The organism is Planomonospora corallina, assembly GCF_042650625.1.
Lineage (GTDB): Bacteria > Actinomycetota > Actinomycetes > Streptosporangiales > Streptosporangiaceae > Planomonospora_B > Planomonospora_B corallina.
Genome location: NZ_JBHSBM010000018.1, coordinates 1 through 55,281, shown reverse-complemented (window position 1 = coordinate 55,281; position 55,281 = coordinate 1). Strand labels below are relative to the sequence as shown.

The 55,281-nt window shown below is 71.0% G+C and carries 61 protein-coding genes, 1 tRNA gene and 2 pseudogenes; 13 read left to right on the top strand and 51 right to left on the bottom strand.

Annotated elements, in window-relative coordinates:
- Positions 1-66 precede the first annotated feature (66 nt).
- The 9 genes from ACFOWE_RS18210 to ACFOWE_RS18170 form a co-directional block, all read right to left on the bottom strand.
- Entirely contained in the window at positions 67-1,719 is a 1,653-nt protein-coding gene (locus ACFOWE_RS18210) for a major capsid protein (protein WP_377289305.1), read from the bottom strand.
- Positions 1,720-1,840: 121 nt separating this feature from the next.
- Positions 1,841-2,086, bottom strand: a complete 246-nt coding sequence (locus tag ACFOWE_RS18205) for a hypothetical protein (protein WP_377289303.1) — start codon at positions 2,084-2,086, stop codon at positions 1,841-1,843.
- A gap of 34 nt (positions 2,087-2,120) precedes the next feature.
- Positions 2,121-2,351: a hypothetical protein gene (locus tag ACFOWE_RS18200; RefSeq protein WP_377289301.1), complete on the bottom strand. Its 231-nt coding sequence runs from the start codon at positions 2,349-2,351 to the stop codon at positions 2,121-2,123.
- Positions 2,352-2,809: 458 nt separating this feature from the next.
- Positions 2,810-3,193, bottom strand: coding sequence for a hypothetical protein (locus ACFOWE_RS18195; protein ID WP_377289299.1), 384 nt, complete (start codon positions 3,191-3,193; stop codon positions 2,810-2,812).
- Positions 3,193-3,360, bottom strand: coding sequence for a hypothetical protein (locus tag ACFOWE_RS18190; RefSeq protein ID WP_377289298.1), 168 nt, complete (start codon positions 3,358-3,360; stop codon positions 3,193-3,195). Before ACFOWE_RS18190 ends, ACFOWE_RS18195 begins: the two co-directional genes overlap by 1 nt.
- A 2-nt stretch (positions 3,361-3,362) precedes the next feature.
- Positions 3,363-7,106 carry a phage minor head protein gene (locus ACFOWE_RS18185; protein WP_377289296.1) on the bottom strand — a complete coding sequence of 1,248 codons (3,744 nt, stop codon included), beginning with the start codon at positions 7,104-7,106 and terminating at the stop codon, positions 3,363-3,365.
- Positions 7,103-8,821: a hypothetical protein gene (locus ACFOWE_RS18180; RefSeq protein ID WP_377289294.1), complete on the bottom strand. Its 1,719-nt coding sequence runs from the start codon at positions 8,819-8,821 to the stop codon at positions 7,103-7,105. The genes ACFOWE_RS18185 and ACFOWE_RS18180 overlap by 4 nt, the downstream gene beginning before the upstream one ends.
- Positions 8,818-9,162, bottom strand: a complete 345-nt coding sequence (locus ACFOWE_RS18175; protein ID WP_377289292.1) for a DUF1360 domain-containing protein — start codon at positions 9,160-9,162, stop codon at positions 8,818-8,820. The genes ACFOWE_RS18180 and ACFOWE_RS18175 overlap by 4 nt, the downstream gene beginning before the upstream one ends.
- A gap of 165 nt (positions 9,163-9,327) precedes the next feature.
- The gene (locus tag ACFOWE_RS18170) at positions 9,328-9,627 is read right to left on the bottom strand and encodes a tyrosine-type recombinase/integrase (RefSeq protein ID WP_377289290.1); all 300 of its coding nucleotides are present in this window, start codon (positions 9,625-9,627) and stop codon (positions 9,328-9,330) included.
- Positions 9,628-9,956: 329 nt separating this feature from the next.
- Here ACFOWE_RS18170 and ACFOWE_RS18165 point away from each other — a divergent pair, with 329 nt between their 5' ends.
- Positions 9,957-10,886 (top strand): hypothetical protein, encoded by a 930-nt coding sequence (locus ACFOWE_RS18165; RefSeq protein WP_377289288.1) that lies wholly within the window; start codon positions 9,957-9,959, stop codon positions 10,884-10,886.
- Positions 10,887-11,623: 737 nt separating this feature from the next.
- Here ACFOWE_RS18165 and ACFOWE_RS18160 read toward each other — a convergent pair.
- The 4 genes from ACFOWE_RS18160 to ACFOWE_RS18145 form a co-directional block, all read right to left on the bottom strand.
- On the bottom strand, positions 11,624-11,926 hold the full coding sequence (locus ACFOWE_RS18160; protein ID WP_377289286.1) for a hypothetical protein: 303 nt from the start codon (positions 11,924-11,926) through the stop codon (positions 11,624-11,626).
- A gap of 138 nt (positions 11,927-12,064) precedes the next feature.
- The gene (locus ACFOWE_RS18155) at positions 12,065-12,229 is read right to left on the bottom strand and encodes a hypothetical protein (protein ID WP_377289284.1); all 165 of its coding nucleotides are present in this window, start codon (positions 12,227-12,229) and stop codon (positions 12,065-12,067) included.
- A gap of 105 nt (positions 12,230-12,334) precedes the next feature.
- Positions 12,335-12,739 (bottom strand): NUDIX domain-containing protein, encoded by a 405-nt coding sequence (locus ACFOWE_RS18150; protein ID WP_377289283.1) that lies wholly within the window; start codon positions 12,737-12,739, stop codon positions 12,335-12,337.
- Positions 12,740-12,857: 118 nt separating this feature from the next.
- Entirely contained in the window at positions 12,858-14,237 is a 1,380-nt protein-coding gene (locus ACFOWE_RS18145; RefSeq protein ID WP_377289281.1) for a hypothetical protein, read from the bottom strand.
- A gap of 234 nt (positions 14,238-14,471) precedes the next feature.
- On the opposite strand from ACFOWE_RS18145, the gene ACFOWE_RS18140 reads away from it, so the two are divergent.
- From ACFOWE_RS18140 to ACFOWE_RS18110, 7 genes are read left to right on the top strand one after another with little or no spacing between them, the layout of a single operon-like run.
- Positions 14,472-15,653 carry an adenosylhomocysteinase gene (locus ACFOWE_RS18140; protein WP_377289279.1) on the top strand — a complete coding sequence of 394 codons (1,182 nt, stop codon included), beginning with the start codon at positions 14,472-14,474 and terminating at the stop codon, positions 15,651-15,653.
- Positions 15,650-16,264 carry an AAA family ATPase gene (locus tag ACFOWE_RS18135; protein ID WP_377289277.1) on the top strand — a complete coding sequence of 205 codons (615 nt, stop codon included), beginning with the start codon at positions 15,650-15,652 and terminating at the stop codon, positions 16,262-16,264. The genes ACFOWE_RS18140 and ACFOWE_RS18135 overlap by 4 nt, the downstream gene beginning before the upstream one ends.
- 2 nt (positions 16,265-16,266) lie before the next feature.
- Positions 16,267-17,160, top strand: a complete 894-nt coding sequence (locus ACFOWE_RS18130) for a glycosyltransferase (RefSeq protein ID WP_377289275.1) — start codon at positions 16,267-16,269, stop codon at positions 17,158-17,160.
- Positions 17,157-18,020 carry a phosphotransferase family protein gene (locus ACFOWE_RS18125; protein ID WP_377289273.1) on the top strand — a complete coding sequence of 288 codons (864 nt, stop codon included), beginning with the start codon at positions 17,157-17,159 and terminating at the stop codon, positions 18,018-18,020. The genes ACFOWE_RS18130 and ACFOWE_RS18125 overlap by 4 nt, the downstream gene beginning before the upstream one ends.
- Positions 18,021-18,054: 34 nt before the next feature.
- Positions 18,055-18,795 carry a glycosyltransferase gene (locus ACFOWE_RS18120; protein WP_377289271.1) on the top strand — a complete coding sequence of 247 codons (741 nt, stop codon included), beginning with the start codon at positions 18,055-18,057 and terminating at the stop codon, positions 18,793-18,795.
- Between the two features lie 46 nt (positions 18,796-18,841).
- Positions 18,842-19,699, top strand: coding sequence for a PIG-L deacetylase family protein (locus ACFOWE_RS18115; protein ID WP_377289269.1), 858 nt, complete (start codon positions 18,842-18,844; stop codon positions 19,697-19,699).
- Complete coding sequence (locus ACFOWE_RS18110; RefSeq protein WP_377289267.1) at positions 19,696-20,745, top strand: glycosyltransferase; 1,050 nt, start codon at positions 19,696-19,698, stop codon at positions 20,743-20,745. Before ACFOWE_RS18115 ends, ACFOWE_RS18110 begins: the two co-directional genes overlap by 4 nt.
- Positions 20,746-20,769: 24 nt before the next feature.
- On the opposite strand, the gene ACFOWE_RS18105 is transcribed toward ACFOWE_RS18110, so the two are convergent.
- The 6 genes from ACFOWE_RS18105 to ACFOWE_RS18080 form a co-directional block, all read right to left on the bottom strand.
- Positions 20,770-21,816: a phosphotransferase gene (locus ACFOWE_RS18105; RefSeq protein ID WP_377289265.1), complete on the bottom strand. Its 1,047-nt coding sequence runs from the start codon at positions 21,814-21,816 to the stop codon at positions 20,770-20,772.
- Positions 21,817-21,878: 62 nt separating this feature from the next.
- Positions 21,879-23,453 (bottom strand): terminase large subunit domain-containing protein, encoded by a 1,575-nt coding sequence (locus ACFOWE_RS18100; protein ID WP_377289263.1) that lies wholly within the window; start codon positions 23,451-23,453, stop codon positions 21,879-21,881.
- Complete coding sequence (locus ACFOWE_RS18095) at positions 23,450-24,076, bottom strand: hypothetical protein (RefSeq protein WP_377289261.1); 627 nt, start codon at positions 24,074-24,076, stop codon at positions 23,450-23,452. The genes ACFOWE_RS18100 and ACFOWE_RS18095 overlap by 4 nt, the downstream gene beginning before the upstream one ends.
- The gene (locus ACFOWE_RS18090) at positions 24,073-25,023 is read right to left on the bottom strand and encodes a ParB N-terminal domain-containing protein (protein ID WP_377289259.1); all 951 of its coding nucleotides are present in this window, start codon (positions 25,021-25,023) and stop codon (positions 24,073-24,075) included. Before ACFOWE_RS18090 ends, ACFOWE_RS18095 begins: the two co-directional genes overlap by 4 nt.
- Positions 25,020-27,137: a Hint domain-containing protein gene (locus ACFOWE_RS18085; protein WP_377289257.1), complete on the bottom strand. Its 2,118-nt coding sequence runs from the start codon at positions 27,135-27,137 to the stop codon at positions 25,020-25,022. Before ACFOWE_RS18085 ends, ACFOWE_RS18090 begins: the two co-directional genes overlap by 4 nt.
- 34 nt (positions 27,138-27,171) lie before the next feature.
- Positions 27,172-27,243 (bottom strand) — tRNA-Gly (locus tag ACFOWE_RS18080).
- A 414-nt stretch (positions 27,244-27,657) separates the two neighbouring features.
- Between ACFOWE_RS18080 and ACFOWE_RS33910 the strand changes: the two are divergent.
- The 5 genes and pseudogenes from ACFOWE_RS33910 to ACFOWE_RS18060 form a co-directional block, all read left to right on the top strand.
- A pseudogene (locus ACFOWE_RS33910) lies at positions 27,658-28,065 on the top strand (transposase); the annotation flags it as partial.
- Positions 28,066-28,157: 92 nt separating this feature from the next.
- A complete protein-coding gene (locus ACFOWE_RS18075; protein ID WP_377289255.1) occupies positions 28,158-28,712 on the top strand; it encodes a hypothetical protein in 555 nt (184 codons plus the stop codon).
- 19 nt (positions 28,713-28,731) lie between these two features.
- Positions 28,732-29,118, top strand: a complete 387-nt coding sequence (locus ACFOWE_RS18070; protein WP_377289253.1) for a transposase — start codon at positions 28,732-28,734, stop codon at positions 29,116-29,118.
- The gene (locus ACFOWE_RS18065) at positions 29,081-29,332 is read left to right on the top strand and encodes a transposase (protein WP_377289251.1); all 252 of its coding nucleotides are present in this window, start codon (positions 29,081-29,083) and stop codon (positions 29,330-29,332) included. Before ACFOWE_RS18070 ends, ACFOWE_RS18065 begins: the two co-directional genes overlap by 38 nt.
- 43 nt (positions 29,333-29,375) lie before the next feature.
- Positions 29,376-30,155, top strand: coding sequence for a transposase family protein (locus ACFOWE_RS18060; RefSeq protein ID WP_377289249.1), 780 nt, complete (start codon positions 29,376-29,378; stop codon positions 30,153-30,155).
- A 110-nt stretch (positions 30,156-30,265) separates the two neighbouring features.
- On the opposite strand, the gene ACFOWE_RS18055 is transcribed toward ACFOWE_RS18060, so the two are convergent.
- The 32 genes and pseudogenes from ACFOWE_RS18055 to ACFOWE_RS17900 all read right to left on the bottom strand — a co-directional run bounded on the left by ACFOWE_RS18055 (position 30,266) and on the right by ACFOWE_RS17900 (position 55,005).
- Complete coding sequence (locus tag ACFOWE_RS18055) at positions 30,266-37,108, bottom strand: DNRLRE domain-containing protein (RefSeq protein ID WP_377289247.1); 6,843 nt, start codon at positions 37,106-37,108, stop codon at positions 30,266-30,268.
- A 541-nt stretch (positions 37,109-37,649) separates the two neighbouring features.
- Positions 37,650-38,090: a hypothetical protein gene (locus tag ACFOWE_RS18050; RefSeq protein WP_377289245.1), complete on the bottom strand. Its 441-nt coding sequence runs from the start codon at positions 38,088-38,090 to the stop codon at positions 37,650-37,652.
- A gap of 74 nt (positions 38,091-38,164) precedes the next feature.
- Positions 38,165-38,710, bottom strand: coding sequence for a hypothetical protein (locus ACFOWE_RS18045; protein ID WP_377289243.1), 546 nt, complete (start codon positions 38,708-38,710; stop codon positions 38,165-38,167).
- A 109-nt stretch (positions 38,711-38,819) separates the two neighbouring features.
- Positions 38,820-38,948: a hypothetical protein gene (locus ACFOWE_RS18040; RefSeq protein ID WP_377289241.1), complete on the bottom strand. Its 129-nt coding sequence runs from the start codon at positions 38,946-38,948 to the stop codon at positions 38,820-38,822.
- A 124-nt stretch (positions 38,949-39,072) separates the two neighbouring features.
- Positions 39,073-40,263 (bottom strand): DUF3560 domain-containing protein, encoded by a 1,191-nt coding sequence (locus tag ACFOWE_RS18035; protein ID WP_377289239.1) that lies wholly within the window; start codon positions 40,261-40,263, stop codon positions 39,073-39,075.
- Positions 40,260-40,763, bottom strand: coding sequence for a hypothetical protein (locus tag ACFOWE_RS18030; RefSeq protein WP_377289237.1), 504 nt, complete (start codon positions 40,761-40,763; stop codon positions 40,260-40,262). Before ACFOWE_RS18030 ends, ACFOWE_RS18035 begins: the two co-directional genes overlap by 4 nt.
- Positions 40,764-40,816: 53 nt before the next feature.
- Positions 40,817-41,008, bottom strand: a complete 192-nt coding sequence (locus tag ACFOWE_RS18025; RefSeq protein WP_377289235.1) for a hypothetical protein — start codon at positions 41,006-41,008, stop codon at positions 40,817-40,819.
- Between the two features lie 193 nt (positions 41,009-41,201).
- Entirely contained in the window at positions 41,202-42,050 is an 849-nt protein-coding gene (locus ACFOWE_RS18020) for a hypothetical protein (protein ID WP_377289233.1), read from the bottom strand.
- On the bottom strand, positions 42,047-42,562 hold the full coding sequence (locus tag ACFOWE_RS18015) for a hypothetical protein (protein ID WP_377289231.1): 516 nt from the start codon (positions 42,560-42,562) through the stop codon (positions 42,047-42,049). The genes ACFOWE_RS18020 and ACFOWE_RS18015 overlap by 4 nt, the downstream gene beginning before the upstream one ends.
- A gap of 15 nt (positions 42,563-42,577) precedes the next feature.
- Complete coding sequence (locus ACFOWE_RS18010) at positions 42,578-43,039, bottom strand: DUF6349 family protein (protein ID WP_377289229.1); 462 nt, start codon at positions 43,037-43,039, stop codon at positions 42,578-42,580.
- An 85-nt stretch (positions 43,040-43,124) separates the two neighbouring features.
- Positions 43,125-43,631, bottom strand: coding sequence for a DUF6349 family protein (locus ACFOWE_RS18005; RefSeq protein WP_377289227.1), 507 nt, complete (start codon positions 43,629-43,631; stop codon positions 43,125-43,127).
- A gap of 19 nt (positions 43,632-43,650) precedes the next feature.
- On the bottom strand, positions 43,651-44,262 hold the full coding sequence (locus ACFOWE_RS18000) for a DUF4192 family protein (RefSeq protein WP_377289374.1): 612 nt from the start codon (positions 44,260-44,262) through the stop codon (positions 43,651-43,653).
- A complete protein-coding gene (locus ACFOWE_RS17995) occupies positions 44,259-44,774 on the bottom strand; it encodes a hypothetical protein (protein WP_377289225.1) in 516 nt (171 codons plus the stop codon). The genes ACFOWE_RS18000 and ACFOWE_RS17995 overlap by 4 nt, the downstream gene beginning before the upstream one ends.
- 115 nt (positions 44,775-44,889) lie before the next feature.
- Positions 44,890-45,441 (bottom strand): hypothetical protein, encoded by a 552-nt coding sequence (locus tag ACFOWE_RS17990; protein ID WP_377289223.1) that lies wholly within the window; start codon positions 45,439-45,441, stop codon positions 44,890-44,892.
- A 2-nt stretch (positions 45,442-45,443) separates the two neighbouring features.
- The gene (locus tag ACFOWE_RS17985; protein ID WP_377289221.1) at positions 45,444-45,731 is read right to left on the bottom strand and encodes a hypothetical protein; all 288 of its coding nucleotides are present in this window, start codon (positions 45,729-45,731) and stop codon (positions 45,444-45,446) included.
- 89 nt (positions 45,732-45,820) lie between these two features.
- Complete coding sequence (locus tag ACFOWE_RS17980) at positions 45,821-46,189, bottom strand: hypothetical protein (protein ID WP_377289220.1); 369 nt, start codon at positions 46,187-46,189, stop codon at positions 45,821-45,823.
- 58 nt (positions 46,190-46,247) lie between these two features.
- Positions 46,248-46,592 (bottom strand): hypothetical protein, encoded by a 345-nt coding sequence (locus ACFOWE_RS17975; RefSeq protein ID WP_377289218.1) that lies wholly within the window; start codon positions 46,590-46,592, stop codon positions 46,248-46,250.
- A gap of 86 nt (positions 46,593-46,678) precedes the next feature.
- Positions 46,679-47,785, bottom strand: coding sequence for a ParB/RepB/Spo0J family partition protein (locus ACFOWE_RS17970; RefSeq protein WP_377289216.1), 1,107 nt, complete (start codon positions 47,783-47,785; stop codon positions 46,679-46,681).
- A 162-nt stretch (positions 47,786-47,947) separates the two neighbouring features.
- A pseudogene (gene dnaN, locus ACFOWE_RS17965) lies at positions 47,948-49,075 on the bottom strand (DNA polymerase III subunit beta); the annotation flags it as partial.
- A 485-nt stretch (positions 49,076-49,560) separates the two neighbouring features.
- Positions 49,561-49,797 carry a hypothetical protein gene (locus tag ACFOWE_RS17960; protein WP_377289214.1) on the bottom strand — a complete coding sequence of 79 codons (237 nt, stop codon included), beginning with the start codon at positions 49,795-49,797 and terminating at the stop codon, positions 49,561-49,563.
- 110 nt (positions 49,798-49,907) lie between these two features.
- Positions 49,908-50,198, bottom strand: coding sequence for a hypothetical protein (locus tag ACFOWE_RS17955; protein WP_377289212.1), 291 nt, complete (start codon positions 50,196-50,198; stop codon positions 49,908-49,910).
- Positions 50,182-50,709 (bottom strand): hypothetical protein, encoded by a 528-nt coding sequence (locus ACFOWE_RS17950; RefSeq protein ID WP_377289210.1) that lies wholly within the window; start codon positions 50,707-50,709, stop codon positions 50,182-50,184. The genes ACFOWE_RS17955 and ACFOWE_RS17950 overlap by 17 nt, the downstream gene beginning before the upstream one ends.
- Positions 50,710-50,725: 16 nt before the next feature.
- Positions 50,726-51,067, bottom strand: coding sequence for a hypothetical protein (locus ACFOWE_RS17945; protein ID WP_377289208.1), 342 nt, complete (start codon positions 51,065-51,067; stop codon positions 50,726-50,728).
- A gap of 14 nt (positions 51,068-51,081) precedes the next feature.
- On the bottom strand, positions 51,082-51,390 hold the full coding sequence (locus ACFOWE_RS17940; RefSeq protein ID WP_377289206.1) for a hypothetical protein: 309 nt from the start codon (positions 51,388-51,390) through the stop codon (positions 51,082-51,084).
- Between the two features lie 127 nt (positions 51,391-51,517).
- Positions 51,518-51,760, bottom strand: a complete 243-nt coding sequence (locus ACFOWE_RS17935) for a hypothetical protein (protein WP_377289205.1) — start codon at positions 51,758-51,760, stop codon at positions 51,518-51,520.
- A gap of 130 nt (positions 51,761-51,890) precedes the next feature.
- The gene (locus tag ACFOWE_RS17930; RefSeq protein ID WP_377289203.1) at positions 51,891-52,487 is read right to left on the bottom strand and encodes a hypothetical protein; all 597 of its coding nucleotides are present in this window, start codon (positions 52,485-52,487) and stop codon (positions 51,891-51,893) included.
- Positions 52,484-52,864, bottom strand: a complete 381-nt coding sequence (locus ACFOWE_RS17925; RefSeq protein ID WP_377289201.1) for a hypothetical protein — start codon at positions 52,862-52,864, stop codon at positions 52,484-52,486. The genes ACFOWE_RS17930 and ACFOWE_RS17925 overlap by 4 nt, the downstream gene beginning before the upstream one ends.
- 27 nt (positions 52,865-52,891) lie before the next feature.
- Complete coding sequence (locus tag ACFOWE_RS17920; RefSeq protein ID WP_377289199.1) at positions 52,892-53,338, bottom strand: hypothetical protein; 447 nt, start codon at positions 53,336-53,338, stop codon at positions 52,892-52,894.
- The gene (locus ACFOWE_RS17915; protein WP_377289197.1) at positions 53,335-53,664 is read right to left on the bottom strand and encodes a hypothetical protein; all 330 of its coding nucleotides are present in this window, start codon (positions 53,662-53,664) and stop codon (positions 53,335-53,337) included. The genes ACFOWE_RS17920 and ACFOWE_RS17915 overlap by 4 nt, the downstream gene beginning before the upstream one ends.
- Positions 53,665-53,736: 72 nt before the next feature.
- Positions 53,737-53,991, bottom strand: a complete 255-nt coding sequence (locus ACFOWE_RS17910; protein WP_377289195.1) for a hypothetical protein — start codon at positions 53,989-53,991, stop codon at positions 53,737-53,739.
- Between the two features lie 36 nt (positions 53,992-54,027).
- Entirely contained in the window at positions 54,028-54,348 is a 321-nt protein-coding gene (locus ACFOWE_RS17905) for a hypothetical protein (RefSeq protein WP_377289193.1), read from the bottom strand.
- Between the two features lie 168 nt (positions 54,349-54,516).
- Positions 54,517-55,005 carry a hypothetical protein gene (locus tag ACFOWE_RS17900; protein WP_377289191.1) on the bottom strand — a complete coding sequence of 163 codons (489 nt, stop codon included), beginning with the start codon at positions 55,003-55,005 and terminating at the stop codon, positions 54,517-54,519.
- Between the last annotated feature and the right edge of the window lie 276 nt (positions 55,006-55,281).

The following is a 55,281-nucleotide window of genomic DNA, read 5'->3' as shown; positions in this document are numbered from 1 at the left end:
CACGTGGGGGTGGAGCGCGCCGGGACCGGACCCCTCGAACCGGTCCCGACGCTGTACGGGGAGCGGTTACGCGATCGGGCAGGCGATGCCGATCTGCTCGCCGGTGCGGCCGTCGGGGCAGACGGGGACGGTGACGATGCGGGCCTCGTTGTTGCGGGCGATGAGCGCCACGCACTCCTCGGAGAACAGGGCCGTGTAGTCGTTCGTGGCGAACTTCGCCGAGTCGTGGATCACGCCGAGCGAGATTTCACCGCCGCGGCCCGCCTGGAAGGTGCCGGCCGGGTAGATGAGGAACGGGATCTGCGCGGGCCAGTCGACGGCCGGGGTGGCGCCGCCGATGTCGGTCGGCACGGCCGGGCCGAGACCCCGCGCCCACTGGATGGACACGCCGACCTGCGCGAACGCGTTGATGATGCAGGAGGTGTCGATCTCGCTGCAGGACACGCCGTTCTGGCGGGCGATGTCGGCCAAGAAGAGGTTCTTGCTCCACCAGGGGAACACGACCTCGATGTTGATCGACTCGCACAGGCTGAGCCGCTCGGTCATGTCGGACGCCTGCAGGGCGACGGCCGCGAACATCGCGGAGAACGCGCCGAACGTCTGCGCGATCGTCACCGGCGTCGACTGGGTGACGGCCTGGTTGAACAGCTCCTGCTTGATCCGCATCTCGTGCGCGATCATCGCCAGCCGCTGGTAGTGGGCGACGAGCTCGGGGAAGTGCCGCTGCGTCAGGATGCCGGACTCCAGGCAGACGCCGACCGCGTCGCAGCGCACCTCGACCGGCTCCGGGCACGGGATCTTGAAGCAGGGCTTGACCGCGCCGGAGATGTCGTCGGCCTCGGTGTGCACCCACGTCATCGCGCCCACGTCGAGGCTCGGCATGGGGAAGAAGCGCAGGCCTCCGCGGGCGAGCTGGATCTCCGGGACGTCCCACAGCATCTCCGGGCACGCCATGTTCGCCAGCGTGTACACCGTCTCCGAAGGCGCGCACCAGCCGCCGGAGGCGACCAGGTCGCCCTTCGGCAGCCGCGCCTGGTCGGAAGCGAGCACCACCGCGCGGGTGCCCTCCGTGCCGGAGGAGGAGTCGTTGACGATGAGCGGGTGGTCGAACGGCAGCCGGTAGGACGCGGTCAAGCCGACGCCTCCGCCGGCGGTCTTCAGCGCGTTCGCGCGGCGGATGATGCCTTCGGTGACGCCGTCCATGTCGAGCGGCTGACCGGGCTGGTAGCCGGGCACATCCACCGACGCGGTGATCTCCGGGCCGGGCGGCGGCGCGTCCGGCAGCACCCGCGGCTGGCGGCGGCGCACGCTCGACAGGTCCAGGGCGGGCCGGCGCGGCGAGATGACCGTCGACGCCGACAGCACCTGCTCCTTGGCGGGCTCCGGCTCGGGGCTGCCGCTGGCCTCCACCTCCCCGTCGCTGTCCTCCTCCTCGCCGTCGTCGCCGTCGCTGTCGGTGGACGCTTCGACGCCGCGGACCTGCGCGGCCAGCGCGTCGATCTCAGCGGCGGCGGCCTCGGCGGCCGTCCGGCGGGACGCCTGCTCGGCGCGGATGTTGTTGACGACGCCGGCGAGCTGGCGCAGCTGCTCCAGGTCCCGGTCGGTGATGGTCGTCGAGGTGCTCTTCGCGTCGAACGCGGTGACCGCGTCATCGAGGAGCTGGGAGAGCTCGGAGTCGTTGAGCTGAGTGATGTCCTCGGGAAGGTCGAACTGGTCCACGCTGGTGGTCTCTCTCCTGATGAAGGTGAGAGCCCGGCCCACAACCAGCGGCGATGATCCCGATGCTAGCGCACGAGGCGGTCGACGCGTATGACCTGCGATGCCTGACCCGCGCCGCAGGTCAGGGGTGGCGGGTGCGCAGGTGCTCGTGGGCGAACCCGGCCAGGGCGGGCAGCGTCTCGACGGGGACGACCTTCGCGTCCGGGTAGGTGCCGCCGTGCCGGTCCAGGTACGCGAGCGGGCGGCCGCCGTCCCAGCAGTCGTGGCACTGCAGTTCCACGTGCCCGTCCTCGTTGCCGACGAGGTACAGCCGCGGATCGAACAGCGCGGCCAGCACGTCCGCCGGCGGTCCGGTCGGCGCGTTCACCGGCGGCCGCGCGTCCGCGGGCGCGGTAGGGCGGTTAGAACAGGGCGTTCTGCTCGGCCGGTTCGGTGAGCTGCTGCGCTTTGACGAGGCGGACGCAGCGGCAGCACGTGATCGGCGCGTACGAGACGTGCAGGCGGCGGGGGTCCCATCCGGAGACGCCGACGCGGCACGCCGGCGCCGGCAGTTTCTCGCCGCGGTGGTCGATCGCGCTGCCGGCGAGATGCACCACGCGCGAGCTCTCCAGTCGCAGACCGTGAGCTTCCATGCATGCAGCGTAGCAAGATCACCATATGGTGGTCGTGGTGTTTCTGCACCGCTTTGACGCTTGCGCGAGGTGCTTCCGCGGACCGGCTCCGGTCGTTCACCGGCACGCCCGGGGCGGCCTGCACGTGCCGGGCGGCGCCGAGCGGCCGCCCGCACACGCGGTTGCCGGAACCCGGGTGGACGTCGCGGGCGTACACGTGCGGGTCGCCGTACTGGCTGGGGGCCGAACCGGTGCTGCCTTCCCAGCCGGGCGTCGGCCGCCGGGCCTCCGGCGGGGCGTGCCCGGCCTCCTGGGTGCAGGTACCGCACAGGCCGGGACCGCCGCACGTGGCTGTCCTGCCGGGGTGAGGGTCAGCCGGGTCGACGGCACCGTAGGCGTATCCGTGGCTGGTGTACGGCATCAGCTTGCCACCGGCCCGCCACCCGGGCGGAGGATCCCGCCGGCGCCCGGCTGCCCGATCATGTCCGGTCCTGACCGCCGCCGCACGGGCCCGCGCAGCCTCCGGCGGCGGGCAGCAGCAGTTGCTCGTCGTCGATGCCGGGCCGGGGGATGCGCTCGCGCAGCAGCCGGATCACCGCGTCGACCGGTGACTCGTCCGGGCCGGGCGGCGCGCACTCGGTGAGGAACTCCTCCAGCCGTGTCAGCTCCCGCTCGCTGTGCGGGTCGACCACGTCGATGGTTTCCACGGTGACGATGGCGTACTGCGCACCGCACTTGCGGGCGAACTCCTGCCACTTGGCGTCGTTCACGCTCGGCGCGGCCCGGTCGAACACGAGCGCGAACGGCCGTTCCACCTTCTCGCCGTCGACGAGGTGCGGCAGGTGCAGGATCTGGACGCGCATCAGGAACCCGCTCCCGCCTGCTGCTGGCTCTTCTCCCGGACTTCGCTGCCGTCGTACCGCCGGGCGACGGTCTCCGCGGTCGACTTGTTCGTCGAGGTGTAGACGATCCGGCCGCCCACGACGACCTCCCACTGCTGCCGGTTCCTCTTGTTGCATCCGCAGCCCATAGTCAGGCTCCTTCCTTCATCTGGGCCGCCAGGCCGGCGGCGACTTCCGCCCGCGCCGGAGCGACCAGCTGAGCGAGTTGCTCGATCTCGGCGCGGGCCGCCGCGCGGCGCTCCAGCTCGTCGGCGAGCCTTTCGACGACCTCCTCGACGGACGCGCCCGCCAGCGGCCCGGCGGCGCGGGTGGCAGGCCACCCGGCGGGCCGCCCGGCCCGGAAGCCGCCCGCCGTCGAGGCGGCCAGCGCCATGTTCGACCGGTCGACCACCGCGGAGGCCGCCACGAGCTCCGACGGGTGCCCGGGCACCGGCACCGACAGCACCGCCCGCAGGCTCCACCGGCCGGACGGGAGCTGCCGGACGTGGTAGGACGGCTGGCAGGCGGAGAACACCATCTGGTCCCACTGCGACAGCCACGGCGCGGCCGCCCCGGAGAACCACAGGCCGCCGTCCGACATGCCGACGGTGACGATCCCGGCGACCGTCCTGGTGTCGTCCCACTGGCAGGCCGCGGTCTCGCATTCGGCGCCGTCGCGGTGGTGGCCCGCGTTCATCGTCATCGCGCCGACCCGCACGACGCTGCCGTCGTCGAGCTGGAAGCGGGAACGCAGGAACGCGGAGAAGTCGAGCTCGCCCAGCGATTCGATGGTCAGCCGCCTGCCCGGGTAGGCCTCGTGCGGCACGCCGCGCTGCGCGACCCACCCGTAGACGCGGCCGGCCCGTACGTGCACGCCACCCGAGCCGGGCGGCAACTCTTCCGGGGTGGGCTCGCGGAACCAGGAGGCGGGCAGCGGCGGCAGGTCCTGGAACTGCTGCCACGCTGAGGCTTCCAGCTCGTCCATGCCTTCCCCGGCCTCCTGCCAGGGCGGCGCCAGGGCCGGGTCGCCGAGATGCTCGGCGAGCCGCTCGTACAGGCGGGCGACGCGGTCGCGTAGCTGCTCCTGGTCGCCGGCGGGGACGCCGCCGTCGCCGTCGTGCAGCGCGTCGGCGGCCGCGAACACCCCGCCGGGGATGATCCGCAGCTCTCCGCCGGCGACGTCGGCGATGCCGAGCCGGTAGGCGGCGAGCGTCGCCGGGTCGGCGTCGTCGTCCCTCCACAGGAACGCCGCCGACAGCCGGTCGACGTCGACGCCGTCGACGCCGGTCGCCCACTCCAGGACGCGGGACGCGGCCGCGTCGCCGTCCCACGCGGCGTCGCTGCCGTCGTGGATCGGCAGGCCGGTGTCGCCGCACATCGACGCCGTCACCTCCGCCGGGGCGGTGGAGGCCTCGGGCAGGGTCGCGGCGGCGACGTACAGGCCTCGCGCGAGCCGCGTGATGTACCCGGCGGCCACGGCCCGCACCAGGTAGTCCCGCGCGGACGCGACGGTCATGTCCAGGGCGGTGGCCACGTCGAGCGCGCCCACCGGGACGGGGCTGGTCGCGACGTAGGTGACGACGTCACCCATCCGGCCGGGCGGCGGCGCGGCGCTGGCGGCCTGCTCGGCGGGGTCGGCATCCAGGAAGATCCGCGCTTGGGCGAACGCCGGCATCGACACGAGGGTGGCGCCGCGCACGCGGGCGCGGGTGATCCGCATGACGAGCTCGCCGGACTGCTCGGCGTGCAGGACGGTGCCGTTCGGGTCGTCGGGGTCGCCGGCGGCGGCGGTGACGACTCCGGCGGCGTGCAGCGCGGCGCGCAGTGCGGCCGCGGGGATCCGGCCGCCCGGCCCGGTCGTCCACTGCACGGTGTGGGTCGCCTGCACCGGCGCCGCCGCTCCGGCGGCGGTGTGCTCGACCCGGTGGGTGGCCGACACCAGGTGGGAGCCGCCCGGCAGCGGCAGGACGCTGACCGCGGCCAGCGACGCGAGCATCACCACCACCTCCTCCTCATCGGTGGTGTCGGGTTCGGTGGGGCGCCGGTCGACGAACTCCACATCCACGTCGTCCAGGTCCACGCTGACGCCGAGCGGCGCGCCTTCCTCCAGGAGGCGGATCGCGGCCGCGCCGGACGCCTGCGACGGGTACAGCACACCGGTGGAGGGGATGCGGTCGCCGTCGCGGCCGATCGTGTCGATCGCGCCGGCCAGCTCGGCGCCTTCGTGGCCGTGCAGCATCTCGTCGGCGTACTGCAGCGGCCACGGCCCGGCCTCCCAGTACAGGGCGCGCGGCGCGAAGATCCGGCCGTCGCCCGTCTCGGTGTTCTCGAACGCGAGGGCGGCCGGGCTGGGCGTGGACCAGCGGCGCGGCGTGGAATCAACGGTCGTCATGGCGTCCTCCTGGTCGGTGGCGGGGCCGAGTGGGATGTCGGTGACGTCGCCGGCGAACGCCAGCCGGATCCGATCGAACGTGATCGGCCCGAGCCGCTGCACCATGTCGCTGAGCAGGCCGGGGTTGCTGCTGTAGGCGGCGCACACGTGCGGCACCCACGGCGAATGCTGGGCGGGGATCTCCGGGTGGTCGCGGGTGTCGTCCAGGGCGGCCGTCACCGCGTCCCGCACGTCCTGCAGGCGCGGCGCGCCCGCGGGCCGGTCGCGGTCGTCGCCGACCGCCCACACCCACGACGGTTCGTCCGAGCCCGGGTTCCAGTGGTTCACCCCGAACGCGGTCCCGGTCACCGGGCCGGAGAAGCGGGAGCGCGCCGCGGCCCGCACGTTCTCGGCCAGGTCGCTGCGGTGGTTGTCGTCCCATGCGGACCCGTCGGGGCCGCCCAGGTACAGCAGGGTCAGGTGCAGGTCGTCCGGTGCTTCGCCGCCGTCGACGGCGAGCCGCTCGGCGTCGTCCCGCGCGGGCATGAGCGCGATCATCGCGCCTTTCAGGTGGCTGCCGTCAGCGGCGGCGGACAGGTCTGCGCTGGCATGGGCGTCTCGCACGATTCCCTGCTCCTCGAAGAACGCGACGACCCGGGCGATCTCCTGCTCGTCCAGGTATTGGCGGCCGTCATCGTCCGGCGGCTCGGCGTCGGACCCGAACACGCAGGTGCACCGGCAGTTGATGACGACGGCGGGTGACCCGGCCGGGTCACCCGGGTACAGGAGCGGCTCCCCGGCCACCATGAACGGCGCGGCGAGCGGGACGGTGAAGCCGTCCGCCTCCCAGTGCGCGGGCCGCGTCCTCTCGTCCGCGGTCGCCAGCCACGTCTTGTAGGCGGGCCGCGCCCCGTCGGGCAGGCCCATCGCCGCATCCAGCGACGCCCGGTTCCACACGGAGACGACTTCGGTGCGGGCGATGCGCTCGGCGCGGGCGGCTCCGAGCTGGACGCCTCCGGCGGCGAACGTCTCCTGCAGCCGGTCGCGCAGCTGGTCGACGCCTTCGCCGGCGGCGACGCCGTCGGCGAGGGCCTGGCGGGCGGCCTCCCACAGCCGGTCGCCGACACCGGACAGCCGGTTCGTCGCCGTGGTCAGGTACGCCTGCACCCGGTCGGGCACCGAGAACGGGTCGTCCAGCCACCGGCCGGGCAGGTCCTCCACGTCGGGCGGCAGCGGCACCCCGAACCGGCGGAAGATCGCACGGGCCGCGGCCTCGAACACGGCCAGCAGCACCGCCAGGATCTTCCGCAACTGCCCGGCCCACAGGTCGGCGATGCGGCGCAGCTCGCCGTCGTCGAGCGACGCCGTCACGCCCCGGCGGGAGGTGCCGGCCAGGTAGGCGGCGTAGTCGGCGGCGACCTGGCCGAGGGCCTGCTGGACGGCGGCCTCGACGAGGTCCTCCAGGCGGGCGAGCGCCCGGTCGGCGGCGTCGCGCTGCACCTGGCGCGGGTCTCGGCCGGTCACGCCGCCACCACGCAGGGGGCGTGCAGCACGCCGCGGGTCTGCTCGAACCGGTGCTCGATCCCGGCGGCGATCAGCTCCCGGCAGTAGGAGTCGAGGAGAGCGGTGAGGCAGTCGGCGTCGACGCCGTACCGGGCGGCGACTTCTGGCACCCGCGTCCACGCCCCGTCGAGGAGCCGCCACTGCTCGACCTGGGCGACGTCGACGGTGAGGATCGTGTGCAGCGCCGCCGGGACCATCTCCTTGGCGCGGGCCCGCTCCGAGCGGGGGCAGGCCGGGGTGCGCTTCAGTTTCTCGCCCGCGCTGGACAGCGCCGCCCAGATGAGGCCGTCGGCGGCGTCCACCAGCCCCGCCCGCCGCCCAGGCCCGGAGGCGGAGGCGGGCAGCGTGTCGGGGAGGTCGCCGCTCTCGTCGACCGGCAGGTGTGGCGTCCCGCCGCCCGGGCCGTGCTCTCCCGGGGCTGGCGGTGGCGCGTCGCCGGGCGCGGGCGCGTCGGACTCGTCGAACCCGGTCTCGCGCCGCAGCGCCGTCGGCGAGATCGCGCCCCGGTCGTAGACCTCCAGCGCGGTCTGGCTCCTGTTCGCGCGCACCCGCAGCGGCGAGGTGTCGTACCAGACGAGCCACTCGCCGGCGTCCTGGACGCCTTGCTCTTCCAGCAGCGGGCGCAGCCACTGCGTCGTCAGGGCGTGCGCGACCGTCGCCAGGCGGGGTTCGACGCCGAGCCGGATCGCTTCCTGGCTCAGCCCCCACAGCCCCCAGTGGTTGATGTCGCCCAGGCCGAGGAGGATCTCCGCGGGAATCTCCAGGCTGTTGGCGAAGCGGCGGATCGCCTCGTCCCTCAACCGGATCGCGAGCTCGTCGAACTCCGACTCGAACGTCAGTCGCTTGATGTCGCTGATCGTGTCGGCGGGCACTTCCAGGATGATCGGCACGGTCGCGGCCGCGGATTCGGGTTCCCGGTAGGCGGTCTCGGCGACGGTGAGGAACAGCTCCAGTAGGTCGTCTTCGGCGTCGGTCTGCGCGGGCGTCGTCGGGAAGCGGGTGCCTTTCGGTACGAGCAGCACGCCCCGGCCGGTCAGGCGGGAGCGGGCGATGGCGGCGACGGCCGCGTTCAGCAGTTGCAGCTCCTCCAGCAGCGTCATCGACGCCCGCACCGGCGAGTCGGCCTCCATGTGCCGCCGCGGGTGGGGCTCCCACACGCGGATCGCGATCGGCGCGTCCGGGTCCGGCGGCGCGTCCGGGTCGTAGCCGGGGATGTTGACCTGCTCGCCGTCGATCTCCGCGACGAGCTTGTTGCCCTGGCTGCTCACCTCCGACACCGACAGGACCTGCCAGTCCTCGCCGGCGTCCTGGCCGCTGCCGTCGGTGAGCGGCCGGATGACGATCCAACCCTCACCCGGGACGACGAGGTGTGAACCGAACGCTTTCAGCAGCTGCGACTGCCCGTCGGGGCCGCCTGCGATGCCGGTGACGAGCACGCTGGCCGGGTGCCCGTCCGGGGCGGGCTCCACGGTGCTGTCGTCGATGCGGCGGCCAGCGAACAGCCGCGCCCCCGACATCGCGTTGGAGACCCACTTGGCGGCGAACCGGACCTCCGGCGTCGTGTCGTAGAACGTCCACGCCCGCTCCTGCCACGACTGGTCGACCGAGCGGGTGCGGAGCTTGCGGGTGGTGAACCGGGCGGCGGCGGCGGTCAGTCCTGCCGGGCTCTGGCTCATGCGCGGCCGGCCGCGGGCCGGGTGTCGTCCCAGCGGTTGGCGAGGACGGCGCCGCCGGCGACGGCGAACCACTCGATCAGGTGCACCGGGGCGGGCGCGGCCCCCCACCGGCCGGTCGCGGTCAGGTAGATGGCGAGGACGGCGCCGCACACCCACCAGCCCATGCAGTAGACGCAGGACAGGAGGGTGACGGCGGCGGAGCGGGCTCGGGAGCCGGGGTCGGCGGCGTGCCAGCGGAACACCAGGTCGCGGAGCCCGTCCAGGATCGTGTCGTGGACGATCAGTTGCGTTCCGCGGTAGCCGGCGAGGGCGAGCACGGCGAGGTCAACGAGCGTGATCAACAGGCGCCCCCCGTGGAAGATCTCCTGATACACGGCCCATCATAGGGGCGTATCCGGAAATCCTTTATCAACATGGGATATCTTCGGGAAATCTTCCCGTATCATTCGGGGGCGGGGAAGGGCCGGGCCGCCGAGCGACGACGGCGGCCCGGCCGCCCGGGCGCTTCACAGGCCAGTGATGGGGTTGTCCGTCCACTTGTCGTCGTCCTCGATGTAGCCGAGCAGGGCGGTCGACCCGTCGGCCCAGCCGCCGTGCCGGCCGATCCGCTCCAGGGGTTGGCCCTGGCGGCGGGCCGCGGTCGCGAACCCGCGCCGCAGCGAATGCCCCGTCCATTTGCCTTCCAGTCCGGCGGCCGCCGCGATGCGGGCGACGACCTCGGCGCTCATCCGCCCGGCCGCGCCCCTGATCGGTTTCCCTGCGCGGGTCAGCGGCGGGGCGATGCGCTGGTGCCGATCGACGCGCACCAGCAGCGGCCCGCTGGCGCGGCCCTACTCGGCGAGCGCCGCCAGCAGGGCCCGGGTGGCGCGCACCGGGCAGGTCGCCGGGTTCGTGTCGTACGGCACGGCGACCGCGTCGTGCCGTTTCAGCTTGCGCCGGCAGATGGTCACCAGCAGGCCCTCGGGCGTTTCGGCGACGTCGCCGATGTCGAGGGTCGACCCACTCGAAAGAGATGGGTGATCAGAGGCGAGGGTCAACCTAAGTGCACCGAGTCCCATAAGTGATCTTATGATATCTTTACGTCAATATGTGAGTAAAGTCCGTTTTGTCCAACTCGTCACTTATGGATGAGATCATGAAGAAGCTGGGCAGCGCCCTGTCAACCTCACTCCTGATAGCTCTTGCCGCCGGATGCGCATCAGGCACCACCACAGCGGCACCGACAAGTTCGCCCGCCCCGGCCACTTCCACCTCCTCCACCCCCAGCGTGACGCCATCCCCCACCCAGACCCCCTGCTCGGAAATCTCAACGCTCGCATCCGAGAACCTGACCCAAGCAGAGTTGTCCGGCAACGATAGGGAATGGACCCAAGCAAGCAGCCACCTCAACACCTTGATTACATTCATGGAAGAGCGGCCGGAATGCTTCACCTCCACTCAGCTCGCCAATTTGGGAGAGCTTAAATCCATGACCGAGAAGTTCGATGCTCTGATCCAGGCCCAACAGGCCGAAACCGAGAACGAATCAACGGGATTCCAGGCCCAGCGACACTCGGGCAAGGGCGACAAAGTACTTCGACTCAAAGGCGTCGATCAGCCGGTCATCGTCAAGTTCACCCATGATGGCTCCAGCAACTTCGCCATAAATTCACTCGACGAGAACGGTGACGAGACCGACCTCCTGGTCAACACGATCGGCGATTACCAGGGCACTGTCCTCGCCGGCATGAGAGAAGGCTCATCTCCTGCGGCCTTCAAGATCCAGGCCGACGGTCCTTGGACGGTGGAAATCAAAGACGTGCTCGAAGCAAGAACCTGGCCTGAGTCTCGCATTACGGGTAAGGGTGACGACGTTCTCATCATTCCCGGTACGGTAGAGGGTTTCACGGTCATGACCGCCGAGCATTCAGGGGAATCCAACTTCGTGATTCACGCCTACACCCAGGACAGAGAAGAACTTCTGGTCAACGAGATCGGAAAGTACACCGGAGAAGTAACGCTTCCAAACGGAACCGCCATGGTCCGCATCGAGGCTGACGGAAAATGGACTTTGGTCCGCGACTAGCACGTCGGTCGAACATAAACAGGTGAACCGGACCTGATCCCAGGAATGAAGAAATCGCCCACCCTCAGCGAAGGTGGGCGACCTTCGTTCAAGACTCTGCCAAGCAAGCCAGTCCTTACAGGCGACAATGAGTCGCCTCGGCCCATCGGTCCTCATCCTTCATGCAACCGAGCCGGGCGGTGGATTCATCGGCTCATCCACCGTGACGGCTGGCCCGCTCCAGGAGGTGACGACTTCGGTGATGGCTTCGGCAGTCGTCCAGCCGGGCAGGTTGCCGACGAGTTTCCTGCCGCGTGTCAGCGGCGGGGCTACGCGGTCGCGCCGGTCGACTCGCACCAACAGCGACTCGCTCGACGTTCTTGGCGAACCGGCTCCCGGAACCGGGTTCGGTGCTGGCGATGCCAGGGCGAGTTCGAGGGTGCTGCTGAGGGCTCCGGAGGCGCGTGAGATAACCGATTCTGGCCCTTGAGAAGGAACCTTATTCAGAACCAGGCAGGACGAAGCGGAAACTCCTGGATTCACCGCCGCCCACCCCGAGCGCGGCTCGATAGATGGACCGAAAAGATTTCCGCGCGTCAACTATCCGCGTCTGATGCTCTCCCACACCGTCCGATGTCGTCCGAGAGCATCCGGTGCCGTCCGGGATCATCCGCGAACGTTCTGTTGGCGCCCGAGGCCGGTGGGGCGGCGGCATGGAAGCGCCCCCGGCCCGGGTGGGCGCGGGGGCCAGAGAAGGCTCAGGCGAAGCGGGCACAGGCGGAGGAGCCGGTGGCGCGCTGGAGGATGTTGCCGCGCTTGCCAATGCGGACGGCGTTGAGCTCGCCGCTCTTGTCGTACCAGAGGAAGGAGAAGGGACCGGTGTAGGCGGGGCGCACGCCGGCGGAGAGCGGGTTGTCGCAGGCGAAACCGAAGTCGGGGCTGTCGACGATCTCCATGACAGCCGCACGCTGCTCGGTGGTGCGGACCTTGTAGACAGAGGAAGGGACGCGCGGCCCGCCGACCGGGATGGTGAGGGTGGCGGGGGCGGTGATGGTGGTCATGGTAGTGGTCTCCAGGTAGGTGAGAGGTGAATTGATTTATAACTTCATTGTAGTTAAATACATTCTTGATATCACTTATTTTGGAGAGAACCTCGAAGTTTTCGCATTTCAAACACCTACACCGCCGCCTGCCAGGCTCTACGACGCATCCCCGGGCGGCACCGACTCCAACCCAAGCCACTCGGCGACGGTCAGCGGGTACGCCGCCGGCACGTCGAACGGCAGCATCGCGGGAATGACACGGACGCCGCCATCGGGGCGCGGGAAGACGGTGCACGGAAGCCTGGACGGCAGGTCGGCCATGATGGTCCATCATCCCAGGCGGAGGACCCCGCTCACTCCACCGGCCCAACCACCGGAGAGACGAACCCGCGCGGTGGTCAATCCGGTCCCGTGCAGCAGAGACACTCAACTCGCGAGTTCCACCGGAGTCTCTGGTGCACCGTCGCGGAGGTACCCGACCACGAGATCACTCAGCCCGACCGGGTAGACCGTCTGGTCGCTGGCGGCCAGCTCGGCCAGCGACCACCAGCGCCAGCCGCGGATCTCATCGGGCTGCGTCGCCGCTTCGGGCCGAACCATGCCGGCATGCACCCGGGCGACGTAGTACCGCTCGACCTGGCGCACCGGCCGGCCCGCAACCAGGTGATCGCTGCTGCGCGTGGCGAGTTCGGGGCCGAGTTCAACGCCGTTGACGCCGAGCTCTTCGCGGACCTCCCGGGCGGCGGCGCTGGAGTGGTCCTCGCCCGGCTCCAGCGAGCCGCCCGGGGTGGCCCAGAAGCCGCCGTTCTCGTCGTATCTCAGCAGGAGCACACGTCGTGCTCGTCGAGGGTGATGACGCGGGCGGCGTGGCGCAGGGTCGGTGTGGGCATGCGCTCATCGTCCCAAGCTCAGCCCCTGATCACGAGGCAAGCGAGCCGAGTCCCCCGGGTCAGGCCGGGCCCGCCACCTGCAGGCGCCGCTGCTGGAACTGCGCGACAGCGGTCGCACCCGGATACGAGCGCTCCAGCACCGCGCCCAGCGTGGCGCTGCGCGCGGCGATCGCCGCCACCGGGCGGGGCGTCGCGAGCGCGTCCAGGCCGTACGCGACCGCCTGGTCGGCGTCGCCGAGCCGCGCGCACGCCAGAGCGAGGTCCAGGCTGGTGATGGCGTGCCGGGACGGCGCGAGCCGCGGGTCCCGGCTGTAAACGTCCAACGCTTGGGCGGCGAACGCCCGCGCCTGCCCCGGGTCGCCGAGCCACAGGCTGCAGGTCGCCGCGACCGACCAGACGCGCGCCGCGTCAGCGGAGAACAGGCCGGTCGCGTGCACCGGCAGCTGCTCCGCCTGGCCGCGCAGCACCTGCAGCGTCTCGGCGGCCGCGCCGTCGCCGAGCCCGGCGCGGGCGCGGGCGACCTGCCCGGCCAGCCGGGCGCGGGCGGCGCTGCCGGCCGGGGCGCGGGCGGCGCCGTGCTCGGCGGCGCGCAGCGCTTCGGCCGGACGGTCCTCGTACAGCCACACGGTCGCTTCGACGTCCCACGCCCACGCGACCGTCTCGTCATGGTCGGCCTGGTCGCCGTGGTGACGGGCGTCAGCGGCCCACGCGAGCGCGGCGCGGACGTCACCGCGGTCGTGCGCGGCCCACGCCAGCACGATCGACAGCCACGCCGCCGCGACGTACAGCTCGCGCCGCTGCTTCAGTGTCGTGCGCAGCTGCAGCAGGTCCGCGACGCGGGATCGGTCGCCGGAGGCGGCGTGGGCGAGCTCGTCGGCGCTGTAGAGCGGGTAGCGGGTCCCGTACAGTTCGATGGCCTGCCGCACCTGGTCCAGGGTGGATGCGCCGACGTCGGTTTCCTCGGCGCGGCGGGTCAGCTCCCAGGCGTGGCCGGCGGTGCCGGGCAGCAGCAGGCCAGGCAGGGCACTGCCCAGGCGGAGAACGTCACGACGGTCCGTAGGACCACCCCCCGGGGTGTGCGGCGTGTAGTCGGTGGCGAAGCCGAGCTGGACGGGCCCGGTGGCGAACAGGCGGGCGAGCCGGTCCCGGTAGTCGTCGTCGGGGCGCTCACCCTGCTCCCAGCGCCGCCACCGGCGCTCGTCGGTGCCCCGCGCCGGCAGGCCGGCGTCGTCGGCGAGCTCAGCGAGCCGGGCGAGCACGTCGGGGATGCTCCACCCGCGCGCCAGGCGGGCACTCTTGAGCCGGGTGTGCCCGCAGCAGGTGTGGATGCGCTCGGCCAGCTCGTGCAGCGCCGCCGCGGGGAGCGGCCCGCCCGGGTGGGCGGCCAGGGCGAGGGCGCGGATCGCGAGAGCGCATTCTCGCTGGTGCGGTTCCTGCACGGGTGTCTCCGCCGAAAGTGATGGGGCAGGCGTCGCCTTCACCTTCCCTGAGCTGCCCGCGTCCGGCAAGGGACAGGGCAGCAGTCGCCCGGGATTCGGGCGGCCGGTGCCCCGTGTCCCGGGCGGCAGCTGCCACTGGCAGCGGCGCTGCCCGGCGGCGGACAGTCGAGGCCCGCTTCCGCTTCCCCCGGCGGAGGTGCGGGATCCCGTGACCGGATGCTCTCGGAGGTGGCCATGCCGCTGCGTTCTGTCCCCCCGCCGTCCCCGCCCGCGAACCTGCCGGCCGGTGCTGCGGGTTTCTTCACCGACCTGGCCGCGGACCTGCCGTCCAGTAACGCCGCCACCGTGGTGATCACTCACCTGCTGCCGGGGCAGATGGAGTTCCTGCCGGCGCTGGACCGCGTCACCAGCGTCGCGGCGGTGCTGCCGAAACCCAAGTCCGCTGACCAGCGCACCCTGGCATCGGTCGCCGGCGCCTACCGGTGCGACCCGCTCAACCGCGGCCGTTTCGCTGACCCCGCCTGGCTGGCCGCCTACCTCGACGACCGGGCCGGCGGCCGGCCGCTGGTGCTGGCCGACATCGGCGGCTACTTCGCTCCGGCACTGGCCGAGGTGTGCGCGGCGCGGCCCGGCCTCATCGCCGGGATCGTCGAGGACACCGAGAACGGGCTGCGCCGCTACCAGGAGCTGCCGCACCTGCCGTGCCCCGTCTACACGGTGGCGCGCAGCCCGTTGAAGGAACCCGAGGACCGTCTCGTGGGCGAGGCGATCGTGTTCTCCATCGAGTCGCTGCTGCGCCGCCTGGGCGAGGTCCTGCCCGGCCGTCAGGCGTGCGTCCTGGGCTTCGGGAAGATCGGCGCCGGGGTCGCGTCCGCGTTGCACGCCCGGCACGTGCGCGTCACGGTGATCGACACCGACCCGGTCCGTCAGGCTCAAGCGATCTCGCTCGGGTACGGGTGGGCGCGCACGGCCGACGCGATCACCGGCGCGGACCTGGTGGTCAGCGCGACCGGTAGCCGCGCCATCGGCATGCCGCACCTGGAGCTGCTGCGCGACGGTGCCGTCCTGGCCGGCGCGACCTCCAGCGACGACGAGTTCGACCTGGCCGGCCTGCACACCCCGGGGTCGGGGTTCACCGGCGTCGACGTGATCCCCGGCGTGGCCCGCTACAGCCGCGCCGGCCGGTCGTTCCTGCTGCTGGGCGGCGGTAACGCCGTCAACTTCCTGCACACCTCAGCGCTCGGCCCCGCCATCCACCTCATCAAAGCGGAGATCATCGCGGCGGCCGCGCGGCTGGCCACTGAAGCGCACGAGCCGGGCCTGCACGAAGTGCCGGGTCCGGTCCGCGCCCGCATCGCCGCCGCCTGGGTGGAGGCGTTCCAGCGCACTTCCACGATCGGAAAGGCCACCCGATGATCATCGCGGTTGAGGGGACGAGCTGCGTCGGCAAGTCGACTCTGGCCGAAGCTCTGGCCGGCCGGTTCGGGTGGGAGGCGATCGGCTGCTACTACCACGTCGCCGACGACCCGGCGGTCCTCGGTGAACCCGTCGCGACCTGCGAAGCGCAGCAGTTGGAGGCGCTGGCCGCGCACCTGGCCGTCGAGACTGAACGCGCCCGGCGGGCGCGGGCCGCGCTCGCCCGCGACGGCGCGGTCATCGTGGACCGCAGCGTCGACACGCTGCTCGCCCACCTGGGAGCCATCGGTCACCTCCACGGCTTGGACGCCCGCACCCGTGCGCGCGCCATGGTCGCCGCGCAGGTCACTGCCGGGACCGCCGTGCTGCCCGACCTGACGCTGCTGCTGACCGCTGATCCCGCCGTGCTGGCGGCGCGCGCCGCCACCCGGCCCGGCCTGCCCGCCATCTACTACGACCCGCGGTTCGCCGCTCACTTCAACGCGCATTTCACCGACCCGGTCAGCCGGCGCTGCGTCCGCGTGGACGGCGGCCTCGACCGCGGCGAGGTCCTGGAGGAGGCGCTGGCCCACATCATGCGGGCCGCGGTCACGCTGGCCGGAGCGAGGTGACGGTGTTCGCTTTCGGACTGTGCGTCGACGAACGCTACCTGCTGCCGTCGCTGGTGGCGCTGGACTCCCTGGCCGCGACCCTGCCCGCGGCGACGCGACGGCAGGCCGCGGTGCGGGTCCTCACCTCGGACCTGACCCGCCAGCACGCCACCACCCTCGCCGATCTGGCCGGACGGCTCGGTTTCGGGTCGTTCGACCTGCGGTGGACGCAACCCATGCGGGCGGCGCGGATGGCTGACACGATCTACATCACCGCCACCACCTACCTGCGGTTCGAGTTCACCGCCGCGTTCGTCGGCCGCCCCTACCTGGTGTACGTCGACGCCGACACCCTCGCCGTCGACGACATCTCCCCGCCCCTGCACGACCTGCCCGGCGACCGGCTGGGCCTGGTCGCTGACGAGTTCACGCCCGAGGTCGGGCGCGGCCAGGCCCTGCCCGGCCTGACCGGTGACCGGCCCCACCTGGCGGGCCGCCCCTACTTCAACGCCGGCATGTGGTGGGCGCCCACCGCGCTGCTGCCCGCGATCCGCGCGGGCGTGCGTGACGCGCTGCTCACCGGCCGGCGCTACATCTTCCATAACGACCAGGACGCGCTGAACCTGTGGCAGCTCGACCACGGCACCGTCCACCCGGTCGCCGGACGGTTCAACACCTACGAGCTGGCCCGGTTCCTGGAACGCAGCGACTGGCCGCGCCGCTACACCAGCCGCTCTCCCCACGCCACCGGCGCCGCGCTGCTGCACTTCGTCGGCAGCGCCAAACCGTGGCTGCCGTCGTGCCCGCCGACCGAGCACGTCCGCCTGTACCGGGACCAGTTGCGGCGCACCGTCCGCGCCGTGCACCGGCTCGGTGACCTCAGCGTCGACGCCCCCGCCTGCGGGCGGCGGCCGTGACCGGCGGACCCGGCTGGCAGGCGGCCGTAGCGGCCTGCCAGGCGCTGCTCGGCGCCGGCTTCGCTGAGACCACGCGCCTGTCGAGCGCGCCGGCGGTCGCGGTGTACCGGGTGCGGCTGCTCGACCGGCCGCACCCGGTGGTGGTGAAGCTGTACGCGGGCCGGGCCCGCCGCAAGGCGCTCCTCGAGCAGCGGGCGTTCACGGCGCTCGCGACCGGGTGCGGCGCGTTCACCGTCCCGCGGCTGCACGCGGCCGGGCCGGTGCCCGGCTTCGACGTCACCGCGCTGGTCCTGGACGATGCGGGCCCGTCCAGCCTCCACGACCTACTCCAGTCGGGTGCCCGCGCGCGCGGCGCCGCCCTGCACCAGTTGGGGTGGCTGCTGGCGGCGTTCCACCAGCAGCCGCACCCGCCGCCTCAGACGCCGCGCGTTGATGTCGCCGGGCAGGTGGCCGTACTGCAGCGGCGGCTGCCCGCGCCTGTGCGCGGCGCCGCCCGTGCCGTGCTGGCGCGGGCCGCCGACCACGCCAGCGCGCGGCCGCTGGTGTGGTGCCACGGCGACCTGCACCCCGGCAACGTGCTGCTGCCCGCGCACCACGACCGGCCGCACCTGATCGACTTCGAGCAGACCGTGGTCGCGGCCGCCGAGTACGACCTGGCGCAGACCATCGTCACCGTCGACGCGTTCGACCCCGGCGAGCAGGACCTCCTGGCCGGCGGCTACGGGCCCGGCCTGTCCCCTGACCTGGTCGCCGCCCTGGTCGCCTTCCACACGGTGCGCGGCTGGTGGTGGGCCGCCCTGCGGGAAGGCCGCGACGCCTCCCTGTGGGAGAACCGCCTGCGCGTCGTCCTCCGACCATGACCCGCCCCCCCTTTTTTCGAGGAAGGACCCTGCCATGGGTGATGAGACACCGGCCCTTTCGGTGGTGATCCCCGCGTTCAACGAACAGGACTACCTGCCCCGGCACCTGCCGACCGTGCTGGCGTCCCTGCGCCGGTGGGAGACCGCCACCGGGCAGCGCGGCGAGATCATCGTCGTCGACAACGCCAGCACCGACGCCACCGCCCGCGTCGCCGCCGACCTGGGCGCTCGCGTCGTCACCGAACCCGTGCGCGGCATCGGCCAGGCCCGCAACACGGGTGCCGTCGCCGCGTCCGGCCGCTACCTGATGTTCATCGACGCCGACGTCGACTTCCCCGCCGAAGGGATCACCGACGCGATGCGGCACCTGGCCTCCGGCCGCTGCGTGGGCGGCGCCATCCCGCCCCTGTACGAGCCGGCGAAGCTCGGCGCCCGGCTGCTGGTCGCCGCGTGGGGCCTGTACCGCCGCTACTTCGGCGGCGCCCAGGGCGTCACCCAGTTCTGTACCCGGGAGGCGTTCGCCGCGCTGGGCGGTTACCGGCCCGACCTGTTCATGAGCGAAGACGTCGAGTTCTTCGCCCGCCTCACCCGGCTCGGTGCCCGGCGCGGCATGCCGGTCGCGCACCTGACCCATCTGCGGGTCAGGCCGTCCAACCGGCGCTTCGACCGCTGGTCGAGCTGGCGGATGCTCTGGTGGGCCAACCCCGTCACCGCGCATCTGTTCCTCACCTCCCGCCGCTTCTGGCGGCACTGGTACGACTCCACCGTCCGCTGAGAAAGGCCCCCTGCTCGTGCATGCTCGACTTCCCATCCCGGACGCCGTGGGTGTCTACACCTTCCCCGACGATGTCGCTGCCGCGCACCGCGCCCACCAGCAGCATCTCGCCGGGCGGCGCGCCGCCGGCGACGCTGCGGTCATCGAGGTCGCCGCGCCGGCCAGCGGCCGGACGTACCTGATCGAGCGGCGCCGCCCGACCGGCCGGCCGATCGTAGTGGTCGAACCCCACCATGACGATCTGGTGCTGTCGGCGAGCGGGCTGCTGCTCGCGCAGCCTCGCCCGCTCACCGTCGTCACCGTGTTCACGCGGTCCGCGACCGCCCACCCGACGGTCCTGGCCCGCTACCCCGGCCAGGACGCGGTCACCGCGTTGCGTGCCCGTGAGGCCCGCCAGGCGCTGCTGCCGTTGCAGGCCGGCCAGCGGATGCTCGGCCACCGCGACGCCGCCCCGCCGTACCGGCCCTACGATCCGGCGGCGCTCGACCACGTCACCGCGGAACTGCGCGACGTCCTCGCCGAAGCCGGTGACGCGGAGCTGCTCGCTCCGGCCGCTGTCACCCGCCACCCCGACCATCTGCTCGTCCACGAAGCGGCCCGCCGTCTTGGCTGCCGCTGGTTTTGGGAGGATCTCGCGTTCTGGCAGACGTACGGCATGTCGCCCGATGACCGGCACCTGTTCCGCCGGCGCGTCGGCGGCACCCTCACGGCCGAGCTGGTCGACATCACCGGCGTGCTACTCGACAAGCTGACCCTGCTGTACGTGCACGGCTCCCAGCTGCAGCCGCCCCACGCCATGTACCGGCCGCTGCGGCACGCCTGGACCACCGCGGCCGCCCTCCGCGACGGCGGGGCGGGGGCGGTGTGCTTCGCGGAGCGCTTCTACCGGCAGGAGAGGCCATGACGGCGGGGACGGTTCTGTTCGCGTGGCGGCGGATCCCGCCGCCGTTCCTGATCGGCGGCGCCGAAGTGTCGCAGCAGCTGCTGGCGGAGGAGTTCACCGCCTCCGGGTGGGACACCCACTACCTGGCGTCGCACGAGCCGCCGTGGAGCACGACCTCGGACCTGCCGGCGATGCTGCAGCACCTGGCCGCCGCCCGGATCCCGTTCGAGCACCGCTACCGGGCCGGGGAGCTGCGCTACACCTGCAACGGTGTCGCGGTCCGCGCCGTACCGCAGGAGCGGCTCGCCGGCGTGCTCGACGGCATGCTCGATGATCTGGCGCCCGACCTGGTCGTCACGTCGATGGAAGGCGCGGCGGACCTCGCGGCGGCCGCCCGCTCCCGCGCGGTGGTCGCCGGGTGGCTGCATTCGGTATCCGCCACGAGCGTGGGCGTTCTCGGCGGGGACCCGCACTACGCGCTGGCCACGTCCCGGTTCGTGCTGGAGCGCACGCCGCCGTCGCAGACCGCGGTGCTGTTCTACCCGCCGTTCCGCCCCGCCCCGATGGAAGGCGCGGCCGGGGGTGGGGATCTGCTGATGGTCAATCCGGTGCCCGCCAAGGGCGCCGAGCTGATGCACCGGCTCGCCGAGCTGCTGCCGGATCGGCGTTTCACCCTGGTCGAAGGCTGGTGGGACACCTCCGCGGAGTTCGCCCGCCACCCCAACGTCACCTACGTGCCCCGCACCTACGACATGGGCGCCCTCTACCGGCGGCACCGGCTGCTGCTCGTGCCGAGCACCGTCGACGACGCGTTCCCGCGCGTCATCGTCGAAGCGGCCCTGGCCGGGCTGCCCGCGGCCGGCTCCACCCGGGGCGGCATCCCCGAAGCGATCACCGATCCGGACCTGCTAGCCCCGCCAGGCGACCACACCGCGTGGACGGCACTCATCCGCAGCCTCACCCCCGCCCTGTTGGACGAGGCCGCCGCGGCGGCGTACCGCCGTGCCGTACCGATGGCTCGGGCGTGCCTGCCGGAGCTCGCCGCGGCGGGCGTCATCCCGACCTGACCCGCCCGGGCGGTACTCCCCCGGCTATGGGCGTGCGGTGAACGCGGCCCGCACCTGGTCGCGGCGGGCCGTCCACCAGTGCAGCAGCCGCTCACCGGACGCCCACAGCTCGTCAGGGCCGTGGTCGCCCTTGTCGTAGTGCCACTGCAACTGCCAGAAATCCGTCATCCGCTTCCACCACAGCCGGTCGACGGCGTCGGCCAGGTCCTCGTCGGCGAGGTCCACCACCGTCCGGTAGCCGGCGGTGAACGCCGCCACCCGCTCCAGGTCCAGCCGCCCTTCGCTGGTGGTGAACTGCACCTGCGCCGTGCGGGCGACCTCCTCGGCGTAGGGGCGCACGGCGAGCCGGTCCCAGTCGAGGACCGCGGTGACCGTCCCGGCCTGCCACAGCACGTTCAACGGCTGGACGTCGCCGTGCGTCCAGCCGACCGGCCCGCGCGGCACCTCGCCGGCGGGCCGGTCACCGGCGCGCGCGGCGAGCAGCGTCTTGCGTTGCCGCAGCGCATCCGCGGCCGCCGCATCGAACGGGCCCGGCGTCTCCAGCGCGGCGATGACGTGCAGGAACCGGTCGGCGTCCGCGGCCGCGGCTTCCGGCGCGGTCACCTTCGCGAGGGGCCGCTCGACCGTCTGGTCCAGGCCCGTCCCGGTGGAGGCGAGCGCCTGGTGGATGCCGCCGAGCAGGCCCCCCAGCGTGGCGGCCTCGCCGACGCCGAGGTCTGTTCCGGGGCGGTGGGATCCCGTAGCCCACGGCAGCAGGCAGTAGGCGCGGCCGTCGATGTCGGCGACCGTGTCGCCGGCGGCGGTCAGCCGCGGCGGGCACACCGGCAGACCGGCGGCGGCCAGGGCCTGCAGCGCGGTCAGGCTCCTGCGGGCTTTCGCCACAGGAACGTCCACGATCTCCTTGAGCGCGAAGACACCCCGCGCGGTTTCGATGCGCCAGTTGCGGTTCATCATCCCCGCCGGCAGGAACACCACCGTGCTGGGCGTTCCCACGTCGAACGCCGCCGCGACCTGTGTGATCTGTCTGGCGGGGAGTTCGGCCCGCGCCGATGCTTGTGCGTGTGCAGTCACGGTGTGGAGGCTACGGCACCGCCACCGGCCTGTCCGGCCGACCGCGAGACCCCGTCGCGCGTCTACCGGCCTTGGCCGAGCTGCCGGTTGTAGAACGATCCGGGCCCGTTCCCCGACGGCAGCGGCCGGTCCGGGGTGGGCGCGTGGACGACGGCGCCGGCGGCGGCGTCCGGCAGCAGCCCGTACACCAGGTACACGCTCGCGTCGATCCGGCCCGGCGACATCGGGTCGGTCGGCATCCACGTCGCCCATTCGCGTTCCAGGTCGGTGAACATGCCGCGCAGCCGGACCCGGTCCTGGATCATCTGCTGGGCGACCGGCTCGGCGCGCAGCAGCTTGCCGACCTTCGCGCGGACCGGCCGCACCAGGGGCGGCAGTTTCCGGGCGGGGATCTCCCCGGCGCGTTGCAGCGTCTCCCACGAGGTGCGGATCGCCAGCTCGCACATGTCGCCGCCGTAGTTCGACTCGACGTAGATGATCGCCGCGTCGGTTTCGTGGGCGAGCCGGCACGCCGCCGCCGACCAGTCCGCCGACGACATGACCCCGGACCAGTCGTGGGTGATCCACACGCGGCCGTCGTCGCCGAGGAACCCGCCGACGACGCCCGCGGTGTCGCGGCCGCCGCCGGACGGGTCGACGGACACGGCGATCTTCTGCGGGGTGACGTGCAGGCCCGGGTCGCGGATGAGCCGCAGCAGCTCCTCCGACACCAGGGCGCCTTCGGCCGGTTGCGGGTCGCCCTGGCCGAGCGCGTGCCAGTCCCGCACGATCGATGTGCGTTTCATGTCGTCCCACCAGGCGAGCAGCGCCGCCCGATCCCGGGTGGGGATCTTCGGGTGGGTGAGCGGGTCGCCGTCGCGGCGCCCGAGCGGGTCCGGGCCGAACTTATCCGGGTTGGCGATGGCCGGCAGGTGCACGACCTTCCACCGGCCGCCCTCCTCGATGCGGCCCTCCTCCTTCAAGCGGCGACCAGCCCAGTCATCGGGATGCCACCGCGTTTGGATACCGACGACGGCGTTGCGGTCCGGCTGCAGGCGCTTCAACGCGGTCGACGAGTACCAGTCATGCACGGCCTGCCTGCTGGCCGCCGACTCCGCGTCCGCGCGGTCCTTGTGGGGGTCGTCGATCAGCAGCAGATTGACCGAGAAGCCGGTCAGGCCGGAGCCGACGGAGACGGAGCGGACGCCACCGCCGGAGAGCAAATCCCAGTCCTGCGCGGCTGACGAGCCCGGTTTCAACGCCAGGTCGTATTCGTGGCCGTACTCCTCGACGTAGCCGCGGATCATCTTGCCGTGCCGCAGCGCCAGGGCGTCGCTGTAGGAGGTGACGGCGACCTTGTCGCCCGGGTGCCGGGCCAGCCACCAGAACGGGAACCACTCGGCGACCAGGGTGCTCTTCCCGCACTGCGGCGGGGTGATGATCAGCAGCCGGTCGTAGTCGCCGCGCTCAGCCCCGGCCAGCGCCTGCCCGATGAGCCGGACGTGCGGCCGCAGCACGAACGTGCGGTCCAGGCCGCGGGCGAGCGTCACCGGGTCGGCGAGCAGCGCCCGGCTCGTCTCCCGCTGGGCGGCGGCCAGCCGCCGGTACAGCTCGACGTCGTCGAGGTGCGCCAGCTCTTCGGGGAAGGGCCGGCTCAACCCGATCCGGTGCCGTCGCCGGCCGGGTAGACGCCCTCGTCCTCGTCGCCGGTGCCGTCAACAGCGGTGACGCGCCGCATCACCGCGGCGGCCATCTCCGCCAGGCGGGCCCGCCGCTCGGTGACCGGCAGGTCGGCGAACTCGGCGAGCTGCACGGTCAGCGGGTCACCTCCGGGCCCAGTGACGGCGATCGTCGCGCCCGGGTCGCCGAACAGGACGCGCCGGTGCCGCATCGTCACGTCCAGCAGCCGGATCAGGTCGCCGGGCGACAACTCCTCGGGGCGGATCGACGGCAACCGCTGGGCGATCTTCCCGACGGCGGCGCCGAGGATCTTCGCGTCGTTCTCGGCGGCTTTGCGCCGCTCCTCCAGCCACGTCGCCTTGTACAGGTCGTCCAGGTGCCGGTCCCACGCTTCGGCCCGGTCCCGCCACCGGTGGGCCGCCGCGATCTGCCGGATCCACCCGTCGGCCCGTGTCAGGTTCTCCGCAGTCTTCCGCAGGGTGCGGGTGCGGCCCAGATCGCGGTAGACGCAGAACTGGGCGTAGCGGGTGAGGCTCTCGCCGGGCTGGCGCTCCCAGGGGTCGAGTGTGGCGTCCATCTGGAGGGCCTTGAGACCGCTCATGACGCGTTATCCCAGCTCGGCGGGGTCCGGGTGGGGCCGGACAGGTACTCGCCTGCCAGGCGTTCCAGGAGCCTCCAGCCTTCCCCGGTGGGGATCTCGCCGCGTCCCTCGGCGGCGGCGATGGCCTTGTTGAGGGTGACGGCGGCCGGCGCGGGCAGGGTGCGGGCGCCGAGCACGGTTTCCAGGCCGACGTGGCCGGTGTGGCAGGGCTCGCCGTCGGGGCTGGTGTAGCCGTCCTGGAGCTCATCCAGGTGCCGTTCGGCGATGGCGAGGATGGCGTGCAGGGCGGTGGCGACGTTGCCGACCTTGTGGGCGGCGTGGGTGGAGGCGAGCGTGTCCAGGGTCTGCTCGTAGTCGGCGCGGGCCGCGAGCCAGGATTCGTTCTGGCCGAGCCGCGCGGCGTTGAACGCTTCGCGGGCGGTCTCCAGCTCGTCCGGCAGGAAGATCAGGGACACGGTCGCGAAGTCCAGGTTCGCTTCCGACAGGCCTTCAGGCTGGACCTGGGCGAGGAGTTCCAGCTGGTCGTCGGCCAGGCCAGAGTAGGCGCGCCAGTCGACGTCGTCGAGCTGCTCGTACAGCTGCTTGAGGGTGGCGGGGTCGTCTTGGCCGGAGATCGCGTTGTGGGACAGCTGGATGGCGATGAGCTGCTGGCGGGTCAGCTGCTCCTCGATGAGCATGCAGTCGATCTCGTCCAGGCCGGCTTCGACAGACGCCATGGTGCGGTGGTTGCCCGACAGGATCAGCTCATGGCCTTCGTCGTACTCGCCGCCGGAGTAGATGAGCGGGGTGGAGGTGAGGCAGCCGTCGCGGCGGATGTTCTCCACCAGCCGGTCGAACTCCTCCTTGCGGAAGAACCTCGCGTTGACATCGAGCGGGGTGAGGGTGCGCGGGTCGCGGCGCACCAGCCGCGGCCGGAAAGCAGGGGCGGGCGTAGCGGTGTCGGTCATCGCGCGTCGTCCTTCTTCATGTCCGTGCCGTGCTTGCGCTTCCACAACTGCAGGGCCTCATCCAGGGTGTAGGCGCCGAGCGGGCCGCCGTACTGCAGCTGGTAGGCGTGGATGCCGTCGCCGCCGGGTTCGGTGCGTTTCTGCAGTTTCACGCCGGGGATGCCGCGGCCGTACTTCGCGGAGTTGGGCCGGTCGGTGAACGCGGTCGTCGACCAGGCGGTGATGCGCCGCGACAGGGAGCGCTGGACCAGCAGCTGGGCTTCCTTCGTGGAGGCGGCCATGACGATGAGCTTGGCCAGGCGCCGGTACTTCGTCCAGGAGACGGGGAAGTCGCTCATGAGGTAGGCGCACGACGGCTCGTACTTGGGCGGCAGGTACGCGAACGCGCCGATGAGGAGGCCGTCGACGGCGACGCCGCACGCGATGAGCGGCGTGCCGGGCTTGATGCTCTTCGACATGAACTGGGAGCGGATCGCGGCGAACTGGCCGCCGGTCAGGACGTGGAGGGTCATGCGTTCGCCGAGCTCATCATCCGGGCCGATCTTCGGCATGGGGATCGGCGCGGTGGGCTGGTGGGGGCGGACGATGCGGCGCGGCCCGGAGGCGGCGTACACGTAGATCGGCAGGCCGCGGTTGGCGGTCTGGACGACGCCGGCGAGGTGCCGCCGGAGTTCGGGGCGTTCGATGTGCAGACCGAGCACCCAGTTGGGGCGGTCGCGGACCTGGGCGATGATCTCTTCTTTGCCGTCTTCGTCGAGGTCGCGGAACGACGGGGTCGGCCAGTCGAACACGGTGTCGATGGACGCGAACTGTGCCTGATAGTCGCCGCTGTTGTGCATGGCGAAGCCTTCGCCGATGTACGTGCCCGTGGTCGTTGTGATCGACTGGATCGGGCGGACGCCGACCCGCTCGACGGCGACGACCTTCACGCGGGGGTTACCGCGGGACCGGATGCTCAGCCGCTCGATCTCCAGCTGCTGGACGCGGGCGACCAGCCGTTCGGGGCGCAGGGTGCCGAGGGCTCGCAGCATCTCGGGCCAGCCGCCGGTCATGTCGTAGCTGCACACGCCGCTGGGGCGCGGGCAGACCGTGGTGTCGAAGCCCAGTTCCTTCATCCAGGCCGTGTACTGGTCGGCGACGATGCCTGGCCGCTGGGAGATCCCGGCTTTGGATGCCGACTTACCCAGGTACACCGAGCCTTCGCCGTCGAGGACGCCTGCGAGCCACCCGGCCTCGTAGGTGCGGGCCGGCTCCCAGGTGTCAGTGAGGCGGATGACGTACGGCGCCTCTTCGAGCAGCCGGTCGGCGCGGACCCACTTGCGTGGCACGCGGCTGGGTCGGTCGTAGCGGTCGGCGAGCCAGGGGTGGTCCTCGGTACACACGATGCCTGTGCCGTCTTCCAGGATGACGCGCACGCACTCCTTCATCGCGGGCTCCGACCGCACGATCTCCGACCAGCGCAGGCGGCGGTGTGTGAAGCCCCCGGGCGTCTCCTCGTCGAAGGCGAGGAGACGGTCTCCCGCGCGCAGCTCACCGCACGGCACCCACCGCAGGTCCGCGGTGAGCAGCCGGTGTTCCGGCGCGAGGCAGTAGAACGGCGGGAACATCACCACGGGAGCGTCGGCGGGCACAGCGTCGGTGAGGTAGTCGCGGACGTCGCCGGCATAGAACGAGCCGAGCCGCACGGTGAGGTTGCGCAGTTTGGTGGCGGTCTTGTCGTGCATGCGCGGCCACTGCGCTTGGGTGGCGGCCATCATCCGCCGGTAGTAGGCGCCGTCCCGGCCGACCCACTGCAGGAAGCGGGTGCCGAGCATGAGGGTGGCGAGCAGGTCCGTGGGGTCGTCCAGGTAGGGGCTGAGCCAGCCGAGGACGTCCTGGTACTCCTCGCGCAGGGTGTAGGTGAGGGGATCTCCGGCGAGCCACCAGCCGAGCGCGCACGAGTAGGCCTGGATGTCGTTGCCGTGCACGCGGCGAGCGTCGCCGAACCGGCTGTGCAGGACGCGTTCGATGGTGTAGTTGCCGGAGCAGCCGATCCAAATATCGTCGCCGGGCCAGGTGCCGGCGTGCTCGTAGATGATCGAGCGCAGTGGTGCGGGGATCGATCCGTGGAACATGCCAGCCCCCGGCCTGAGCGTGCTGCTGCTGGGGAGCGCCGGCCAGGAGTCGAACCTGGTCTGCCCCTCCGGGAGAGGGGCGTGCGGCCGTTGACACTTCCGGCGCGTGATCGGCTGCGCCGCTGCACAGGCAGCCGATCACGGATGATCGTAGCCGATTTGCCACGGAGTGGATGTTGGTGGCGAATGTGGGTTGATCGCGGGATTCGCTCAGGTACAGCGGTTTTGTGCCGCCCGGCAAAACGCGGGCATGCTATGCGGCGAACGCGAACTGCTGTGGGCCGCGTAGCCCTTACTTCCAAGCGTCGTCGAATCCGGGGCCGGTCCGTCCAGCATGGACGAAACCCCTGAAGGGTGGTCCAGCCGTATGGCGGTTCATGCTGTGGGCCGAAGGTCGGGGCACGCTCGACGACCGAAGGACTCCTACGCAGAGTCAGCCGAGGCGTTTACGCACTCGCAGCCTCTGACTCCGACCAGACTTGACAAACCAGCCCGTGATCTTAACTACGCGGCATCACAGCGCACCCGGCTGATCTACCGCACGCTCACCTACCACCGTCGCAAGCACGATCCTAAGGGCTTCGGCGAAGAGGCCTTCCAGACCCTGCTGAGCGCCGCCGCGCCCAGTTGGGCGGGCCGATCTCACTGGTCTGGGACAGCCTGCCCGAGCACGTCAGCACCACGATGCGCACTTGGATCACCGCGTACGAGGGCTGGCTGACCGTTCCGGCTGCCGCCGTACGCACCCGGCCTCAACCCGGCCGAGGGCATCTGGGCGGCATTACGGACGAAGCTGTTCAACTTCACCGTCGGCGACATCGACGAGCTCGCCGCCCTGATCAGGAGCCAGCTCAAGCCCATGCAGTACCGTTCCGACCTGCTCAACGGGTTCATCTCCACGACAGGTCTCATGCTCGACTCACCGTAACCCCCGACTTTCAGTCTCTGCAGGCGGCACGGACGCGCAGCCTAAGCTTTTCGATCTTTTGGTAGGTGCTACGGTTCTCTATACTTGCTGCCATGAGCGAAGAAAAGTCACCTGCAGTCGACATCAGCAGCTTAAATGTGAAGGTGTGGTACGGGCAGGTCTATCTTGCCGACGAAGAACTTGATGGGGATGTGTCAGGCGACTCAGAAGACTCACCAACCGCTTCAGCTGGTGTTATCCGGGTAACGCCAGGTCTTGCCGTCCTGAGCTTCGGCATCGACCAAGGGGAAGTCCTCATCACTGTGGCTGTGGCCGTTCGGGATCCAGGCGCCGATTCCGAGGGATACGAGGACATCGTAGAGACCAGCTTCGAGTCCCCGTCTGGCCGGGTTGGCCTGCTGGAGTGGAGTTGGGATGAAGTTAAGACTTACGACCTTCCCTCACTACCAGATGGACCTGGGTCATACCGCTTGCGCTTCCACCTGAAAGGACTGGATGCTCATGCGGGAGCACAGGGTTACTACCTTCAGATCTGGCCTGAGCCTTCTAGCGATCCTACCGTACTGAAGGCTACGAGTAGAAACATTCAGTATTTCCTAAACCCGGAGGGTTTTAATTCTGATGAGATTGCTTCAGGTAGAGCTTGAGCCGACCGGGAATTAATGAATGCCCTCCAATCTTACTAGAGGGTGCCTGAAAAGCTGGCGTTCGCGTCGCGGTTCAGCTGCCTGCGGGTGTGCGTTGCTGGGCGTGGGAGGCCCCGATCCCCGACGCCCCTACCCGACCGATCTCACCGACGCCGAATGGGCGCTGCTGGAACCGCTGGTCCCCGCCCCGAAAAGCGGAGGCCGCCCGGTCCTGCACGCGCGTCGGGAGATCGTGGACGCGATCTCCTACTGGCTGCGGGCCGGCTGCGCCTGGCGGCTGCTGCCGCACGATTTCCCGCCCCTGGCAGACGGTCTACCACTACTGGCGGCAATGGAGGATCGGCGGCTGGTGGGAGGAGGTCCTAGCCGTGCTGCGCGAGCAGGAACGCGCCGGTCAGGGGCGTGATCCCACGCCGAGCGCCGGAGTCATCGACAGTCAGAGCGTGCGCGGTACCGAACGCGGCGGCCTGCACGGCTACGACGGCGCCAAGAAGGTCCTCGGAGTCAAACGGCATCTACTGGTCGACACCCTCGGCATCGTGAGCCCTTTTCAACCTGACGGCGCTGATCAGCGTGGGCGCAAGGGGAACTGGGTTGAGGTGCGAGGAGGCTCCCGGTAAGACAGCAGTCGACCAAGATCCGATGCCCCAACCGGAAGCCTCGTTGCTGTCATACCGTGCCGCGATTCCGCGGTCCAACCACACCCTTGCCCGCCTGGCCGACCTGATCCGCGCCCACCGCGCCGAACGCCGCTCCCGCTGGCGCCGCCTCGGCCCCGGGCAGCAAGCCCTCCTGGTCCTGGCCCATCTGCGCAACGGCGACACCTACACCCGCCTGAGCAGCGGGTTCGCCATCGGCACCACCACCTGGCGCTACGTGCGCGAGGCGATCGACCTGGTCGCCGCCCTGGCCGACGACGTGCACACCGCCGCAGGCAAGGCCTCGCGCCTGGCCTATGCCGTTCTGGACGGCACGCTCCTGCCGATCGACCGGCTGGCCGACGATGCGCCGTACTACTCCGGAAAACACCACCGGCACGGGGTGAACGTCCAGTTCCTCGCCAATCCGGCGGGCCGGCTGGTGTGGGCCTCACCCGCACTGCCCGGCGCGGTGCACGATCTGACCGCGGCCCGGCGAACCGGCCTGGTCGACGCTCTGACCGGCGCCGGCGTCCAGGTCTTCGCCGACCGGGGGTACCAGGGCGCGGGCGGCACGATCCGGACCCCGTTCAAGCGCCACCGGCACCGTCCGCGCCTGTCGCGTCACCAGAAGTCCGTCAACCGCGCCCACGCCCGCATCCGGGCGATCGGGGAACGCGCCGCCGCGACGCTAAAGGCATGGAAGGTACTGGTCCGACTCCGCTGCTGCCCACGCCGCGCCACCGCGATCGTCCAGGCCATCCTCGTCCTGCAGCTCATCGAAGAGGACCGTTACTCAGGATGAAAAATGCTCACTAAATTGACCCAACTCGGGTCATTTATGCAAAATAATAAACAACGAACGGAGGGAGGACCACCAGGCGTCCTCCCTCCGTTACGGTTATCGCGAAGCCACTAATCCACGATTGCTACCCAGAAGGGATTGTTTGATCCGACACGGTAATGTGCATAAAAAGATCCGAGCGTGTTGCCTTGGAGTCTATTATGCGTCGCATTTACTGCGCGTAGCGAATAGTGGCCATTCGCGGCAACCTTTCCCTCCTTTGTTATAGCGGCCGCCCCCTGCCTTGTGGAGGCGAAGGGAAATTCGTCGCAGTTCAGCCACGGCGCCCCGGCAGGGTAGTCAGGATGCGTCTGCTCCGGATATTTCTCCGAGAAGTAGTATTTGCAGTAATTCGTCCCCTTATCCTGCTTCCAGTGCTTTTGCATGCGCGTGCCGACATCCATGAACATCTCGATATCGGACCATTGCTTTCGATTAAGTTCAGCGACGCCATCAGGGGCGCGCAGCAAAGGCTTGCTGCCTTTCACGAGCCAGTTTCCTGGGATATTCTTTTTGTTTCTGTCCCCGCCGATATCGATCTTGGCTGGAGGATACTCCGGCTTGCTCCAGTCATGTCCATCCCGTAGCGGCGGAAATGTATATTTGTTTATTTCTGGATCCATCGCATCCTTGATATGTTGGGTTACTTCGGCGAATTGCTTGTCCCTGCTCAAGGACATCTCGAAGATGCGACTTGCTTGAGCATTGATGCACCCTCCGGTTCGCTTCCCTGCAGTCGAGTGAAACGTTTTGAAGTCACATCGAAAATATGGCGCGTACACCTCTTCTTGCCCGTTAGTTGTGTCACCTTTTCGCCGGACGCCACGCTCTAGGCCCAGCTCGTCCTTGACCGCCTGGCTCCACAGATAGAACCGGTCTGGCTGCTGATCATCCCATATAGTGACTATGGGCTTGATTGTGCAGTACGGAGTAGCGTTTTCGGGATCGGCGGCACTGGCTCGAATGATAAATTGATCATCAGGGTCAGTGTGCCATGCGGAAACATCTTTTCTTTGGTGACTTCCGCTTCGCACCTTGCAGTCCGTGCCGTCTTCCTTCGACTCAACCATTACCTCTATGCCCATATCTAGGCCCTTTATCTGGGCCGATGACAACTTGACTCGACCCGAGCCGTCTTCCACCGCGATCTCATCGAGACGGGTGAAAATTTTTATGTCTTGCGGTCTCCAGTCAGGCAATGGAGTTGGGTGGATGTTGTCGCCTTTGCCGTTGCCTAGGTAGCTATGGATAACCCAGGTGGCTCGGAAACGAAATCGGTCGTCGTCTTCAAAGAAGTCGACTCCGAACTCCTTCTTCAGCTCCGCCATGATGGCCGACTTCGTCGAGGAAAGCCTCAGTGTTCTGCTGATCGGGTCTTCTTCGAAGTCTTGCATGTATAGATAGGCAGACCAGCAGGCGAGGTAGGGCTTTTCCTGGATGCGAGCCTGGTAATACTTGTAGTCGAATCCCGCAGTGTCCTTGCAGTCCTGCAAGTCGATGTGCTCGTAATCGAATTTGTAGGGGTTAGCGGGGGGCGGCGCCGAGGACATCACCCTATGTGTAACCTGGGCGACCGGGCTCGCTAGGAAAGCGGTGATCTCAGCGGCGTCGAAGGATCGCTGGTAGATCTCGACCTCGTCAAGGTCTCCCTTCATCCTGCTGCCCAGCGCCATGGCAGCATCCGCGTTCCACACCGTGAAGCTGATCGGCGCGGTCTTGGTGAGGGTTCCGTTGAGGTACAGCGAGGCGCTCTTGGCCGTGGCGTCGTACACGCCGGCCAGGTGGAACCACTCGTTTACCGGGGGTTCGACGTCGGACAGCACGCCCTCGATCGTTGCATCGACGGCGTCGGCGCTGGTGAAGGTGAACACCAGCCCGTGGTCGGCGGTGTTGCCGAGCCGGAACGGTGCGGTGTGGGTGCCCCTCTGCTCGAGGACGGTGTAGTCGCCGTCCTTGTCGCTCCAGCGCAGCCAGGCGGCGGCGGTGAAGCTCTGATCGGTGCGGATCACCGGCCCGGAGGTCTGGGCCAGCGGCTCCTCGCCCGGCTGGGTGACGTCCACGGTGACCTGCTGCCAGTCCGACCAGGCTGAGGCGGCCTGCTCGGTAACCGCGCGCAGGCGCCAGCGCACCTTCCATCCGTCGGCCAGCTTCCCGTCGGGCATGGTCACCGATGCCTGGGTGCCCGAGGCGACGTTGTCCACGTTCCCGGTCCAGATTTGGCCGGTGCCCTGCCCTTCGGGTGCGGTGGGGTCGTGCTCGATCTCGGCTTCGGCGCGCAGTGCCTGGCCGGTCGGGTGGGTAACGGTGGCCTTCAGCGTGGGGGTGAGCGTGGTGCTCACCGTTGCGCCGTCCACCACCTTCGACGGAGTGATGGTCAGGCCAGCGGTGGTGGGCTTGGGCAGGCTGACGGTGAAGGACTGCCAGTCCGACCAGGCCGAGGCGGCGGTGGCCGAGACCGCGCGGGCTCGCCAGCGCACCTTCCAGCCATCGGTCAGTGTGTCCGTCGGGACGGTGATGCTCGCCTGGGTGCTGGCCGGCACGTTGTCGGCGCTGCCGGTCCAGATCTGCCCCGACCCCTGGCCGGTAGGTGCGGCCGGGTCGTGCTCGATTTCGGCCTCGGCCCGCAGCGGCTTCCCGGCCGGGTCGTTCACCTGGGCCAGCAGCACCGGGGTGAGCGTGGAGGTGACGGTGGTGCCGTCCACCTGCTCGGACGGGGTGACCTGCAGCGCAGCCACGGCCGGTTCGGAGATCGGATCCGGGACGTCGACGGTCAGGGTCTGCCAGTCCGACCAGGGTGAACCGACCGTGGTGGCGGTGTTGATCGCCCGGATCCGCCAGCGCACCTTCCATCCGTCGGCCAGCTTCCCGTCGGGGACGGTCGCCGACGCCTGGGTACCGGAGGCGACGTTGTCGAGACTGCCGGTCCAGAGCTGGCCGGTGCCCTGCCCTGTGGCGGCCGGGTCGTGCTCGACCTCGAACTCGGCGCGCAGCGGCTGGGCGCCCGGGTCGGTGACCGTGGCGCGCAGGGCCGGGGCCAGGCTCGTGGTCACGGTGCCGCCGTCCACCACCTGGGAGGGGGTGACCTGCATGGCGCCGACCGTCGGGTTCGGCACGTCCACGGTGGCCGTCTGCCAGTCCGACCACGCTGAGGTGGTGGCGGCGGTGGCGTTGGCCACGCGGGCGCGCCAGCGGATCTTCCAGCCGTCGGTCAGCTTCCCGGCGGGCACGTTGACGGTGGCCTGGGTGCCGGAGGTGACCGCCTGCGAGGCACCGGCCCAGATCTGCCCCGATCCTTGTCCGGTGGCGGCCGGGTCGTGCTCGATTTCGAACTCGCCGGTGAGGTTTCCGCTCGCGCTGTCGGCGACCGTGGCGGCCAGGTGCGGGGTGAGCGAGGTCGTCACCGTGGTGCCGCCTACCGCCTGCGCCGGGGTGATGGCCGGGGCAGAGACACTCGGCGCGGAGGCCGGGCCGCTGGTGGTGATGGTCAGCTTCGGCGGCAGGTTGAACTCGGTGTCTTCGGAAGAGGTGAACACCCGGTAGTTGTTGATGTTCGCCTCGCCGGGCGACTTGAGCACCAGTCCGTGGTTGGCTGCGCCGGCGGCCCAGTCCTGGGCGATGTCGGTGACATTCCACTCCATGCTGTCCGGGTAGGTGGCGCAGTCCACGTTGACGCCCTTGAAGTTGGTCGAGGCGTCCTCAGTGGTGTGGCCAGGATTGCCGGCCCAGTACTGGTTGTCCGGGTCCCACGCGCTGGTGAGGCGGGCGACCTGGATACCGTTGGCGAGCGCGGCGCCGCAGTTGTGGCTGTCGATGGTGTTCATCGACAGCGTGGCAGCGGTCACCGTGCTGCCGGGCAGGTCAGTGGTGTCGAACCGCAGGTGCACCCGGCCCTTGAACCCGCCTCTCATGGTGCCGGCCATCATGTGCTGGTTGTCCGGGTAGGCAGGCCAGTCGATCGTGTCGTTGGTGGAGACGTCGACGTCGGCGCTGAGCGGCAGCGTGACCACCGAAGCCACCCGCACCGGGTAGGTGGTGTCGGCATCCGTCAGGAACGCCTGGTCCGGTGTGACCACCAGCTCGGTGCGGCCGTTCTTGGTGACGACGTCCGTGTCGGCCTCGGCGTGCTTGGCCAGGGAACGCCGGCCCTTGGTGCTGCCGTCCGACATGGTCGGTCGTGTCCCCGCGGCGACCAGCTTCTTGTTCTTGCCCTTCAGTAGCAGTCGGCCGCTCTTGCCCTCGGACAGATTCAGACCGCTAGTCTGCACGCCGATGCGGATCTTCAGCGGCTTGGCGGGCCGCTCACGCAGCACCACCTCGTGCCGGAAACCCGTCGGCAACACCGCGACGACCAGGTCCGCGCCCTTACCGGCGGCATCAGTGAATGTGGCGGTGTTCTTGCTGATGGTGGGCTTGGGCAGTGCGGTCGGCCAGGACAACGCATAAGACTGCCCGTTAATGGCCGCCATGGAGACGAACGCGCCTGCGCCACCGTTGGCAATCGCTACGGCAACATCCGAGGCGATCGCCTTCGGCTTAAGCATCCCGTTCTGCTCGACCAAGGTGGTATCGATCGGCACCCATTCGCTGCCCTGCCTGGTCCGCACCGGGCCCGCCGTGACCTCGGTCTTATACGTCTTTCCGTCGGGCTGGGCGTACGTGATGCTGGTCGCGGTCGTCTCGTCAGTGATCTCGATGGCCTTGCCCTGCTTGGCCGCCGAGTGGGAAACGGCGATCCGCGCCTGCGACGGCGCATTGGAGACTGCGTTTCCGCTCTTCCCGGCAACCCACTTCGCCGTATCGTTCAGGCTCGCGTCGTGATTATTCCCTGACGAGTCAGCAGCTGCGTCGCCCTCTCCCTCGTCGAAGGTCCAATGCCCGGCTGCTTTCGCGAGGGTGGTGAAGGACCAGGTGTAGGGGGCCATCGTGTTTTCCCACGAGTCGATCGCCTCCGAGACCTCGACGGTGTAGGTCGTGCCTGGACTCAGCGGTTGTTGTGGGGTGAACGTCACGATTTTCTGCGTATCGTCGCGCGCTAGCGTGCCCGTGATTGCAGTGCCCTGTGACGTTTTCACAGAAATTACGGCGTCACCGATCGGTTCCGAGAACGTCACACGCACTTTGGCATCAAGGGGAACGTCTGTGGCCCCGGCTGCGGGCTCATAAGCCACCACGCGTGGCGCGATAGTGTCTTCACCGTCTGGGTCTGTGGTCTCGTCCTCTTCCCAAGGTTCCTCTGGGGCATCCAGTTTGTCTGCCCCGACGAAATACGGCTGCCCGTCCTGTTGCATTTCGACCTTGGCTGCCATCTCCGGGCTGAGTCCTACTGACGCAATCTCGTCAGCGCTCTCCGGCATGTACATCGACTTCCGGACTGCCTCCTCGTACTCAGGGAACGTGCCCAGGAGTTCAGGAGTTGAAATAACGACCGTCTCACGACGGGGCGGTGGAGGTGGTGTCGGCAGTTCGACGTCGACGGTGAGGATGGGCGGGTGGAGTTGGAACTTGCAGTCTTCCAGCGGCTTGGTCCTACAGCCGCCGGCCTCCTCGGAGGCGTAGCGCCGCCAGTTGCGCAATTCGGATTCGTTGCCTGCGGTGAGCTGGATGCCGTAGTTGGTGGCACCGTCGATCCACGCCTGAACGATCCCGTTGATCGAGTGGACCAGGTTCCAGGCGTAGTTGCAGTCTTCGCTGTAGGCGCCGTACTCGGTGTCCGCGCCCGCGCTGGTGACGGACGGCTGGCTGTTCCAGTACAGCTTCATCTCGTCCCAGTCGGAGGTGATCCGCCGCGCTGTGATGCCGGAGCCGACATACTCCCCGCAGTCATTGGACTGGTGGTTCCACAGGTTCAGGTCGGCGTTTTCGACCTTGCTGCCCGCGAGCTCGGCGGGGATGTCGGGGAACTTCAGGTAGCCGCGCCAGCGCTTGGCGGTGCTGCTGGCATAGGACTTGCCGACCACGATCTCGGACCTGTAAAAGGTGTCCCAGCTGTCCGTGAGGTCGACATCGTTGATGTAGGCGTCCACGCCGTCGCCGGTGTGGCCTTCGTACCAGTCAGACGCCGCGGCGGTCATCGTCACCGGGTAGGTCGTCGCCGCATCGGCCAGGAATGCGGCGTCCGGCGTGAACACCAGGGTCTTGCCGTCTTCGGCGAGTGTGACGGCGGCCTTGCCGAGCTTGCCTGCATCGAGCGGGGCATCCAGGTCGGCGGCCTTGGCGTCCTGCAGCAGGGTCGGCCGTACTTCGGTCAGCGTCTTGCCGTCCTCGCCCACGATGGTGGGCCAGCCTGCGGCGTTCTTTGTAAAGGACATGCCTTTGGGCAGGTCGACCGGGACGGGGAAGGAGACCGGGCCGGTGGGCCGTTCGGCGATGGTGATCTGCTGTTGGAACCCGGTGCGGGTCGCGGTCACCACCAGGTCGCGGCCCTTGCCGTAGGCGGAACGGTAGGTGGCGGTGTTGCCTTTCAGTTTGGGCTCGGGCAGGGCTGATGGCGTGGTGATCTTCGCTGTGGCGTCGGCCGCCTGGCTCTTGAGGAGAGTCTTGTCCCGGCCGGCGGACAGGACGAGGTTTCCCTTTGCGGCCTTGGGCTTGATGACGCCGCCCGCCTCGACGAGGGTGGTGTCGATCGGTGCGAAGCTCTTGCCGTCGGCCTTCTTGACGCGTACAGGCTCGCTGGACAGCTCAATCCGCAGTGTCTTGCCGTCCGGGTTGGCGAACAGCGTCATGTTCTCGGTGTTGCGCTCGGGGATCTCGACGCGCTTGCCGGTCTCGCGGGCCTTCTTCTTGGCGGCCTCCACCGTCTCGTCCACGACGGGCTGCTCGCCGTTCTTCGAGGTGGGCGGTGAGGAGGTTTGGGCCGGGGCCGGATCGGGTTCCTGCTCGGCCCAAGACGGGATCGCGGTCAGGCTGACGACCATGGTCGCAGCCAGGGTGGCGGCGGTGGCACTCGTCAGTTGGCGTCTGCGCCTTCGGGGCCCAGAGGAGAGCGATAAGGGCTCCCCGCTGCCTGTTACTAAGGTCACAAGTTCTCCTGCGTACATACAAGTGGCCCACGCCGAAGCGTGAGCCAACCGAACACACGTTCGGCTCGCAGAAGGTATCAGTAAAATTTACATAAAGAAAGATCTACGATCAAATCCATTGCATGATCGAAATGCTTTGCGAGCTGGCTTTTCACGAAGAGCACCCATTGGCCTTGGAGAAGATCCAGGTTGTCCAACGTGACGTGCGCGCGTCTGCCTGTGACTCCGCTCAGCTCCATCAAGGTGGCACCAGCAGTTGGTATAGGAAGGGCTCTGCCTTCGGTCCGGAAGTCATGCACGGCCTGGATCGACGAGTCTCCACTGGAGGCAGGACGTGATCCCGTGCTTCTCGCTGGTGGTGAAGCTTGCCGCACGATCCTTCTAGGAAATGACGCCGGGGGCGGCGCTTGGGCGCCGCCCCCGGGATGGGCTGAGGTCAGAACAGGCTGGGTGGTGAGATCGGAGGCAGGGCCCCGAGTTCGGGCACGTCCTGGCCGGTCTTCTCCTGCCACCAGGTGGCGAACATGCTGCGGTGACACCAGGCGTCGGCCGTGGTCAGGCGGTCGAAGCACAGCAGGACGAGCGGCCGGCCCGCCTCGTGGCGGGTGGCGATCTCGGCGAGCTCGGCGGCGATGGCGTCGACGCCGGACTCCTCCAGGTGCCTGCGGTACAGCAGCGTGTAGGCGTCGAGCGGCTTGCCGAGGAACCACGGCTTGGGGGTGATGCGCGTGGCGTGGCCGGCCAGGCTGTAGGCGAGCTGGAAGCGCGGCATGCCGACCGTGGTGCGCACCGGGTGGCCCATCGGCGGCAGGAACTCCTGGTAGGTGCAGGTGGCCAGGCGTAGGCCCGGCGCGGGGGCCGGTTCGGGGGTGGACACGTGCTGTCGGTCCTTTCTGTCGTGGACGGGGCGTTCCTCCCGGGGCCGGGTGGCCCCGGGAGAGCGGGGAAGCGTCAGAGGAGGTCGCCGTGGATCGCGTACCAGCGGCCCAGGACCTCGCCGTACTCGTCATGCTGGCCGTCGTCGACGACAATCACGTCGCGGGAGAAGCCGCCGTCGGTGCGGACCGCGACGGGGGCGACGCAGGCGATGTTGCCGCCGCGCAGCTCGGCCTTGGCGGGCGCCATCACGTAGCCGACGTAGTAGCCCTTGGCGGCGTCGGCGCGGCGGGCGGTCTGCGCCTTCTTGGCCTTGGACGGGCCGAACCATCCGCGGGTGCGGCCGTCGGGGTCGTCGCCGGCGAGCAGCACCCAGTACGGGCCCCATTCGCCCTGCACCTGCTTGGCGGGCACCAGGTTGCCGGTGAGGTCGAACAGGGTGGGGAAGAGCGCGCGGCCGCCGTTCTCCTCGATGGTGGCCTGCAGGCGGGCCTGGGCGGCGAGCAGGCCGTGCGACCACTGGGACAGGGCGCCGTCGGTGTCGCAGCGCTCGAACGACTCGTGGGCGGCGCGGTCGTGGGCGGCGGCCTGGGTGCGCAGCTCGGTGGCGGTGGTGGTCACGTCTGGCTCCGTCTCTGTCGTGTGCGGGTCGGGTGTGGTGGCCGGTCCGGGAGTCGAACCCGGTTCCCCCCGCCCCTTCGCGGGGCGGGGGACCGCTGCGGCCTGCCGGTCAGGCGACGCGGAAGGTGATGCCGTTCTCCGCGAGGATCGTGGCGACCTTCACGGCCTCGCCGGCGGCGACGGTGACGGTGACCTCCTCGCCCTGGGCGGTGATGATGAAGGTGGTGGCGCCGGTCATCTCGGGCTCCTTCCGGGTGGGGCGTAAACTCCTTGTTCTTATACCATAATCATAGCAGTCTACTGATTTGATAGCATGGGAATCGGCGAGGAATTCCGGGAGTTTTCGCAGGTGAGGGCCAGTTTCAGGCGGCGGGCTGTCCGCCGCGCGCCTCCCGGATCTTCTCGGCGATCAGCTTCTTCACCTGCGCCGGGTCGAGGCCTGCCAGCTCGGCGGCCGTCACCTTCCCCCGCACCTTGTCGTACGGGACCGTGTCGGTGTACATGCGGCCGCCGCTGCGGTGCCTCTCCTGGCACTGCGCGACCGTCCGCACCGGCCCGCCCGGCGTGGCCACCCAGTAGTGCGACCACGGGATCGTCACGCTCTTGGCGTTGACCCGCACGACCTCGACCGCGTCCCCGTAGTAGATCACGAAATCGCCCTTGGCGAAGTCCGCCTTGCTCCACAGCTTCACGCCGCGCGCCTCGGCCTTGGCCAGGACGGCCCGCCAGTAGCCGAGCTCGTCGTCGATCGCGGCGACGTCCGCCTCCCAGCGGGCCTTCGTCTGCTCGTCGAGCGGCAGCCGGCACCAGCGGGAGCCGTCGTCGTAGGTCTGCACCACCTCGGCGCCGTCGGGCAGCTCCTGACCGGCCTCGATCTCCTTCGTCGGCTTGTCCTGCAGCCAGCGCTCGATGCGCCGCCGGTCGGCCTCCAGCCGCTCGATGCGCCGCCGCGTCGTGCCGGGGTCTTCCCGGTGCTGCTGGTAGCGCTCGGCCGCGGCGGCGCGGCCCGCCCAGTGCTCGCCCGTCTTCAGCTCCTCGATCGCCTTGCGGTCCTGGGTGTCCGCCCAGTCGAGCAGGCGGCGGTGCCCCCGCTCGCTGTGGTGGCCGACGAGGATCGGCTGCCCGGGCGGGACGTGGCTCATCCGGTCCCGGGTCCGTTCCCAGCGGGCGCTGCCGGCCGCGGCGTTGCGCTCGGCGCGCTCGCTGTACCGGTAGGCGCGCTCCTCGGCCCAGAAGTTCCGGTCGGCTTCGGCGTCGGCGAACGACCGGCCCTGCGTGACGTTGTCGATCTCGATCTCGACGGTGAAGCCGGCCTCGCGCAGCCCGGCGGCCGCATTCTCGATGACCCAGCTCTTGGCGGCCTTGTCCCGGGAGTGCGGGACGTACAGGCCGACGGTCCGGGACGAGCGGAACCCGCGCGTGCGGACGACCTCCCACACGCCGTCTCCGCGGACGGTGCCGAGCAGGCGGGTGCCTTCGGCGCGGGTGTGGACGATCCGGATGGTCTTGCCGCCGGCCGGGCTGGCGGCCGCGGCGGTCTGGTCGGTGGTCACGCTGACCCCTCCTTGATGTTGACGTTGACGGCGTATCCGGCGTCGCGCAGCGCCTGCGCGGCCGCGTCGATGAGCCGGCGGTCAGGGGCGCCCTTGGAGCGGCGGACGAAGACGCCGGTGTAGCGGGAGGCGAAGAAACCCAGGTCGCGGACGACCTCCCACGCGCCGTCTCCGCGGACGGTGCCGAGCAGGCGGGTGCCTTCGGCGCGGGTGTGGACGATGCACAGCGCGTCGTCGACGCTGATGTCGACCTCGACGGTGAACCCGGCGGAGCGCAGCGCCTCCGCCGCCGCGTTGATCTTCCCGAGTTTCGCGGTGCGCCCGGCCGACCGGCGGATGCCGATCTCGTCGGCGGACCGGAAGAACATGAACCCGTGGTGGCGGACGATGCCGAGGACGCCGTCGCCGGGCACGCTGCCCTTGATGCGGGTTCCGTCCTGGCGGGTGTGGACGATGCGGATGCGGGGCCGCCCGGCGGGCAGGCCGGTCGCGTCACCCATGGTCGTTCCTTCCGGTGGGGCGGGCGGGTCGGGCCGCCGGGGCGGCGGGGTCGTCACGCGGGAGAGCCCGGATCGGCGGCTTCCCTGGCCTCGGCCAGCTCCTTGTCCGCCTCGGCCTTCCACAGGCGGTTCTCGGCGTAGCGGTTGGCGTGCCGGAGGTGCCGGGAGCCGCCGTCGGCGTTGCGCTCGTCGCGGTAGTGGTGGATGCCCTTGACGCGGCTTCCCTGGAGCATGTTCTTGGCCATCGCGGTTCCTTCCGGACTGAGTGGCAACTTCTTGTTCTTATAACATCATCATAGCATTCTAGCGATCAGCTAGCACGGGAGTTGAGGAGGGATTCCCGGAGTTTTCGCAGGTCAAAGCAGGTAGCAGGCGGCGGGCTGTCCCCCGCGTGCTGGGCGGATCTTCTCGCCGGTCAGCTCCGCGCCCGCGCCGGGTTCAGGCCGCGAGCAGGTCCTCGAACGACAGCTGGCGGGGCTGGCGCTGGTGCCAGCTGTGGTTGCGGACGACGCCGTCACCCCGGTACGTCGGGATGTAGACCAGGGAGGTGCGGACGCGGGCGCCGGACGGCTCGAACGCGTCGTCCGGCAGCTTGATCAGCTCGCCGCCGCTGTCTTCGACGAGCTGCCGCAGCTCGGTGTGCGCCCGGTCGCTGCGCCAGCGGATCCCGTCGGGCATGACGGCGACGAGCAGCGCGTCGTCGCCGAGGAACCCGAGCGCGTGGTTGACGTGCGCGACCGCGTCGTGGAACGGCGGGTTCATGATGACCCGCTTGAATCCGGTCTCGTAGTCGAGCGGGGCGACGTCGGTGAGGAAGTCACCGCGCACGACCCGGTTGGGGCGGCAGTGCTCGGCCAGGACGGCGGCGCGGTGCTCGTCGAGTTCGACGCAGTCGACGATCGCGCCGCGCGCCGCGGCGGGCCCGGCCAGGGCGCCGGTGCCGGCGGACGGCTCCAGGACGGTCAGGCCCGGGCACTTCTCGGTGATCCCTGCCAGCGTGAGGATCTCCTCCGCCACGTCCGGCGGCGTCGGGAACCATCCCGTGTCGTAGCGGGACACGTACTCGCCGGCGAGCAGCGCGTGCCGCATCATGTGCTCGACCGGGTGGGGGAAGACGTGGGCGCGGACCGCCTTGCGGCCGTCCCACCGCCCGCCCATCTCCTTGAGGAGCTTGTTGACGCGCTCGTACAGCGGCCGGCCGAGCTCGAACGGGATCTGCACCCGGTCGCCTTCGATGACGGTGCGCGGGTCGGCCAGCACGGCCAGGATGTCGTCGGGGATCTTCACTGGGGTGTCCTTCCTTCACGGGCGGGGGCGGAGCCGTAGATGCCGAAGACGCCGTGGTCCTCGGGCGGGCGGGTGGCGCGCAGCCAGAACCCGCCGCCGTTCTCGTCGGCGTGCAGGCCGTCCCACGTCCAGCCGTCGACGACCGCCAGGTCCGGCAGCGTCCAGGTCATCGACCGGGAGGCCCACCCCTGCTCCGGGCGGTTCATGACGTGGTATTCGGTGCGGCCGTCGCGCTCGAGGACGCGCACCAGGACGCGCTCGGTGAACGACTCCAGGCGCCGGCGCGGCCGGGCGACCAGGCAGGCCGTGCAGTCGCCGTCGCGCACGCAGGGGCCGAACCCGCCCCAGGCGGCGCGCCGGGTGTCGTACGACTCGAACAGCTTCGTCGGGGTCAGGGGCTGCAGCGCGCACTGCGCCGGGTAGATGGCGCCCCAGCTGATGGCCATGCGGTTCCAGCCCTGGCCGTCGGGGCCGCGCGGGTCGCGCCGGGGGGCGGGCAGGTGGATCGGCATGCTCGTACCTCCTGATCAGAACAGGGCCGGCTGGTCGGGGGCGGGCGGGGCGGCCGGCCGGCAGCCGCCGGCGACGGCCATGCAGTAGCCGCCGCCGGGCGCCAGGCCGGGCACGTGACGCATGCCGCCGCCGCCGCGGTACTCGCGCACCGGGCCCTCCCGGTCGAACCATCCGGGCGGGTAGGCGGCGCGGCAGTCGGCCTCCCAGCGGGGCCGGTGCGTCTCCTTGAAGGGGCGCGGCACGACGACGGGCAGCTCGCGCCAGCCCGGGTAGGCGTGGTCGCAGCCGTCCTCGACGGCTTCGTTCGCGCTGGAGCGGACGGGCCCCTTATGGCCGCAGGCCGGGCAGGTGGCGCGGTAGCGGCCCGGCCGGTCGGGGTGGGCGACGGTCGGCGGGGCGGGCTCGCCGGGCTGCGTGAGCCAGGAGCGGACGCTGGCGCGGCAGTCGTCTCCGGGTGGCCGCTGGTCGCTGGTCACGGTGTGCTGCTCCTTCCGGTCTCGGGTGATCGCGGGCCGGGGGCCGCCCCGGGGGGTGCGGGGCGGGCGGCCTCCGGGGGGCGGGTCAGGTGAACAGAGCGTCCTGCACGGCGGCGGGCGCGGGCGCGGGGTGGGTGGGCTCCCGGCGCACGACGGCCATGCAGTAGCCGCCGCCGGGCGCGTAGCCGGGCACGTGCCGGGTGCCTCCCGCCGTCCGGTAATCACGCACCGGGCCCTGCCGGTCGAACCATCCGGCCGGGTAGACGCGCCGGCATTCGGCTTCCCAGCGCCTCAGCGGGGCGCCCTCGTAGGGGCGCTTCTCCATGACGGGCAGCTCCCGCCAGCCCGGGTAGGCGTGGTCGCAGCCGTCCTCGACGGCCTCGTTCTCGCGGGAGCGGATCGGCCCCTCGGAGTCGCGGCCGCCGCAGTGCGAGCGGTACCGCAGGTGGTAGCCGGGGTCGGCGACGGTCTCCGGGGCGTCTTCGCTGGCCTGGACGTGCCAGGACAGGACGGTGACCCGGCAGTGACCGCCGGGCGGGCCTGGGTCGGGGTGGGTGGTGGAGACGGACAGCGCGGTGCGGGTAGCGGGCATGGCCGCGGGGCTCCTTTCGTCAGTTCAGGCGGGCGTCGGCCCGCAGGGCCGGGTCGAGGCGGGAGGCGAGGGGCGCCAGCCAGTCGGCAGCGGGCCGCCGGCCGGACATGCCCGCGGTGAGGAACTCGGCGGGCGGCACCGGCCTGCCCTCGCGCAGGAACCTGTCGAGCAGGTGCGCCAACTCGAAGTGCGCGTCGCAGGCCAGGGCGAGCTCGGCGGCGACCAGGCCATCCCACAGGTCGCCGCTGACGGCGCAGGCGTATCCGGCGAGGAACGCGGCCGGCGTGACGAACGCCGGGTGCAGGAACTCGCCGACGCTGGTCCAGAGGCGGGCCTGGTCGCGGGCGGCCTTCGGGGTGATGGCCGCCATCGCCAGATCGCGCACCTGGGGGATGTTCGCGGCGATGCCGAGCATCACCATCTCGTCGTCGGGCAGGAGGCCGGCCGCCAGGCGGTCCAGGCGGGTGGTGTTCTCCGCGGTGAGCTGGAAGGCCAGGTCGGGCCGGTTGCCGTTGGCGTGGATGCGGGCGCGCAGGGCGCGGCAGTAGGCGAGCAGGTCGCTGTGCATTATCGTGTGTCGCTTTCTCGAGGACCGGGGCGGGCGCGCGCCCGCCCCGGCCGGGGCGGTCAGTGGCGGACGGTGCGGGCGCGGGTGCCGCGCGGGGCGCGCGGGGCGCGGGCCGGGCGGGCGGTGGCCTGCTTGACGCGGCGGGTGATGCGGGCGGCGTGCGCGCGGGCCACCTGGGCGGTGCGGGCGGCGTACCGGCAGTCGTCGCACACGCGGCCGGTGTGCTCGGTGGAGAAGTAGACGCAGTCCGCGCCGAGGTTGTCGGCGGTGTGGTCGGCGCCCTCGGTGAGGGCGGTGGCGAGCATCGTCCAGGTCGACGCGGACAGGGCGAGGGTGACCAGGCCGCGGGAGCCGCCGAGCCTGCGGGCGATGTCGCCGGCCAGGTCGCGGTACTCGTAGGCGCGGCACTCGCGCGTGGCGCAGTCGTCGCAGATGTCGTCGTCGCCGGTGTCCGGGCACCAGCACCAGCCCGGTCCGTCGAAGCAGAACACGGCGTGCCGGATGCCGCTGATGATCAGCTTCCATTGGGCGCGCTGCAGGGTGACGGGGATCAGGGTGGTGCTGGTTGCGGGCATGCTGACGCCTCCTGGTGGGTGGGGTGGAGAACAGGATCTATATCTAGATCATATCAATCTATGATCTTGTTAGTACAGTGTTTTCGCTGGTAGAACGCCTGAAAGCGCTGAGAGGTCAGGGCCGCGGCGCCTCCGCGTTGAGCCGGTCGCAGATCACCTGCATCGTCGCCCGGCCCGCCTGCAGCGCCGCCTTCCCGGGCGCCTCCCGATAGCCGAGCCCCGTCTCCAGGTCCAGCACGATGCAGTGCGTCCGCGACATGGACAGCACCATGAACCGGTCCGGCCCGTCGTACGGCGGCTGCCGCTTCTCGATCCACGAGTTGCCGGTCGTGACCCAGCCGCCGGTCACGCGGACGCTGCGCGTGTACTGCACGCGCCGGCAGCCGCTGGCGCGCAGCTCCCGCAGGAACTCCAGCGGCGACGGGTCGCAGCGGCCCGGCCGCCGCGTCAGCGGCTCCAGCGGCATGTACGTCGTCTCCCCGGCCGGCGGCCGCTCGCACTCCAGCGACGCGATGACCGCCGGGCTGCCTGCGGTGAACCGCAGCCGGGTGCCGTCGACCGCGACCGCGATGGCCGCGCCCGGGTCGGCCGCGGCGGCCGCCTCCGCACCGGCCAGCACCTGGCCCAGGTCGAACATCGTCGCGAACCCGTCCTCTACCTCGGACATGGTCATTCCTCCTCGTCGTCGTCTTCGTCGGCGGGGGCCTGCAGCAGGACGTCGCCGCACACGTCGCAGCGCAGGTCCTTCTCGCCCGGCCACAGGTCGACCGTCCACGGGTGGACGTCGCCGACTTCTGCTCCCTCGTCGGCGAGCCGCTGCGCGCCGGTCGGCGGCAGGCAGCCGAGGCAGAACACGCGCCGGCCGATCTGGTGGGCGAGCGGCCGCGGGCCGGGGACGCGCGCCCGGAACCCTCCGATCGGTGGGGCGGGCAGGTTCCCGGAAGGCGGGCTGATCACGTCTGTGACCTCCTCGTAGGTCGTGGTGGGTGGGGTGGGGGGTACGGGCCGCTGAACGCGGCTGAGGGGCGCTGTGGGGGTCGTGGCGGTCAGGCGGTCGCCGGTGCCCATGCCGCGACGCGGGCCGTCACGTGGGGCGGCGGCGCGATCAGGCCTTCGCAGGCGGCGCGGCGGGCTGCCCGGCACTGCGGGGCCCCGCACTCGACCAGCTCGACTAAGCCGTCGTAGTCGCGTTCCCAGGCGCGCGGCCGGGCCCGGCACCAGGAGCAGGCGGTGGCCGTCTCCGTGCGGGTGAACACCTCCACGCGGGCGTCGACGACGCCGGCGCGGATGCCGCACAGCAGGGCGGCCACGCGGGCGTTGCTGATCGGGTCGACCGGCCACTGCCACAGGTGGCCCATGCAGGACACCAGGTAGACGCGGCGGGTCACGGTGATCCGCTGGGCGGATCCGGCCATGGCGGACTCCTTCCTGCGGTGGGCGGTCCCCCGGGGCGGGCGCTCCGGGGGCGGTGGCTCACGAACGGCTGCGGGGCCGGCGGTCGGCTCGCGCCGCGGCGAGCTCGGCGTCGACGGCGGCGGTGGCGCGCGGGTCGCCGGTCAGGGCGGCCGCCCTGGCGCGGCGCGCCGTGTGCTGGACGGCGGTCAGGGCGTGCCGCTGCTCGTCGTAGGCGCGGGCGGCGCGCTGGGCGGCTTCGGCGCTGCCGCGCCAGCCGTCCAGCTCGTTCTTGCGGTCCTCCGCGCGCAGCCAGGCGGCGCGGGCGTCCTCGGCGGCGAGCTCAGCGCGGACGGCGGCCAGGCCGGAGGCAAGGTAGGCGTTGGCGTCCGCGCTGGGGGTGGCGACGAGCCGGTCACGGTTCACGGGGTCCTCCTCGGGTGGTGGGGCGGGTGGCCCGCCGGGCGGCGGGCCACATCCACAGGGCGAGCTTTTCTGTAGCCGCCTATGATTTAGGCAGCACTGTGGGTGTGGGAGGAGGCGTCGGCGGGGGCGGCGGCCAGCTCCGGGTCGACCTGCAGGGCGCCGGCGCGGACGGCGGCGACGGCCTGGGCCTCGCGCAGCGTCTTGGCGGCCTTCATCGAGACCTCCCTCAGGTGCTCGATGCGCAGCTTCTGGGCGGCGATGCCGCCCGGGGCGCCGGCCAGCAGCAGCGCGAGCTCGCCCGGGTCCGTCGTCGCGAGCTCCGAGAGGATCGCTCCCGCCGTGCCCAGCCGCTCGATCTTCCCGGTGAGCTGCTTGCGGGCGGCCGCGATGCGCTCGCGCTCCTCGGACGGCAGGTCGACCTCGCCGAACAGCCGATCCTGGCCGCGTGCGCCGACCGCCCGGGCGGCCTCCTCGACGCCTTCGGCGAGGACGAAGAACGAGCCCTGCGCGGCCCGCTCCTCCTCCGCCTGCCGGCATGCCTGCGCGAACGCTTCGGCGTCGCGGGTGGTGGCGAACTCGCCGCGCGTCCACCGGCCCAGGAAGCGCTGCTGGTTGTCGGCGGACAGGTTGGCGACGTACCAGGCGAGACCGACCGGCAGGTGGCCCTTGATCAGCGCCTCCTGCACGGGGACGGCGAGCTTGAGCAGGTCGATGCGCCAGCCGACGTACGCTTCGCTTTTGCCGCACATGACGGCGACCTCTTCGATCGGGTAGCCGAGGTCGACGAGCTTCTGGAAGCCCTTGGCCTCCTCCATCGGCGTCATATCGGCGCGGGCGACGTTCTCGGCGACGGCGCGGGCGAGGGTCTGCGGGTCGCCGTCGGGCACGCCGTACAGGACTTCGGCGCGCAGCTCGGTGATGCCGGCGATCTGCGCGGCCCGCCACCGGCGCTCTCCCATGACCAGGGTGTGCCGCTTCGTCTCCGGGTTGTACCGGACGGTGACGGACTGCAGCTGGCCGAGGGCCTTCATGGACGCCGCCAGCTCGTTCAGCTTGGCCTCGTCGAAGTGCTCGCGCGGCTGGCCGGGGTCGCGGTCGATCTTGCTGACCGGAACCATCTTCATGATCTTCTTCGGGGTCTCGTCGTCGGCGGTCGTGCGGGCGGCCTTGGTGGCGGGCTTGGCGGTGGCCATCGGTCCTCCTTGGATGGTGGGGAAAAGTCGTTTTCTTATAACATCATCATATACAGCTATCAATCTTGTAGTACAGGGATTTCGCGGGTTTGACCTACGGAAATACGAGGGCTACACGGCGGATGCCCGCCCGGGTCGCCCCGGGCGGGCATCCTGCGCACGTCAGCTGGAGATCCGGATCGGCATGAGTAGGTACTCGTACCCGGGGACCGGCTCCCCGTCGGCGACGCCCACCATGAGCGACGGCTTCGTCGGAGTGGTGATCCTCAACCGGACCACGGGCGCACCGGCCGCGCCGAGCCCGTCGAGCAGGAAGGCGTGGTTGTACGCGATCCGGAACTCCTCCCCGGCCCAGTCGACGGCGAGCACCTCGACGCCCTGCGCCGTGTCCCCGGTACCGGCCTCGATCGCCACCTGGCCGGCGCTGAACGTCAGCACGATCGGCGTCTTGCTCTCGGCGACCAGCGCGACCCGCTTGATCGCTCCCGTCAGCGCCTCGGCCGGCAGGTCCACCTGCAGCGGCAGCTCGGTGGGGAACAGTGAGCGGTACTTGGGGAACGCCGGGTCCAGAAGCCGGGTCGTGGCCCGGCGGCCCGCACCCGCGAAGCCGATCATCCCCTGGTCGGGGCCGCTCGGGTCGGGAACGACGATCTCCGTCTCGCCTGCGGACGACAGGGCCTTGGCGGCGGTGACCAGCGTCTTGGCCGGGATCAGGAACGTCGCCTTGTAGTCCGGCGACGGCGGCTGCCAGGACAGCTCCCGGGCGGCGACCCGGTAGCGGTCGGTCGCCGCCAGCTCGATCCGCTCCCCGTCGATCGCCATGTGGATGCCGGCCAGCATGGGCAGCGTGTCGTCGCGCCCGGCCGCGACGGCGACCTGGGCGACGGCCGCAGCGAAGGCGGCGGCGTCGACGCGGCCGGCCAGCGGCGGCATCTCGGGCAGCGTCGGGTAGTCCTCCACCGGCATGGTCAGCAGCGTGAACCGGGCCGCGCCGCAGGTGATGACGACCTTGGCGCCGTCGACGGCGAACTCGACCCGGTCAGCGGGCAGCGCGTTGACGATCTCGGCCAGGAGCCGGCCCGGCACCAGCAGGGACGCGGTGGCGTCGGAGTCGATGGGGACGGCGGCCTCGGCCGACACCTCGTAGTCGAAGCTGGACAGCTTCAACTCTCCTCCGGCGAGGTCGAGGCGCAAGCCGGCCAGCACCGGCACCGACGGGCGGGACGGCAGGGTGCGGGCCGTCCAGGCGATGGCGGCGGCGAAACCCGCGCGGTCGACGCTGAAAGTGAGACCGGCCTTCTCGGCCTTCGGCGTCTCCTCGACCTTGGGCGCCTCCTCGACCCGCGCCTTCGGGGCGGCACCGGTCCTGGAGGTCCGCGCCTCGGGGGCGGTGCTGGCCTCGGCGACGTCGGCCTTCGGCGCCTTCGGGGCCCGCGCCTTCACGGCCTTCGGCGTCCTGGGGGCCTTCGGCGGCACCTCCTTGGCCTCCTTCTTGGTCTCCTTGGGTGCCTCCTCGACCCGCGCCTTCGGGGCGGCACCGGCCCTGGAGGTCCGCGCCTTGCCGGGCTGCGCCTCGGGGGCGCCGCTGGTCTCGGGGGCGCCGGTCTCGGCGTCGGTCTTCGTGGCGGTGGCGGACATGGGAACTCCTCGATGTCGGGAAGCGGGACGGCCGCCCGGGAGGGCGGCCTCGGTGGGTACGGCAGGGTCGTGCTGGGGCGTGGAGCAGGGGTGCCGGGCGGGGGCGGAAGGCTGCGGGCCCCCCGCCCCCGCGGGGATCACTCGGTGAGCCCGGCGTAGGCGGCCCACTCGGCGGGGTCGGCCGAGAGCAGGTCGTTGGCCAGCTGCGTGATCCTCAGCTGCCAGGCCGGGTCGGTGGTGTCGGCGCCGGGGAGTGCGATGCAGTCGGTGACGTACTCGTCGATCAGGGCGCCGGGAACCTTCGCGTCGATCAGCCGGTCGGCCTGGTTGCGCAGCTCGGTGTACTCGGGGCGGATAAGCAGCAGGTCGGACATCTCAGCCTCCTTGGTGGGGTGGATCTTCTTGCTTATAACATCATCATAATTCACTACAACTATGGACGTACAGGATTTGGCGGGATGAGCTGCGGAAATATCGGCGGGACCTACCGGATGCCGGCCTCCGCGATGGCGTCGCTGATGGCGTCGCTGACCGCCTCGTACGCGACGTCCGTGAGGACGCCCCAGGCGGGCGTTCCCTCCACCCGGGCCCACTCCTCGTCGGTCAGGGGCCGCTCGTCCAGGTCGGTGTCGTCCCGGTCCCAGTAGGCGACCGTGATGCCGCCCCGGTCGGCGAGCTCCAGCAGCAGGTCCAGGCAGCGCTGCGGCGTCAGCTCGTGCGCGGCGGCCAGCTCGGCGGCGCGCTCGGCCGCCCACCGGTCACTGCTCGGAAGCACCGGGCACCTCCTCGGTGAGCCGCACGTACGCGTACTCGACCCGGCCGCTGCCGGGCAGCTTGCCGCGTTTGGTGACGGTGACCAGCTCGGCCCGGCCCTCGTCGATGAGCTCGTGCAGCGACGGCGTGCACCGCACCGACAGCCAGCCGATCGGCATACCCGGCCAGCCGCCTTCGGCGACCTTCTCCCGGTTGCGGCGGATCATCTCGACGACGACCCGCTTGGTGTCGTCGTTGGCGGGCTCCATCAGGGCGGCGGCCGCCGCGCGCAGCCGCTCAGCGCGGGCGTCGTACTCCTGGCCGGCCGGGGAGACGGGCAGTTCCTGCTCGCCGGCGCGGACCTTCCGGAGCAGGGACAGCAGCTCGTCGGTGCCGCCGTCCCAGGCGACGCCGCACACAAACAGGCGCTCGTCTTCGGCGAGGTCGATGCCGTCGAGTTCCGCGAAGAGCTCGGCCCGGTTGCTTTCGGCGGTGCGCCGGGCGAGGGCGTGGAATTCGTCGATGCCGGTCACGGCTTCTCCGTCTCTGTCAGGCCGCGCGCAGGGTGCGGGCGGTGGTCAGGATGGCTACGGCGGCCCGGTGGTAGCACCGGACGCCGCGGGCCCCGGCCGGGCAGGTGCAGGCCTCCCGGGCGGCCAGGTACGTGGTGGAGCCGTCGCTGCTGACGGCGGTCCACAGGCGGGGGCGCCGGGTCGCGATGACGCCGCCCTGCTCGATCGCCTCGCGTGCTTTGGCGATCTGGGCCTCGCTGTAGTCGTCGAGGCGGGTGACGCTGGCCGCCGCGCGCAGGCGTGATGCGCAGCGGCGGCCGTACAAGTCCGTCTTCGGTGAGCGGAAGGGGCGCCCGCAGCGCAGGCAGTGGGCGTTCACCTGGCCGCCCCTTCTCAGGCCGCCGCGCGGGTGATGTGCAGCAGGCGGGAGACGAGCTCGTCGCGCAGCTCCCGGGCGGCGGGGCCGCTGGGCAGGGCGTCGAGCATCTCGGTGAGCGCCTGGCCCTCGCTGACGACGTCGGGCGTGTGCGGGCCGCCCGGCCCGCACAGGACGAGGTCGCCCAGCATGGCCAGGCGGCTGTCGCCGCCGCCGGCGGGGAGGATGTGGCCGACGCCCGCGCAGGACGCCTCCAGGGTGTACCGGCGGGCGGGGTGAAGGGTCCAGTGGACGTGGTCGAGGCCGGGCTTGATGCAGGGGATCACGGGTTTTCTCCTTCGTACTCGACGGGGGCGGGAGGCCGGGCGGCCGGGCGGCCTCCCGCCGCAGGGAGGTCAGCTCGCGTAGGCCGGGGCGGCGGCCGGGCGGCCGGGCGGCCGCCGCCCCCGCCGGTCAGATGTCCAGGTCGGCCGGGTCCGCCGCCAGGAGCGCGTCCGCCTTGGCCGCGATCCGCAGCTTCCAGTCCGGGCTCCCGGGGGTGTCGCCGGCGTCCTTCGCGCCCTCTGCGATGAAGGCGGTGACCGCGCCGAAGGGGATGCGCTCGTGGAGCCGCTCGGCCTGGACGCGCAGCTCGGCGTACTCCTCGCGGAACAGGAGGGCGCGCGGGGCGCGCGGGAGGGCGTTCATGAGGTTCATGACGGTCGCCTTTCTTGGTTGATGGCGCTTTGTGTATATCTAGATCATAGCAATCTATGATCTAGCCAGTACAGGGATTGACCTGGGAAAACGCAGGAAATCAGCGCGGGCCGCGACGCCTTCCCTGAGGTCAGCTCCCCGCCGGGCGGCGCCAGTCGGCCCGCCGGATGCACGGCGCCGGCTCGCCGCGCCGCAGGTGCACGATCCCCGTGCCGGGCCCGCTGGACCCGGCGCCGCCGGCGGCGTCCCACCGGATCCGCCACGACCCCGACGGGTAGCGCCTGGTGCCGCGCACCACGCCGTAGACGGCGCGCTCAGCCGGGACGTCCGGGCCGGTGACGCGGACGATGTGACCGCGCTGCAGGGCGGCCGGGTCGACGTCGACGGGCCGCGGGATCCGGCCGCTCACCGCCGTCCCCCCTTCCGGGCCAGTGAGCAGCCAGGTGCGCACCTCGACCCGGGCCTCCAGGTGCCGGCACCGGACCAGGTACCAGCCGCCCGGCGTCTGCCCCCACGGCTCCCACACCGGGTCGGCCCCCACCAGGTCCGCCCACACCCGGACGGCGCCCACCCGCTCCACCGGGGTGGACCGGGACGGCTGGTGGACGCCGACCAGCGTCCCGGTGTCCTCGCTGATCTGCCACCGGCACACCGGCAGGCCCCGCCCGGCGAGGTCGGCCAGGGCGAAGGCGGCGGCCTCCTGCCGCTTCGCGATGTCGGCGCTCACTGCTCCCGGCCTCCCGTCGGGTCGCTGAGCAGCCACGCGCGGACGGTGACCTTCACGCCCAGGTGCCAGCCGGTCGCGCAGTACTCGCCGCCGTGCCGCATCGGCTCCCAGACGGGGTCGACGCGCAGGAACGCAGCCCAGGTGTCGACCCGGCGGACCCGGTCGGCGGTGACCACCGGCACCGGCGCGGCCGGCCGGGCGGGGTCGCGCCGGCTGGCGGGGACGCCCCGCAGGAGCGAGATCGCCGCCCCGTCGACCGGCGCGTACCAGTCCAGTTCGGGCAGGTCCTCGCCGAGCAGGTCGGCCAGGGCGAGCACGGCGCGGCTCTGCCGCCTGCGGGCCGCGGTCGGGTGGCCGGTCGTACTGATGTCGATCATTCGGGTTCCCTTCGTTGCCGGTGGCGGTCACGCCGCCAGGAGGGTCAGCAGGTCGAGCTGGGCGGGTTCGGTCGTCGCGCCGGGCCAGCCGGGGTCGCCGGGCAGGATCGCGGCCGGGTCGAGCGTCGGGCTGGGGCGCCGGGCGTGGTGGACGCAGCAGGAGCCCAGGTGCCACTGGCAGCCGTCGACGAGGCGGCCGCCGGCGCGGCGCGCGGTGTACCAGCCGTAGTTGTGCTGCGCCATCGCCGCGCGGGCGGCGGTGACGGTGCCGGCCGCGACGGACACCTGCGTGCTGCAGCCGCCGATCTCGCAGCCCAGGACGACGCGGGCGACCTTGCGCGCGGTCGTGCCCGGGTAGCGCAGCGCGTGCAGGGCGCGGGCCTCGGCGGCGGACTCGACGGTGAACCTCAGGTCGTCCTCGCACATCCGCCAGTTCGTGTGCTCCGGGCAGGACAGGTAGACGCTCGCGGTCACCGGGCGGCCCTCGCTTCCCTCTCCCGCTCGGCGGCCAGCTCGGCGGCGACCAGCTCGGCCGCCCATTCGGCGCCGACGCGCGCGGCGAAGTCACCTCCGGCGTTGGCGAGCTGGAGTGGCCAGCCCTTGGCGAGGGCCTCGCGCTTGAAGTCCTTGGCCGTCTCGATCGTGGCCCGGCGGATGCCGTGGCCGGCCAGGACGTAGCGGCCGATCTGGGCGCGGATGCGGCGGCGCAGGTCGGCTTCGGTGACGGCCGGGTCGTAGCAGGGCGGCGCGGCCGGGGCGGGCGGCGCGGCGGACGGGACGGGGTCCGGTGTCTGGGACATCGTGGTGGGTTCCCTTCGGTCGCAGCGGGGCCGGGCCGCCGGCGGGCATGCCACCGGCGGCCCGGCCGGTGGTCAGATGAGGCAGATGGCCAGCTGGCAGTAGGTGACGGGCTCCAGGAACGTCCCGGGGGGCGGGGTGACGCGGCCCTCGACGCGGACCGTCCACTCGTCGAACGCCTCGCCGACGATCGTCCACTGGCGGTCGTCGAACCCCTCGTCCATGAGGACGAAGTCGCCCGGGCGGCCGCCGAACGCGGCGGTGAGGTCGTCGACGAGCTGTTCGGCCTGCGCGCGGGAGCAGACGTGGGTGCCGGTGCTGACGGGCATGGCGGTTCCTTTCCGGTCGGGTGGAGGTGAAGGGGTTCAGGCGAGGCGGGCGAGTCGCTCGGCGAGGTCGGCCTGGTCGGTCAGCTCGCGCGGGGTGATCGTCTTCTTGTGCTGCAGGAGGGCGGCCATCGCGCGCATCGTGGTGGCGTCGTCGGCCCGCTCGTCGGCGATGAGGTCGGCGAGGTCGAGCAGGTAGCGGCCGACGACCGCGGTGGCGATGCTCCGGGCGTCCTCGATGGCCTTCGGTCCGCCGGTGCCGGCGATGTAGTCGGCGCGCGCCTGCTGGTAGGCGCGCAGCTCGGCGACGACCTTGTCGCGGCGGGCGGTAACGCTGGCGAGGCGGGCGGCGGCGATCACGGTGTCCTCCTGGTGGGGTGGCGCGAACTTCTATAACTTCATTGTATTTAAATACGATCTTGCTAGTAAGGGGATCGGGCGGGAAATAGCGGTGAAATCGCAGGTCACAGGCCGGGCACAGCAGTGCCCCCGTGCCGGTCCGGCACGGGGGCACCAACGGCAGGGCGGCTACTTCTCGCCGCGGCTACGCCTGCGCTCGCGCGCCTCCGCCAGCGCCTCCTCGTCCACCACCACCTGCGTCCTCAGCAACGGCCCGTACTTGGCGACCGCGTTCGGCTGGTGCACGCCCAGGACATCCGCGATCTCGTCCCAGGTGGCCTCAGCACTGCGGGCCGCGGCCACCGCGTACACGATGCCGTCCTCGGCCTTCTCCAGCGCCTCGCGGGCGTGCCGCACCGCGACGGCCGCCGGCGTCTGCCGGTCAGCCTCGCCGCTCCAGCGGTCGACGCCCGCCCGCTGCGCGATCAGCGGCTTGTACTTGCGGACCGCCGCCGGCTGGGCGACACCGAGCTCGTCGGCGATCCGCTGCCAGGTGGTCTCGACGTGGCGGGCGTCCACCACCGCCTGCTCCACGCCCTCCTTCGCCTGCTGCGCGCCCTTGAGTGCTGCGCGCAGCCCGTCCAGCGCCACCGACGCGGCCGCCTCATCCCTACTCATAACCAAACAATCGCACGCTATTGGCGAGGCAGCAACCTGGTTGGGGATTCCCGTCATCCTCCGCACCCACCGGGGACCCGGACCTGACGGAGCGGCCCCTGCGGCTCCCCTTTCCGTCGCGCCGCCCCACCCCGCGCCCCCCTTCAGGAGGCCCAGCCCCTGCCGGGCCGTCTGCGGCCCTCTGGGCGTGCTCACGACCCCTCCCAGGGGCGGGACCGGGCTAGGAGATCACTGAAGATCTTGCCGTGATGTCCGGGACGGGAACCTGGCAGGTCC

Coding starts and splice junctions, on each gene's coding strand:
- ACFOWE_RS17970 (WP_377289216.1), bottom strand. CDS start 47,785: ATGGCCACCGCCAAGCCCGCCACCAAGGCCGCCCGCACGACCGCCGAC.
- ACFOWE_RS18015 (WP_377289231.1), bottom strand. CDS start 42,562: ATGCCGATCCACCTGCCCGCCCCCCGGCGCGACCCGCGCGGCCCCGAC.
- ACFOWE_RS17960 (WP_377289214.1), bottom strand. CDS start 49,797: ATGTCCGACCTGCTGCTTATCCGCCCCGAGTACACCGAGCTGCGCAAC.
- ACFOWE_RS18025 (WP_377289235.1), bottom strand. CDS start 41,008: ATGGCCAAGAACATGCTCCAGGGAAGCCGCGTCAAGGGCATCCACCAC.
- ACFOWE_RS17900 (WP_377289191.1), bottom strand. CDS start 55,005: ATGAGTAGGGATGAGGCGGCCGCGTCGGTGGCGCTGGACGGGCTGCGC.
- ACFOWE_RS18070 (WP_377289253.1), top strand. CDS start 28,732: ATGCCCTCCAATCTTACTAGAGGGTGCCTGAAAAGCTGGCGTTCGCGT.
- ACFOWE_RS17910 (WP_377289195.1), bottom strand. CDS start 53,991: ATGCCCGTCAGCACCGGCACCCACGTCTGCTCCCGCGCGCAGGCCGAA.
- ACFOWE_RS17915 (WP_377289197.1), bottom strand. CDS start 53,664: ATGTCCCAGACACCGGACCCCGTCCCGTCCGCCGCGCCGCCCGCCCCG.
- ACFOWE_RS18140 (WP_377289279.1), top strand. CDS start 14,472: ATGCCGCTGCGTTCTGTCCCCCCGCCGTCCCCGCCCGCGAACCTGCCG.
- ACFOWE_RS18110 (WP_377289267.1), top strand. CDS start 19,696: ATGACGGCGGGGACGGTTCTGTTCGCGTGGCGGCGGATCCCGCCGCCG.
- ACFOWE_RS18030 (WP_377289237.1), bottom strand. CDS start 40,763: ATGGGTGACGCGACCGGCCTGCCCGCCGGGCGGCCCCGCATCCGCATC.
- ACFOWE_RS18195 (WP_377289299.1), bottom strand. CDS start 3,193: ATGCGCGTCCAGATCCTGCACCTGCCGCACCTCGTCGACGGCGAGAAG.
- ACFOWE_RS17980 (WP_377289220.1), bottom strand. CDS start 46,189: ATGGCCGGATCCGCCCAGCGGATCACCGTGACCCGCCGCGTCTACCTG.
- ACFOWE_RS18165 (WP_377289288.1), top strand. CDS start 9,957: ATGAAGAAGCTGGGCAGCGCCCTGTCAACCTCACTCCTGATAGCTCTT.
- ACFOWE_RS18155 (WP_377289284.1), bottom strand. CDS start 12,229: ATGGCCGACCTGCCGTCCAGGCTTCCGTGCACCGTCTTCCCGCGCCCC.
- ACFOWE_RS18120 (WP_377289271.1), top strand. CDS start 18,055: ATGGGTGATGAGACACCGGCCCTTTCGGTGGTGATCCCCGCGTTCAAC.
- ACFOWE_RS18160 (WP_377289286.1), bottom strand. CDS start 11,926: ATGACCACCATCACCGCCCCCGCCACCCTCACCATCCCGGTCGGCGGG.
- ACFOWE_RS18055 (WP_377289247.1), bottom strand. CDS start 37,108: ATGGTCGTCAGCCTGACCGCGATCCCGTCTTGGGCCGAGCAGGAACCC.
- ACFOWE_RS18095 (WP_377289261.1), bottom strand. CDS start 24,076: ATGAGCGGTCTCAAGGCCCTCCAGATGGACGCCACACTCGACCCCTGG.
- ACFOWE_RS17935 (WP_377289205.1), bottom strand. CDS start 51,760: ATGAACCTCATGAACGCCCTCCCGCGCGCCCCGCGCGCCCTCCTGTTC.
- ACFOWE_RS18005 (WP_377289227.1), bottom strand. CDS start 43,631: ATGCCCGCTACCCGCACCGCGCTGTCCGTCTCCACCACCCACCCCGAC.
- ACFOWE_RS17995 (WP_377289225.1), bottom strand. CDS start 44,774: ATGCCCGCAACCAGCACCACCCTGATCCCCGTCACCCTGCAGCGCGCC.
- ACFOWE_RS18200 (WP_377289301.1), bottom strand. CDS start 2,351: ATGGAAGCTCACGGTCTGCGACTGGAGAGCTCGCGCGTGGTGCATCTC.
- ACFOWE_RS18075 (WP_377289255.1), top strand. CDS start 28,158: ATGAGCGAAGAAAAGTCACCTGCAGTCGACATCAGCAGCTTAAATGTG.
- ACFOWE_RS18085 (WP_377289257.1), bottom strand. CDS start 27,137: ATGTTCCACGGATCGATCCCCGCACCACTGCGCTCGATCATCTACGAG.
- ACFOWE_RS18180 (WP_377289294.1), bottom strand. CDS start 8,821: ATGAGCCAGAGCCCGGCAGGACTGACCGCCGCCGCCGCCCGGTTCACC.
- ACFOWE_RS17990 (WP_377289223.1), bottom strand. CDS start 45,441: ATGTCCGAGGTAGAGGACGGGTTCGCGACGATGTTCGACCTGGGCCAG.
- ACFOWE_RS18135 (WP_377289277.1), top strand. CDS start 15,650: ATGATCATCGCGGTTGAGGGGACGAGCTGCGTCGGCAAGTCGACTCTG.
- ACFOWE_RS18190 (WP_377289298.1), bottom strand. CDS start 3,360: ATGGGCTGCGGATGCAACAAGAGGAACCGGCAGCAGTGGGAGGTCGTC.
- ACFOWE_RS18040 (WP_377289241.1), bottom strand. CDS start 38,948: ATGACCGGCGCCACCACCTTCATCATCACCGCCCAGGGCGAGGAGGTC.
- ACFOWE_RS17925 (WP_377289201.1), bottom strand. CDS start 52,864: ATGATCGACATCAGTACGACCGGCCACCCGACCGCGGCCCGCAGGCGG.
- ACFOWE_RS18090 (WP_377289259.1), bottom strand. CDS start 25,023: ATGACCGACACCGCTACGCCCGCCCCTGCTTTCCGGCCGCGGCTGGTG.